The sequence below is a fragment of the Rhodococcus tukisamuensis NBRC 100609 genome (genome assembly GCF_001894985.1).
Lineage (GTDB): Bacteria > Actinomycetota > Actinomycetes > Mycobacteriales > Mycobacteriaceae > Rhodococcus_G > Rhodococcus_G tukisamuensis.
Window position 1 is genome coordinate 226,570 of record NZ_BCXG01000006.1, and the last position, 55,560, is coordinate 282,129.

The following is a 55,560-nucleotide window of genomic DNA, read 5'->3' on the forward strand; positions in this document are numbered from 1 at the left end:
CCCCGGCCAGCTGGCCCCCGCACCGGCGGCCATCCCAGCCGCCCCGGACGGGCCGCCCGCTCCGGCTGTCCCGGCGCATAATCCCTGCGCGTTGCTCGAGCCCGCAGCCCTGGTGGCCGGCGGCTTCGAGGAGCGCACCGCCGCCGCCGGCGGCGCACCGGATGAGTTCGCGCGCGGCGACACCCGAGCCACCTACGCGTGTGGCAACGCTGACAGTGGGGTGGTCATCGAGATCGACCTCTTCACCACCCCAGAGGCGGCACGCGCCCAGGCCGAGGATGCCACCAACACCCAACAGACCTTCCTGCTCGCCACCGGCACCCGGATCCCCTTCGACGCCACCCGCGGCGGCGCGAAGATCATCAACACCGAGCTCGGTATCTCCCGCATCAGTTGGGCGAACGGCCCGTACTCGGTCCAGCTCGACGTCATGTCGGACCCAGTAATTACTGGCCTGACCCCGAAGCACCCCTTCGAGCGCATCGACGCCATGCTGGACGCGACCGTCGAGCACGCCGACCAGCTACTGAGCAGCGGCAACTGGTAGACGCGGACCGGACAACACAGTCATTGGGGTGACCAGTGTGCGGGTCTGGACGACCCGTAGCCCCTCGCTCGAATGCGCAGCTGCGCCAGGCTGATCCACGACGAGTACACACATGAGAATGGGAGGATTCTGCGATGAACCGGGCATGGGGTGGGCGTGCGGGGTACGTGACGGTGATGTCCGCGGTGATCATTGCGGCGACTGCGGGCTGCGGCGGCGGCGACCCGGGCTCGGATGTGTCCTCATCGTCGGCGGCCGCGACGTCGACGGCGCAGTTGACGGCACCTGCTCCTCTCGGATCGGAGCGTTCCTTCACTGGTGACGGCGAGACGGTGGTCAGGGTCACTGTGCTCAACTTCGCTCCGGCCGCCGCCCCCGAGGCGCCGGCCCCGCCCGGCGGAGGGCATTGGGTCGGCGCCGAGGTCCAATCCTGCGTGGACGCGGCCATGGCGCCCACGGCAGTCAGTTGGTCGGAATGGTCGGTCCTCGACGCCACTGACGGCCGGTACCCGGCGTCGAGCGTGACGTATCCCCAGTTCCCCAGGCCCGAGTACCCGTTCAGCGTCGTCGGCGTCGGTGACTGCGTGCGCGGCTGGGTGGTGTTCCCCGTTGCCGACGGCGCGATGATCGACCGCGTTCGGTACACCCCGAACGAGTCGGTGAACGCGACCTGGTCCACGGCCGGCGCAACCCCGCCGGCGGCCGAGGTGCCACCGTCCCCAGCTGTCCAGGAAGCCCCGCCGGTCGAGGTGGCCCCGGAACCGGCCCCGGTCGTGGTCGAGACCGTCGAGGAAGCCGAGCCCGCCCCAGCTCCGGCGGGTGTGGTGACGGTTGGTCAGCCCTGCTCGTCGCCCAGCGACATCGGCACCGACGTCAACACGGGCGGCGACATCGTCTGCGTCTACATGGGGCCCGGCGGCGGCACAAAATGGGTCATGAGTGCTCCAATCTCTGGGGTCAACAACGTCGGGGACGCGTGCAACCCGGCGACCGAGAACGTCTCGTCCACACCCGCCGGCAAAGCGATCATGTGCGCAGGCGGCGAGTGGATGTACGGCCCGTAGTCGAGACGGGAGACCTGTCCGGCCGGCGACGCGCCGCCGCTCGACGGGCCTGCTGGGGTCGCCCGCCTGCGAATCGGCTGATCGCAGCCCTGCCGTCCACTGCGCCGGGAACTCGGTCCACGCGGGCTGCAGGGGCCGGTTGCACGCGGGCTGTCGACGACAACTACCAACCGAGGTACGCTGGGTACGTCCGATACGGAACGTACCCATTGGAGGGTTGAGATGGCCGCTGATGTCCTTTCCGGCGCTGGCTGTGCCCACCACCCGGTCGACGCCGATGCCGCGGTCGAGGCGTACGCCGCCGAGATCGCCACGGCGGGCGCCGAGTTCACCGTCCGCTCGAACCTCACCTGCCTCTCGGCAGCCCTCATCAGGGCCACGGATCGTCACGGCACCGCCAACCGCCCAATCGACCAGCCCCACGTCTTCTACGTCCCGCGACGTTCGCCCGGTGCAGGCCCCGGCGACCTCGTCGCGGCGTTCACCGAGCTCGGCGTGACCGCCCTGACGGCGCAACAGCGCCTCCAGCTGGCCCAGGACCTGATCGGGACCGTGACCGGGGGCGACGACCACGCCCAAGAGCGCGCCCGCGCGGAGGGCCGCGACTCGATCCTCGACTCGTTCCAGCTCATCGACTCGCTGGCCGTCGCCGCCATCCTCGCGCCCACCAGCGCACCCACCCGGAGCGTGGCGCAGAAGCGTCGCAAGGCCGGCGACCTGATCGGCCTGCCGATCGGCACCCGCCCGGACTACCGCTACCCGGCCTTCCAGCTCGACACTCAGCAGCACCGCATCCACCCGCTGGTCCGGCACGCCAACCAGCGACTCGACGTCGAGAACGACCCCTACGGCGCGGCGAGCTGGTGGCTCACCCCCACCGACATCCTCGATGGCCGCAGCCCGCTCGAGGACCTCGAGGCCGGTGACCTCACCGAGATCGCGATCGACAACATCCTCGACACCGCCCGCCGGGGCATGTGACCCGTGCGCACCTACAACGGCGCCCCCGCGCACACCGACGTCATCGCCGCGGGCACGCAACTGTGGCGCGTCCACCGCACCGACAGCCGCCACCCCGCGAACTCGTTCAACTCCACGAACATCGCGCCACTCGTCGACGCCCTCACCATCGACCCCCGCCGCGAGCGGATCCCCCAGCAAGGCCGCTTCGACCCGGTCCACGACGACACCGTCTGCCCAGGCGGGTCCAGGCTCGGCGGATACCTGTACGTCGGGCTGAGCGTCGGCGCGGTGGTCGCCGAGGGCATCCTCCGGTCCACCGACATCCCGAAGTCGGGAATCCTCTCTGCCGCCCATCTATCCGAGCTGTCGATGAGCCGGATGATCCTGCAGCAGGACGTGATCGTGGCCGTCCTCGACACCCAGCCCGGACTCACCGCGCTCAACCAGAACAACTCGCTGACCGGCTGCACGTGGCGCGAGTACGGCAGCACCCGCACGACGTGCACCGCGATCCTCGTCGCAGCGCCCGCGGCACGCGGCGTGCGGTACCGGTGCAGCAACGGATTCGATGCGCGGTCACTACTGCTGGTCGAGCGGACCGACCCGCCCACCATCGAGGTGGAGCGCACCGGCGACCTCGTCCGGCCGGGGTGGGCCCGCGATCTCGTCGAGGAGTCGCTGTTCGTCGACTTCGGTGTGGTCCTCGACCGGCCCTGACCGGTCCGGCGGGACACCGCACGCCCACCCGCCTGAACCTCTCCGCTCTTCTACGCTTCGCGGATGTCGCTCACCAGCAGATCACTTCGCCGGCATCACCTTTCATGCGCTTCGCCGCGACCGAGCTCCCGAACTCCGCCGCGGTGACCGCGCTCAAGGACGGCGTGCACCGCGGCAAACTCGCCGCGGCCGGCAGCCACGACGGGAAGCGTCCGGACTGGTCGCTCATCGGGACCGTATCGACTTCCGGCTGCGTCTCGCGTTCACCCATGCCGCGCCGGTCCCGGCGAGCGCGCAGCGGGGATACGCCGCCCTCCACCGCAGGGCGTTACCGGGTGGGTGCGACACACTGCTGTCCGACCTGACGGAGGCGGTCACCGCCATCCTCGCCGAGGGCCCGCCGGCCACCGCCGCCGCCGACCTCGCGCTCCCGGAATCAGCCGAGATCGAACTGATCCGACTCTGCGTCGTCGCTGCCCAACTCGACCAGTACGAGACCGCGGAGGAGTACGCGGCGGGCTCCTTCAAGGGACGGGCCGAGTTCTGCATCGGCGGTACCTGGGTCGCGTTCTACGGCGGAATGTCCTGGGGAGATGAGCCGTTCGACGGGTTCGATGCGGTGAACGCGCTCTCGTGCCTGCCCGGCCTCGCTGTCGCACACACTGCGCCGCCGGCGCCGAGGCTGGCCGACCGGATCCTCGACGGCCTCACCGACGACGGGGGACTGGATGGTGACCTGGTGCAGTGGATCAACGCGCATCCCGTGCAGGTGCGGGAGATGGTCGAGGCGCAGATCGAGTCGCGGGAATCAGTGATCTCCGACGCCGTGGATTCTGTGCTGAGCGCCGCGGAGGCGGACGTCCGGGTGGCGGTCCAGATGGAGGTCGCCACCCTGATCGGCCAGTAGCGTCCCGGGCCCGCCGGCGACCATCAAGGTCGACGGCGGGCCGACACCCCATCGACCATGGCGGCCTCACGCAGGGGAGTCACCGCGCGATGCGCCGACGATCCGCTGGAGGAGAGGCTGTCCAGGCGGCCGGCCAGGGGCGATCAACTCGCTCGTCCGACAAGCCTTAGGGGCGGGTGCAGCCGTTTCCTGCGCACCTCCAGCCGTTTCCGAGCATCACACCGGTTTCTGGTCCGGGTATGACGTTGCCGTTCTCGTCGCACAGCACGTCATAGCCGCAGGTGTAGGGAACGACGACTTGGTGGGTACTGGGGTCGGCCATCTGCACTCCGTTGGGATACGTGCAGACGTTTCCGTCGCAGACGGGGGTGTTCGCTGCAGCCTCGGCCGCAACAGCCTGATCTTGGACGGACTGGCAGTAGTCGGAGTAGCCGGTGGCTGTTCCGTCTGACCAGTATGTGGTGACAGGCCCCATCCCGGGTTGGCAGTCGACGATGACCGGCTCCGGGGCGACGACCGCCTCCGTCGCGATCGGTTCCTGAACCATCGTCGCCGGAGCGGGCGTGTCCTGAGCTGCCGTGGGTATAGCCTCCATCGTCGTCGAGATACCGGAGGGCTGCACCGAAGATGTTTGTTCAGTAGATGCGGTTGGATCAGAACTGCACCCGAACAGCGTCAATGCCGCTGCGACCGTGATTGCCAGATGCCATCGCTTCATAGCGCCTATACCGGCGGAAGTGGCTCGCCCGTTACGCCCCACGGGCAGGGCGTCAAACATGCTCTAGTCGCCGGCTGACAACCGCCTTCACCCAGAAAACAGTGTGGCCGCCCAATTCCGGGGCGGCCACACTGGCAACTACAGCGCTACGGCGACCCCGTGACCTCGGGCTTCCACTTCTCAAACTTCGGGCTATTGCCCGCGATAAACCACGTGATCTCGAAGGCTGACTCCGCATCGCTAAGCTTGCCTTCGTCTTGGTCGATACCGCCGACGTACGAAGCGACCCAATCAGACGCCTCCTTCGGAACCATGACGTTCTTCCAGTAGTCCTGGTCGTGGGAATCCATGAAGTCGCCGATCGTGTCGGCAGACTCGGCTTGGATGATCTCCTTGTCGGTCACCACGTCGACGAGAACCTTGGCGGTTCCGGCACCGCGCGCGACGTCGGCAACGATCAACTTGATCTGCTCTTTGTAGGCGTCGGTCGAGTAGTCGAGCTTTGCGGTGTGGACCCAATGCTGATCGAGCTTGCCCATGCCCGCGCCCTCGTTGACGGTGACCACCTCGTATTTCGGCCCCTCGTATGAGTACGGCCTGACCTCCTGCGTCGGGGACTGGGCGGTCGGCTCCTCGCTCGTTGCCGGGTTCGGAGCGGCGCTCTTGGTCGCTGAGGCCTTCGTCGCGTTGGGTGCTTCGCTCTCGCCTCCCACTACACTCGCGATCACGCCCGCGAGGACGAGGATCGCAACCAATCCGCAGACGATGCCCAGCGTCACCTTCTGGGTCTTCGGCTGGAGGCTACGGAACGCTGCATATGCCTGAGCCGCGTAGGATCCAACTCCCTTCGGCTTGACCTTGCGGAAGGAAAGTTCCGTCCGCAAGGTGCCTTGAGTCTGGGAGACGAACTCCCAACCCTGGTTCTGCCACTTCGTCCTCGTCGCTCCCTCACGACCGCGAATCGTCTTCACCGTCATCGTGCGGTACTGCACGTCGTTCGAGGCCCTGTCAGGGCCCTGGATGGGCGGCGGCGATGGCGGCGTCTGCTCGGTCACGGTCTGACCTTAAGCTAGAGCTGGAGTAGGGCACTTCCACAGGCGCCATGTCGGTCCTCGATAGGAAACCCATGCCGCACTACGGATGTCGACATCCTCGAGCCGGCGGAGGTTACTCAGGGTGGGAACTACTTGACCAGGCGAGGGTTGATGAAGTCGATGACCATCGCGACCAAGCCGAGGACGAGGGTCACCGCGATGATCCCCAGAACCCACCGGACAGCAGGGAACAGGATCAACGCCCCGACAAACGCCCCGATCGCCACCAGGACCACTACCGCCCATGCCGCCCGCGTTTTCCATCGCTCCGACGGCTTGCGGCGGTACATGCCTGCCGCCCGTTTGGAGAGCGGCGAGATTCGGCCGTCCGACTGGAACTCGAACAGCGCGATTCCCCTGGCGTTCGCAAATGTCTGGGCGTCTTTCGTGTAGCCGCCCCAGGAAAAGTGAACCCAGCGATCCGCTGACTTCTTCGAGTACATGTCCTTGTGTACTGATTCGAGCTGCGTCGCGTTGACTGGACTGGTCTGCACCGTCCCGCGGCCAACGACGCCCTTGCCGTCGACATGGAACACGTCGTCAGCCTTGCCCCGGCGAGTGCTCACTCCGGTGAAGTCCATGTCCTTCATATGGTGGACAACCTGCTCGAACATATGGCGGCGACTGATCGCAGGCTTCACGGCTACTCCAGGGGACTCAAGCGGACGCTCTCCGAATCGCAAACGAGTTTCGAATCTAGATGATGTCAGATGTGGTAGGAGCACAACAGATTCGGTGTGGTTCGCCAGCCCTGCCTTTCAAGCCACCGTCGGATCGCTGCCGACAGATCAGCATCCGGTTCAGCGTCGATGACCAGCGGACCGTCCCCGCAGCGTCCACAGGCAACGGCGGTCACCCGCTCGTGGGGCTGGCAGCGGACGCAGTGCCGCTGCTCTCTCACTCGGCCAGCGCCGTCGAGGTGCAACCAGACGGTGTCGAGGTCGTTGAGGTGAGGGACCGCCTCCCGACTCGTCGGCGGACGGTACCCGCACGTCGGGCACATTAACCGGTCTTCGCCGGGACGAGGATTAGCGGCGGACGCCGGTGGCAGAGTCACGTTCTCGGTCAAGGCCTCGACCGGCGCCAGGGGAGTGGCGGCGGTGACCTGCTCGGCTGGCCGCGGTGGCAGGTGTCGGTAGAGGGTTGAGCGGGTCATTCCGGTCTTGGCTGTGATCTCGGCGGCGGTGGCGCCGGCATCTCGCAGTTGGATGGCGTGGGCGAGTTGGGATTCGGTGACCACCGACGGGCGGCCGGTGCGCCGGCCCTTCGCGGTGGCGACCTCGCGGGCGTGGGCGGCGCGTTCGAGGGTGTAGGTGCGTTCCATCTGTGCGAACAGTGCGAGCAGTACGACGGCGAGTTGGGCCATCGGATCGTCCGGGTTGCTCGAGTCGATCCGGATTGGGTCGGCCAGGTTGCGGATCCCGATCCCACGCTCGCGCAGGTCGTGGATCAGGTTGAGGGTGTCGCGTACGTTCCGGCCGAGTCGGTCGAGGGTGTGCGTGACGATGACGTCGCCGTCGCGGGCGTACTCGAGCAGTGCGGTCAGCCCGGGGCGGTCGGTGGTGGCCCCGGACTTCTTGTCGACGTAGATGTTCGCCGGGTCGATCCCTGCTTTGGTGAGGGCGTCGATCTGCCGGTCGAGGTCCTGTTTCGTTGTCGACACCCGCGCATACCCCAGCTCCATGCCCGGAGCGTACCGAAAGTTGTTTCCGTAGCACTGTTTAGACACGATGTTTTGGAATGAACTTATGAGACGTCGTGAACTGGGGTGATCAGCTTCGACGTCCGCCGGCCCGTGGCCGTCCCGAAACCAAGGTTTCGGAACACAACAACTCCCGAGTAGTCGATCGCATGGCGCACCGATCCCCGAATCGGGCCGGACGAATGCCTCAGGCCACCTCGTCGAAGGTGTAGTCGATCGACGAGTGCAGTCGGTCGGCATTGAACCCAATGGATCCACTCGGCGGTTTCCCTCAGGCTCGGCCTGACCGGTCCACGAAGAGGGCTGTGGTCGATCAGCTCGGTCTTGTAGAGGTGCCTCCATAGGGGTCCCTACCCCCGGAGCCCTCGGCGCTGGCCGGAAGATGCTGTATCGGCACCTGATGCTGGTGGTATTGCTCGCTCCTGACGCTTTTGTCGGAGTCGCCTGATAAGAGTGGACCGAATTCTCATTGACGTCAGGAGCAAGCGTGGCTGTGCTGATTACTCATCGTCGTATGTCCCCGGGAGGAACAGGAAACGAGCACATCACGGACGTGAAGTGGCTCCAGGATGGCAAGACCGGGTCCATATCGAAGCAGGTTGCAGTGGAGTGGCTGGACAAGGACGGAAGCGCAGCATACGTGCAGGGTCCGCAGTCGCGGACTGAGGTAGGTGTCGTGCGAGAAGCGGGTAAGGCTCCCTACCTTCGGACGCACGCGAACGGCTACTGGAACGACAACCTTCTGTCGCTTCCCTTGTTTTGAAAACAGGCCTTCGAGAGCACCTTTTCCGGTTGCCGGGCTGATCCGGGAGGGTTCCTAATTGATTGCTACGCGGGCTTGATCGCCTGCGTGCGTGGCCCTCCGCGCCCGGTATGGGTGTGACGCTCATGGGTTCCTGGCACTCGCCGTGGGAGATGCCTTCACACAGAGAACGGCGCGGCTCGCCCGGTGCGGAGGGTTTCGGTGGTGTCCTGCTCGTGGTGCGAGCCGGCCGCAGGGATCGACCTCTCGTGTGGTGTTCACGAGCTTCGAGCTCTTCGACAGTTCGAGGCCCCTGCGGTGTGCTGGCGTCACGACACGACTGATGAGATGACGGACCCGCATCCTGCGTGAGTCCTGCAATTAGGGCGTCGTGTGACTCCATCTCGGTTCGACCGACCGTGTTCCTCGACGTGGCAGGGAGTGCAGATGGACAGATACTGCGGAATCGACTGGGCCGACGACCATCACGACATCGCCGTCATCGACGACACCGGGACCGTCCTGGCGAAAGAACGGGTGCGCAACGACGCGGACGGGTTCGCCCGGCAGCTCGAGATCCTCGCCGACGCCGGCGACAGTCCGGAGGATCCGATCCCGATCGCGATCGCGATCGAAACCGATCGCGGCCTGTGGGTCGCAGCCCTGCGGGCAACCGACCGGGTCGTATACGCGATCAACCCACTCTCCGCGTCGCGTTATCGCAGTCAGCGCACCGTGTCCGGTGCGAAATCCGATGCTGCGGATGCCGTGATGTTGGCGAACATCCTGCGCCTCGACGCCGACTCGCACCGACAGATTCCCGATGACACCGACCTCGCTCGGGCGATCAAGGTCTTTGCCCGCGCCCAACAGGACGCGGTGTGGGCGCGCACTGCCCTCGGTAACCAGATCCGATCGCTGCTCAAGGACTACTTCCCGACGGCTCTGACGGCATTCGACGGACTCAGCGGAGGTGGTATCACCCGCGCCGATGCTCGGGCGGTTCTTATCGCTGCGCCAACCCCGGATGCTGCAGCGAAGCTGACCCTCGTGAGGTTGCGTGCGCTGTTGAGGAAGGCTGGTCGGCAACGCAATGTCGACGCCGCCGCGGCGCGTCTGCGGGAGGTCTTCCGCGCCGAGCAGCTCCGTCAGCCCGAACTGGTCGAGCACGCGATGGGTATTCACCTGCAGTCGCTCGTGCAGCGTCTCGATGCCGCCTGCAACGCGGTCGCCACCTTGACCGCCGCGACAACCGAGCACTTCGAGCGCCATCCGGATGCGAAGATCATCACCAGCTTCCCCGGCCTTGCCGCGGTAAGCGGGGCACGGCTGCTCGCCGAGATCGGCGACGACCGAACGCGATTCGCTGATGCTCGCGGGTTGAAGGCGTATGCCGGCGCATCGCCGGTGACCAGAGCCAGCGGCAAGAGAACCGTGGTGATGCACCGGCAGATCAAGAACAACCGACTCGCTTCGGTCGGTTCGTTTTGGACTCTCGTCGCGATCCAGAGCTCGCCTGGTGCACGGGAACACTTCGACCGCCGTCGCACCTCCGGGGACTGGAGTCGGCAGGCTCAACGCCACCTGTTCGGCAAGCTCCTCGGCCAGCTCCACACCTGCCTACGGACACGACAGAATTATGACGAGCTGAGAGCATTTCCACTCGCACCGGTCATCGCGGCGTAGCTCGATCGACTTCGCCTGACCACTGTCCGGTGCTTATTCAGGGGACCTGCTGGTCCACCCGCCGCCCGATACCGACGACCCGTTGGGGTCTGCTACCAGGCCCTGGTCGACGGTAAGACTCGTTTGTTGTGAGTCCCGAACGAAATCGGCGACAGTGCGCGGGGGTTCGTCATCCGAAATGAACGGCTCTTCCAAGTCGTCGATGTCCTCGACGTGGTCATCGCTTGGTTGCGCGTTGTCGGCCACAGAGCTCTCCTCAGCGATGTTGTTCGTCGAATCAGGACGCTACTCCAACCGGGCGTCTGGTCCCGTTCATGAGCATGGGCTCCTGGCCGCATGTGCGCCACAACCACTTGCGTCTTAGCGAACTGAGATGTCTGTGTGTGCTGTCAAGCGCCGGTCTGTTCGAACACCCGGCTGTTGGGACTTGGTGCGGGTCGACGAGGGAAGCATCGGCCCGCACCATTTGCTCGCGGGGCCGGATTCAAGGGGCCTCCAGTTCTGTCGCCCTACCGAGCCTCATGCCGTGCACGCGTGGTCCAGCAACCAGGCTGCACCCGCACCATTTCGGCCGCAAGTGTCGGATCGAGTCCTGCGCGGCTTCCCGCGAACAGCGGCACAATCGCAGTTGTGAGTGACGTCGGGGATCTCGCAGCGGTCGTGGCTGAGATCGATTCACGCCTGGCCAACGAACCGGTCGACGACCAGGACAGAGAATCGCTGCTCCATGATCGGGACCGCGCAACCTTGTTTCTAGCCGCAGTGCGTTCCGGGCGCCGCGAGCTGATCCGTCAGGACCTGTACTTCGACCTGCTGGAGCGTTACCCCATCCAGGCCGGCGGCGGCCACGATGGGGACGCGCTCGACTGACGGCTCAGCGCCCCGGGGCCGGATTCCCACGCGGGCGTGTGTCCGCTAGCGTTTGCTCGCGCCGCCCCTTTGAAGGTGGCGAAAGCCCCGACGACAATGCCCCCCCTGCGTCGGCGGGGCCACTGCATTCCGGCACTGAGTCAGTCCGCGCACCGACCCGCCCAGTCCAGCGCCGGCCTTGGACCGGCACTGCGGTCTAGTTTGCGGCCAGCATCCGGTGGCCGAGCTGGCGACCCAACCGAACCACGACCGCTCCGGCTCCAGCGAGCAACAGCAGGTACCCGAGAGGCCCGAACGCGAAGAACGGCTCGTAAAGCACGCCTTCCGGCTTGACCTCGCCAGGGTTCGCGACAAAACCCGTCAAGGCGAGTAGGCCGAGTCCGATCACTGTGGCGCTGACGGCCCAGAATCTGCGGCCCGATCTGGCCGCGAAGGCCTGTGTCAGTGCGTAACCGAGGATGGCTGCGCAGGCGACGATCGCGACGAATCCGAACGTGGTGATGTCCGACATGGTGAATCCCTCTCCCGTCTGCCCCACGGAGTGGGGTGTTTCGTGTCTGGACAACATGGTTGCTGCTGGGGACTTGCCCTGTCGTCGGAGTGAGGTATGACCCTGCCGTCAGACTGGGGTATGACATCGAGCGCTAGACCCGGTGCGAGGTGGCATGCCGCGCCCATCCTTATTCGCACAGTCGTTCGATGGTTGCTTGAGTCGGATCGCGGGCCGTGGAGGGTTGCACTCGAAGGTCCACGTCCGTACATCCAGATGATGAAAGATTGCTGGTATGAAAGATTGCCAGCAATCTACCGATGCCCGATGCCCGATGCGGGGTGGTGGGGAGGGGTGGTGGACGATGGTGCTGCCCTTTCCTTCCTGAATCGCCCCGGGGTTTCCGGAGACTTCATTCCTTGGGAAGGATGGAGTCATGTCATCAGGGACGTCGAAGAGGTATCCGCCCGAGCTGCGTGAACGGGCGGTTCGGATGGTCGCCGAGATCCGCCCCGAGCACAGCTCGCAATGGGCGGCGATCGAGTCCGTCGCCGCCAAGCTCGGAATCGGAGCAGCCCAGACGCTGCACAACTGGATCCGCAAGGCTCAGGTCGATTCGGGGCAGCGCGCCGGCGTGACCACCGATGCCGCCGACGAGCTACGCAAGCTCAGGGCCGAGAATCGAGAACTCAAGCGGGCCAACGAGATCCTGAAGTCTGCATCGACTTTCTTCGCGGCGGAGCTCGACCGCCAACGCAAGTGATCGTCGACTACATCGACAGCCACAAGGAGGAGTTCGGCGTCGAGCCGATCTGCAGGGTGCTCACCGAGCACGGCTGCAAGGTCTCGTCGAGCACCTACTACGACGCCCGCAACCGCCTGCCGTCGAAACGGGACGTTCGGGACCAGGAACTCAAGCCCGAGATCGCACGGGTCCACCTGGAGAACTATTCGGTCTACGGTGCACGGAAGGTCTGGTTGCAATGCACCGCGAGGGCATAGAGGTGGCCCGCTGCACCGTCGAGCGGCTGATGGGCGATCTCGGACTCGAGGGTGCGCGACGCGGCAAGAAGAAGCGGACCACCCTCGCTGATCCACAAGCACATCGTGCCGGTGATCTGGTGGAGCGCAACTTCAACCCGGAATCACCAAATGTGTTGTGGGTAGCGGACTTCACGTATGTCTCAACGTGGTCGGGATGGGTGTACGTCGCCTTCGTGATCGACGCGTTCTCCCGTCGGATCCTGGGGTGGCGCAGTTCGACGACAATGACGACACCGCTGGTGCTCGATGCGATCGAACACGCGATCTGGACCCGCACGCGCGAAGGTGTCACCGACCTGTCGGGGCTGATCCATCACAACGACCACGGCTCGCAACATACGTCTGTGGCGTTCACCGAGCGGCCTGTCGACGCCGGGATCGATGCCTCGGTCGGGACGACCGGCGACAGCTACGACAACGCTCTCGCGGAGACGGTCAACGGGCTCTACAAGACCGAGTTGATCAAGGCTCAGGGCCCATGGCGGACCGTTGACCAGGTCGAAGCCGCCACCCTCGAACGGGTCGACTGGTTCAACCACCGCAGGCTCTACGAGCACTGCGGTGACCTGCCGCCGGCCGAGTACGAGGCCCTCTATTACCGTCAGCTCCGAACTCAGCCAACGGCTGAGTTCTCAAACCAGTAGGTCTCCGGACTCACCGGGGCGATTCACGCCGACGTGATGGCGTGGCCCGGGCAAATGACGCGCATGGAAAAGGAGATTGTGTGTCGCCTCGCATCGAACGTCTGTGGGTCCGGAATCTGAGGTCTGTCGGAGACGACTGGGTGACGGTCGACTTCCCGGAGACGGGGACGCTCGTGCTCCTCGGCGAGAACAACGCAGGCAAGAGCAACATCACTCGTGCCCTGGACATCCTGTTCGGCGACATGTGGCCCGCCAGCAGGCGGCTCGAGGAACACGACTTTCACGGTCGTGACAGCGACGGGATCGCCGTACGGGTTGGTGCACACGTTTCGGGTATCCCTTGCCCGTACTGCGGTGGGGAGGTGTCCAGCTTCAAGTGGGAACACGATCAGTCTTCACCTGCAGCTGGCGGAGACCCCGTCACGTACTCGTTCGCGTGTAGCGCCGACTACTGCCAGCGGACCTTCGTGAAGAAGGAGATGCGGACAGCGCTGTCCGCATCTGTGCTCGATGCCGACCGCCGGCTCGACTACCAGCTCAGCTACGCCAGCAAGTTCACCATGCTGTCCAAGCTCATGCACCGCTTCCACGAACGACTCATGGACGACCCCGCCCGCAAGGATCAGCTCGCCGATCTCTTCTTGCAGTTGGTAGGAGAGTTTGGGGGAGTGCCGGAGTTCGCGAAGTTCAAGGAGATCCTCGCGTCCACGGCCGCGGACTTCGGTCAGAATCTGTCCTATCGCCTGGACATCGACTTCAGTGCGTACGACCCCAGCAACTTCTTCCGATCACTGCGCGTCCACCCGACCCTCGCCGACGAAGTCCGGAACTTCGACGAACTCGGCACCGGACAGTCGCAGGTCCTTGCTCTGGCGTTCGCCTACGCCTATGCCATGGCCTACGGTCAGTCCGACGGCACCATCCTCGTGATCGACGAACCCGAAGCGAACCTGCACCCGCTGGCGCAACGATGGCTCGCGACGCGGCTGGGTGCGCTCACCGCCCCCGGACTGCAGGTCGTCATCACCACGCACTCCCCGCACTTCGTGGATCTTGCCCGGCCCGAGAATCTCGTGATGGTCAGCAAAGACGCCGACGGAGCGACGAGGGTGGTCCAACGAAGCCGCGACGACCTGCGCGACTATCTGGTCGAGCACGGAGCGGACGCCGATCGGACCCAACCGGACAGCATCGGGGGGTTCTACGCAGCCTCCGCCACCACCGAGATCGTCAGTGGGTTGTTCTCCCGCCGATGCGTCCTCGTCGAGGGCATCACCGAGGCACTCGCCCTGCCCGAACTGCTCCGCGCACGCGGGCTCGATGTCCTCCGCGAAGGCATCGCGATCGTCTCGGTCGAAGGCATCGGAAACATCGCCAAATGGCATCGCCTCTACACCGCCTTGGGAATCGAGTGCTACTGCATGTTCGACACCGACTCGGACAAGAAGGGCAACAACGCAGCCAATCTCGCAGGCAAGCGCCGCGACATCATGTCGGCCCTGGGACTCCCGAGAGACCTGGGCGAATCCGAGAATCTCTCGACCGACCCGATTGCCGTCGCAAGCAGCCACGCGACACTGGCCCCCAACTTCGAGGGAGCCGCCGAGCGGCTGTTCGGGGATCGCTGGGTCACACTCCACTCGGAAGCCGCCGCAGTTGTCGGTGAGTCCAAACCGCTACGCGCCCGGTATGCCGCGCAGCGACTCTCCGCCGAGGGCTACCCCGCGGAGGCGACCGAAGCCCTCGACGCCCTGATCGAGGCCATCCGGGGCGACTTGGCAACGCCAGATACCCAGGACTGCGAGCCGCCGCCGACCAGTTGACATAAGAGCTGCTATCGGTGCCCGGAATGCCGATTTTTCGGTTCCTAGGCGCGTCGTCCCTGCCCGGGAAGTCCGCCCGATACGACCGAGCGCACGCCTCCTCTAGGCGCTGGCCGGCCACCGTGCTCGGGGCGTTTGACAGGCTGGGCCTTGGGGCCGATCCGCGTGTACAGCTGGCGTCGTAGCCGGCGGGCTTTCGAAACCAGCTCATGCTCACGCGCCGTCAGTGGTCGAGCCGCCGCGGTCGCAGCAGCGGTTCGCAGAAACTCTTCGACCCTGGTCAATTCGGCCCGGGCCACGCGTTGACGATGTTCGACGATCTGCTTCGGCAACCGCTGCTTCTGGCGACCCGTGCGTTTGCCCACGGCGCAGATGTTCGCACACAGCATGGACATCGTCAGGGCATACGAACTTCCGATGCCCCAGCGGAATCCGACGGCATTGCTGCCACGTCGCCCGCGCCGCCAGCGGTCTCTACTCGCTGCGGGCGCTGTTCACGCGGATCGTGGACGACAAGCCTGCCTACCTGTATCCCTGACCCGATCGACCTCACGCGGCGGTGCGTTTTGCCGGACGCCCACCCAAGGGCTGCAGTATTCACGACCAGGCTGAAGGTCATATCGGCTGCAATCGGCTTGCCGGTGTCGACGGGCCTGCCGGAGAGTGGGATCGATTGTCGGGGTCGGGGTCGGCCATGCGCGTCGCGACGAGCGGACCTGTGGTGTCGCAGGAATGCTGTAGCTTCTGGCGATGCACCGCGACGTGGGCACCGACTCGTAGTAGTCGGGCTGGGGGAGGGGAGTCGATGAGCAACCAGTGGATTGCGTTCGCGAGTGACGAGGTGGCCTCGTGACGGCGGACACAGAGCCGTCGGCTCTGTTGAAGCGGGTCGCTATGCCCGGCTGGGTCGAGATGAGGTTGACGAAGATCAACCTCCGGACCGATGCCGCCAAGAAGTTCGCCGCGTGCACGCTCGACCACTGGAAGGGGACACCGGAGAAGTCTCAGCCGCAGACCGTCGTCAAGCCGCGAGCGGTAGCCGTGCACGACTCCGCGTCGCAACTGCTCGGTAGCTGCACGGCCTGGACGATCGCTGCAGTCACCGTTTCGCTCGGCGCGATCCTGTTCGACTTCGAGATCGAAGACTTCCTCGTTCTGATGGTATGGGTGGCCTGGCTGATCGTCTTCGTCGGCTCATGGCTGCTACGGGAGGTCACCAAAGCCTCCGCCCTTGAGTACCGCAGGCAAGTCAAGGCTGCCAAGCAGGCCGCGATGCGCAGGGACGCACCGCAGTTGTCGGACGCCGAGATGGACAGCCTCGCAAAGATACTTTCCACCACAGAGGGCAAGCTGGCGTACGCGGCGGCGGTTCTCGCGGCGGAAACGGAGTCCTCGCCGGTGTGGGGTGACCCCGTGTTCGACGACTTTCACGCCCGTGTGGACCTGCACCGGCATGTCGGCGAGATCGCCGACAGTGCCCGGGCTCTCGACCGAGCCAGAAAGAAGCTGGGATCGCGACCGGGTGGGGCGCTGGCCAAAGACGAAGCTGTCACCGAACTCTACGAGCGCCGAGTCCGCGAGTTCGATGAGCGGCTCGCGGGTCTCACGCAGCGAGTGCACGGACTCCTCGTCTACCGCGACCATGTCCACGGGTTCGAACCGTTGATCGAGAAACGCAAGTGGCTCGAAAAGCACCGTTACGACCAGGTCGATTCGGGGTCTGTGTTCGACGAGTTGGGATCTGCTGAACTGCGCAGCGCGACCGACGAAATCGACTCCCGCACGCGGGAAGCCATGAACTTCCTCCTGGAAGACGCCGAGCGGCTCAGCAAACTATGACCTCGAGGTGGCCGTCCCCGCGCCGGAGGCAGGGTCCGATCCAGGAGTGACGGGTAGAATCTTCGGATCGCGCGGGCAGGTGCCTGTGTCCGTGGTTGATGGTTTGGGATGCTGTGCCAATGGATGAGCAACCCACCCTGTTCCCGCTCGAGGACGTCGACGTATCCGCCGATGCGGGTGACGCGGCGGACCTGCAGACAGCGCTCGGGCTGTTGGCATTGATGGACCTGCCGCGGGTGGGTAGCGGGCGGGCGATCCGATTCGCGCAGCAGTTCGGGTCCGCTGAGGCGTTCAACACCGCGGCACCGGAGCAACGGCAACGTGCGGGTGGTGTCGCGGTCGAAGATCCGGTACAGGTTCTCGATCGGGATGTCCCGGACGGGGCTCGACTGGTCGGCTACTTCGACGACGACTACCCCACCTCATTGCGGGGCATCGCGAACCCGCCTGCGGTTCTCTGGATACAGGGAGCTCTTCCCGACCCTGCCCGGCGGATCGCGATCGTCGGTACGCGCTCGGCGACACGGTGGGGGGCAAGCATGGCGGCATCGATCGCCGAGGCGGCGGCAGCTGCCGGGGTGAGTGTCGTGTCCGGCCTCGCGCTCGGCATCGACATCGCCGCGCACCGTGCCGCACTGGCAGCCGGCGGTCACACCGTGGCCGTCCTGGGCTCGGGGATCGACACCCCCACCCCCCGCGAGCATCAGGCAGACGCACACGCCATCGTCGAAGCCGGCAGCTGCCTGATCTCCGAGGTTGGCCCAGGCACGCGTCCGAGCGCGCGCACACTGGTCGCGAGAAACCGGATCCAGAGCGGGTTGAGCTATGCGACGGTCGTCGTTCAGTGCGGGCTGAAGTCGGGAACCATGACCACCGCGAAGTTCACGCGCGAACAAGAGCGAGAGCTGGTGCTGCCCGTACCTCCGGAGGAGGAGCAGCGGCATCCGGAGAACGCGGGAAGCGCAGCTCTGGCCCGGTTGTCTCCGCCGCCGCGGCTTCTGCAGGTGCGGGGCGATCTCGCCGATCTGCTCACCGAGATCCGATGAACCCCGACGTATCCCGGATGGTCGCCAGGTTCCGAAACCTTGTGAGAGGGAGCGATGCGATGCCGACGAAGTTCAGTCCGGAGGAGCTCTATCCCGTGCTTCCGGCCGGGGACGGTATATGTGGTGTGTGCTTCGGATGGAGTGAAGGGGCCGAGCTGTGTGGGTCGTGCCGCCAGATCCGTGACGAACTGGAGAGTTCGCGGATCGATGTGCGGAGCATCAAGGTGCTGCCGATCTCCCTCGCCGTTAAGGGCGACGCACTGGCGGGCTCGCTGTACGGGTACAAGAACAACGGCGACCCTGCGGTGCGGGCAGATCACGCGGGCAAGGTCCGCGCACTTCTCCACGAGTACGTACAGGCACATGGTCGATGCCTGGGAGCCGTGGCAGGCATTGGGAAGTTCGATCTGATCACCTGGGTGCCGAGCGCGCAGGGCGCCCGTGTCGGGACCAGACATCCGCTCGCGGCGATGATCGAGGACGCACCCTGGAACTGCAACCGGGCCACCGAACTGTTGAGCCGGACAACCGTGGGCGTCGACTACCACCGGGTCCATCCCAAGCGTTTCGAGGTCACCGGAGATGTTGCCGGCCGGTCGGTGATGGTCGTGGACGATGTGTGGACGAGGGGGGCCAACGCTATGTCCGCGGCCTGGGCGCTGCGTGACGCCGGCGCTGCGGCGGTGGCGATCGTCGTGATAGGCCGTTGGCACACCCCGGATTACCGCGACAGCGGGATCTACAGCGAGACGGCGCAGGAAGTCGGCTTCGAGATGGACAACTGCGTCCAATGCGATCAGTCACCGATCACAGGAAGCACCACGACTCCAGTGACAAGGGATCTGTGGACCGCGGTGTCGCAGGTTCGCGCGACGACGGAGATTCCGAGTACCGGGGCAGCCCCGTCGATGATCAGAGAAGACGGCCGGGTCTACATTGACGCGGGATTGGCCATGGATCGCGATGCGTCGAGTATGGCCTGGGACTGGGAAGATGACTCTTGTAGCTGGTATCACTACGGCGCGGACTGCCCAGCGCTCAATGGAGCCTCTGTGGGACAGCTTCCGATTCGAGTCGCCCGCGCCGACTATGCGTTCAGTCCGTGCACGTACTGCACCGAAGCGAACGACGGTTCGTACTGGCGGGACGCCATCAACAGGATGGAGCTCCAGCGGATTCTGGCCATGCAAGGTGCCAAACCGCTGTTTGTGTCGGATCTCTGACCGGCACAGGGCGTCCGGCACGGCCTCCGACTGCTCCAAGCCAAGCCAAGCCAAGCCAAGCCAAGCCAGGGCTGGACATGGACGGTCAGACGGTGAGGGAACGGGCGATCTGTGCGATCGCTGCGTTGAACCGTTCCCGGCCTCCCGGTGAGTTCAACCCGCGGTCGGAGCAGTGTGGAATTTCGCCGGGAAGGACGTAGAGACCGCGATCTATGCCCGCACGTGCCCATCCGTCGCGCGCAGCTGCCCCCAGCAGCAGCACGGTGTCGAGGTCGGGACACCGGTCGACGAATTCCCGGGTCCACCGGACCGCTCGGGTGCGCTCGGCGGTGGTCGAACCGCCGTTCTTGATCCCGGCAACCGGAAACGGGACGACGTTCCAGTGCACCACCTCCGACCAAGAGATACCGTGCCGTGCGTATGCCTCGCGGCAATTGCGGGCGGTGCGATCGTTGTTGTCCAGGCTCAGCATCCCCGAACCGGTTCCCGTCTCAGCTTTGGTGGACGGGTTGTCGAGCAGTACCAGCACCCGTGCATGGATACCGCCCTGGTCGGGGTCGACATAGGGGATGTGTCCGCGGGGAAGCCCAACCGAGTCGGCGATCCGGTCGGCCAGCTCGTTCAACGGCCGGACATGGGGGTCTCGGATTCGTGCCATCTTCGCGGCCACGACAGTGGCATCGGCGTTGCGTCCGTTCGGCATGCGTGACGATGGCACATGCCTGCGACATCTCGCGTGTGAATGACGAACGGCGCCGGGTGGCGGACGAGACGATCCCGGAGCCGATCAGGCCCTCGTTGACTGTGGTCGCGCAGGGGTCACTCCGCACCCAGCTGTTGACTGCCGTCAATAGCCAGGCTCGGCCTCCCCCTGAGATTGGGTCGGGGCCGTGCCTTCTCGGAAGGCATCCGAGGATCCCGCCTGCCGCCACCACTTCTTTGCCATCTGCAACTCCCACACCACGAAGTCGAGGCCGGCGTACATCTCCGACTCCTTACTGGATCGGGGCGGGAGGCCCTCGAAGTGTCGCTCGGCGATCCGGTCGAGTTCGTCATCGGTCATACCCGGTTGGACGCAGCCCGGGACGGGCCGGTTTCAGGCAGCAAGGCCACCCCCGCAACGGCATCTGGTCGAAGAAGCACCTCCTTCGTCAACAGCGGAGTCGTTCCCTGGAAACACAAGGTGGGGCGCGAATACCAATGTGATACCGATGCTCGCTGACCTGCTCGCAGCTCTCGATCTCGTAGCTCCCCGCCGAGAGGGCAGGTAGCTGCCGAGTATTCGAGGTGCCGTGCAGAGGGCTCGATGTGACACACATGTGACACGCCATGGGGGAGTCATGAGTAGGAACGGATCGATTGGTGGGAAGGAAACTTGCTGACCAGGAGAAATTCTGGCTGGAATTTGATCTTATGGCCTCTCACTTCTTGAAAGCGAGCGTGGCGTTAAACCCACCGGGGGTTCAAATCCCTCCGCTTCCGCAAAGGCCCCGACCTGGTACCTGCAGGTCGGGGCCCTTTCATGCTTCTGGTGCGGCTACTGCGCGTCCATCGCGGCGACCGCGGCCGCCACGGCGTCGGCGATGTGGGCCTCGGCGGCCGTCTTGTCCACGCCGAGGCCGCTGAGTGGGCCGGAGCCGTTCTCGAGCTCGAGCAGCGCGAGCAGCAGGTGCTCGGTCCCGATGTAGTTGTGGCCCAGCCGCAGTGCCTCGCGGAAGGTCAGCTCCAGCACCTTGCGCGCCTGCGCGTCGTACGGGATGAGCGCGGGCACGGCGGCGGCGTCGACCGCGGTCGGCAGGGTCGCGGCCGCGGCCGCGCGGACGTCGTCCAGGGACACCCCCTGCGCGAGCACCGCCTTCGCCGCGATGCCCGCCGGCTCGGCCAGCAGGCCCAGCACCAGGTGGGCGGGCCGGATCTCGGGGTTGCCGGCGGCCCGGGCCTCGTTCTGCGAGGCCATGACCACGTTCCGGGCGCGCGGGGTGAACCGGCTGAAGCCGTCGTTCGGGTCCAGGTCGGACGGCTGGTCCGCGGGCTTGGTGGTGTACCGCTTCTGGGCCGCCTGCTTGGTGACGCCCATGCTCTTGCCGATGTCCGTCCAGGACGCGCCGGTGCGCCGGGCCTGGTCGACGAAGTGGCCGATCAGGTGGTCCGCGACCTCGCCGAGGTGTTCGGCGGCGAGGACCGCGTCGGAGAGCTGGTCCAGGGCGTCGGGGTGGACCTTCTTGATGGCCTCGATCAGCTCGTCGAGCCGCACCGGGTTGGTCATGCGTACGGGATTCGTCATGCGTCAACCATAGGTTGACGATTCCGTTCCGTCAACCGTGAGTTGACGGCAGCCCTCGGGCCTACGGCGTGTTGATGTAGTCCTGAATCGCCTTCTGTGCGTTGGGGTTGCCGGTGGCCATGCCGGCGAGGGCGCCGATGATCGCACCGGTGGGGGCGCCGATGATGCACCCCGCGAGGCTGCCGGGGAACATCGAGATGCATCCGATGCCGAGGCCCGCGACGGAGCCGATCGCTGTCCCGGCCGCGCCGCCGTTGGCCCAGCCGAGATTGAGTTCGTTGAGCATGTGCTCGAAGGCGGCCTGCTTCTCGGGCGAGTCGACCTGGTGGACGCCGGGGACTGCCTGGCCGGGCGGGCCGGTAGCGGCGCCGGCCTGTGCGATTCCGGGGCCTGCGATCATGGCCGCGGCGATCAGGGTGGATGCTGCCGTTCTGTTGATCAGGTTCATTTCGTTACCTCACCTGGACCAGACGAAGGAAGGGCCGAATTCGACTGTAAACCCGCCGTCGCGCAAGCGTCGGGCGAATCGCCCCGATCACCGCGGGTGAAAAGGCGGTGGCCGGTTCGCCGGGCGCCGCGACCGTCGACTCCGGGGGGTCGATGCAAACGGCGAATCTGCAAGCAGGAAAACCGATTACGGCCGTGGTTGCATTCCGGCGAGCTCGAGCACGTACTCGTCGGCGCCGGCGTCGTAGTTCACCGAGTAGGTGGTTGGGTAGCGGCCCGGTTTCGGGTAGATCTCCGGTTGCGAGATCTCCTCGTCCGCCGACGACCTCGTCAGCAGCCACTCGCGCGTCATCATCGGCTCCATGAACGTGTACGCGCCGTCCCAGGAGCCCGCAATGAACGTCTGGGTGAAGTCGAACCCGCCGGGCGCCAGGACGTCGGCGTTGTTCGTCCAGTGCTGGCCCATCTTCGGGACGTTCGTCAGGAGCGGAAGGCCCTCCGGCGGCGAGTAGTTCGTTGGCATCTGCGCTGCCGGCGGCAGGTTTCCGGCGCGGGGGAGGTAGTCCAGTCTCAGCGGGTCGTTCTCGGCAATGGTGGCCGCATCGACCATGTAGAAATGCATGTCGAAGTGGGGTTTGTCGAACAGCCCCACGGGATTGTGGCCGTGCGCATTCCAGTCCACCACGACGCTGTCGAAGATCGTCGACGCGCCCTGCGCCGGCATCGCGAGCGGGAACTCGGTCATCGGCGCGTCGGGCAGCCCGTCGAGGGCGGCGGCGGTCATCCGGATGCCGACGCCGGTGGGCCGGCCGTCCGCGTCGAGCGTCACGTACGCGCGGGCGGAGCCGGCCCCGATACCCGTCGGTGTCCCGTAAAAGGTTTCGGCGACGCCGTTTTCGGCCGAGGCGCCCGTGATGCCGCCGGCGCTGGCGTCGGAACACCCAGTGAGGGACGACAGCCCGGCGCAGACGGCGGCTGCCAGGGCCGCGGCGCGGACGGAGCGGGGGCGGAGCGGTCGGTGTGTGCGCATGTGCACCTCTGGGGAGAGGACCGGGAACACCGAGGTTACCGCCGCGGTGGTGACGGGCGTCGGGATTCGGGCGAAGCGCGACCCGCCGTGCGGCGGGTCGCGAAGGCACGCCGGCTGCCGTCGCGGCAGGAGGTGCCGACCGGCAGCGCCCTGACCTGGCGCCCGGCATCCAGGACGGTCGTCCAACAGGCTGCCCGAGTGAGGCGGCACGGCAACAGATTTCGGCGTGGGACAACACTCGGCGGTGGAAAGTCCGCTACCTTGGCGGGCAGCGGTTCGCCCGCACCCGGCGGGCAGTCGCTCGAGGTGGGCCCATGAAGCTACTCGCGACAATGGCTCTTTCGATGGCCCTGTGCGGCCTTTTCCCCTCGGTCGCCGCGGCCGGCCCGCGTGGGCCCGGACCGGCCCGTCAGGCCGCCTCCGTCGACCACGTCACCATGCTCACCGAGCGACGCGCCGCCGTGTTCGTGCACTCCCCGTCGATGGGCGAGGTGGTGCAGGTGCAGGTGCTGCTGCCCGCCGACCGGTCCGCCGCCAGGCCCACGCTGTACCTGCTCGACGGCGCGGGCGGGGGCGAGGAGTCGGACTACCAGGAGAGCACCTGGACGCTGAAGACCGACGCCGTGGACTTCTTCGCAGACAAGGACGTCAATGTGGTGCTGCCGGTCGGCGGCACCGGCAGCTACTACACGAACTGGAAGCAGCCCGACCCCACTCTCGGGGTCGACGAGTGGGAGACGTTCCTGACCACGGAACTGCCGCCGCTGATCGACACCCAGTTCCGGGGCAACGGCGTCAACGCGATCGCAGGACTGTCGATGGGCGCGCACGCGGCACTGAATCTCGCGACCAGGCACCCCGCCATGTACCGCGGCGTCGCGGCCTTCAGTGGCTGCGCCGACAACGGCCAGGCCGACTCCCGGCTGTCGGTGCGTGCCACCGTCGCCTGGAAGGGCGGCGACGCGGACAACATGTGGGGACCGGACGGCGACCCGGAATGGGCGGCGAACGATCCCATGCGCAACGCGGAGGCGTTGCGCGGCAAGGAGATCTACGTCGCGACGGGTAACGGCGCGGCCGGGCCGCTGGACGACCCGACCACCGTGGACGGGCTCAGCGCACTGACCCTCGGCGCGGCGCTCGAGGCGGCCGCCCTGCGCTGTACGCAGCTGTTCGACGACCGGCTGCGGGAGTTGGCCATCCCCGCGACGTTCCACTACCGGCCCGCCGGCACCCACTCGTGGCCCTACTGGCAGCAGGACCTGCACGACGCGTGGCCCACCCTGGCCCGGTCGCTCGGCCGGTGACGGTCAGACCTGGCGCGACTTCCAGATCGGCAGGCCGTCGCCGGTGGCGAAAGCGAGGAAGGCATCGTTCTCGTCGGGATCGCCGATGGTGATCCGCACCCCGTCGGTGCCGTAGGGGCGCACCAGCACGCCCGCTGCCGCGCTGGCCTCGGAGAACTCCGCCGAGCGGTCGCCGAGCGGCAGCCAGACGAAGTTCGCGTTGGACGCGGGCACCTCGTAGCCGGCGCCGATCAGGGCTTCGCGCATCCGCCGGCGCTCCGCGACGACCCCGTCGGTGCGGGCCAGCAGTTCGTCCGCGGCGGCCAGCGAGGCGACCGCAGCGGCCTGCGCGACCGTGCTCACGGCGAACGGGATGTGCACCTTGCTCAGCGCCGCGATGATCCCGGGGTCCGCGACCGCGTACCCGACCCGCAGGCCCGCGAGGCCGTACGCCTTCGAGAACGTCCGTAGTACAACGACGTTCGCCCGGCCCTCGGCGAGCGCGACACCGTTCGGGATTTCCGCGCCGGCCTGGTCGCCAGGGCGCGTGTACTCGATGTACGCCTCGTCGAGGATCACCAGGATGTCCGCGGGCACCGCGTCGAGGAATCGTTCGAGCGCATCCTGCGTGACGACGGTGCCGGTCGGGTTGTTCGGATTGCAGACGAAGATCACCCGGGTCCGGTCGGTGATCGCTGCGAGCATCGCGTCGAGGTCGTGCAGGTGGTCTGCGGTCAGCGGCACCTGGACCGGGGTGGCGCCCGCGACCCGCGCGACCACCGGGTACACCTCGAACGCGCGCCAGGCGAAGAGCACCTCGTCGCCGGGGCCCGCGGTGATCTGCACGAGCTCCTGGCACAGGCTCACCGATCCGCAGCCCGCGGCGACGCGGTCGACGCTGACGCCGAGCGAGTCCGCGAGGGCCTCGCGCAGGGCGACCGACCCGTTGTCGGGATAGCGGTTCACGCCCAGCGCGGACTCCGCGATCGCAGCGGCGACGCTGGGCAGCGGGCCCGCCGTGGTCTCGTTGCTCGCGAGTTTTATCGCGCCGGGAAACGTGCGTCCGGGCACGTAGGGGCTGATGTCGACGAGGTCGGGGCGGGTGCGTGCGGTCACGGGAGGTCATTATGCATGCGTGGCCGACTCGCGGTGGGCCGTCGGCCCAGGCTGGGCGCAAATTGGGACGAGCGCACGGGCCCGGGTCGTGCCAGAGTAGATGTATGTCGGGAATCTTCACCGACAGCGCGATGCTCCGCGCCGTCGGTGACCAGTCGGATCAGTCGCAGACGGATCAGCCGCGGGCCACCGTGCCGCTGACGGCGGCGGCGCCGGACGGGCCGGCCCGCGGCGGCATCGTGGTGCTGCACGAGTCGCGGAGGTTCACCGACGCGGTGCTGGACCTGATGCGCCTGCTCGCGGGCGAGGGCTGGCTGACGGTCGCGCCGCACCTGTTCCACCGGCAGCCCGGGGACCTCGAGGTCGAGGTGTTCGGCGACAACCTGTTCGCGGACTTCGACGCCGCCTTCGACTGGCTGGTCGCCCGCGGCGTGTACGCGGACTGCGTCGGGGTGCTCGGTTTCGACGACGCCGGCACGGCCGCGCTGCTGGTCGCCACCAACCGGCCGGTCGGGGCGGCGGTGAGCGTCGCGGCGCGCGGCATCGTCGAGCCGCTGCGGGCGGACACACCTGCCCTGGTGGACGCGCTGGCGTCACTGCAGGCGCCCTGGCTGGGCCTGTACGGCGAGGACGACCCCCGAACCCCGCCCGCGCACGTCGAGCGGCTGCGCGACGCGTCCGCCCGCGCACCCGTCGCCACCCACGTGGTGAGTTACCGCGGCCTGGCGCACCGGGCCGACGAGCCGACGCAACTGCCGGACAACGGGGACGACGACGATCCGGACGTGCAGGCGATCATGGATGCGCAGCGGCGGATCTTCGACTGGTTCGACGGAAACCTGAGGTGACGGCCCGGTTACCGGCGGTGACCTGGGACTTTGGAGGCGTTTTGCCATCCCGGTCCAGTCTGTGTAACCTTTCGATCCGGCGGTTCCGAAAGGTTCCTGAGCCTAGGAAGCGTGCCAGAGCGGCCGAATGGGACTCACTGCTAATGAGTTGTCCTCCTCAAAGGGGACCGGAGGTTCAAATCCTCTCGCTTCCGCCACGTTGGTGCCAGTTGGCCAACACAATTTAAGAACATGCGCCCGTAGCTCAACGGATAGAGCACTTGACTACGGATCAAGAGGTTAGGGGTTCGAATCCCTTCGGGCGCACAACAAAGGGCCCCGTCACCACTGGTGACGGGGCCCTTTCGGTTTGTCGGGGCAGGGTGTGCTTCACCTCACGTACTGCGGGATCGGGCCGACGCGATTAGTTTGGGGCGGCCCGACGGTCTCCATTGCCGGACATCCCGAAGCGACGAACGAGGAGCGACTCCATGCGCATTGTGATCTGCGAATTCATGAGCCTGGACGGCGTCGTGCAGGCGCCCGGCGGACCCGACGAGGACACCGACGGCGGATTCGCGCACGGCGGCTGGTCGCACCCGTTCTTCGACCCGGAGGTGGTCGGTGGCGCCTTCGACGGCGCGCTGAGCGCGGCCGCGGCGCTGCTGTTCGGCCGCCGCACCTGGCAGACGATGGCCGCGGCGTGGCCCGAGCGCGCCGGCGACCCGTTCGCCGACCGGATGAACGCCATCCCGAAGTACGTCGTGTCCGGGACCCTCGGCGACGGCGAGCTGACCTGGGACAACACCACACGCATTCCCGGTGAGGAGGCCGTCGCCGGAATCCGGAAGCTGCACGAGGCGGACGGCGGCGACCTGCTGGTCATGGGCAGCCCCACCCTGGCCCGCACCCTGCTGAGCGAGGGCCTGGTCGACGAGCTCCGGCTCATCGTGATGCCGGTGCTGCTCGGCGGCGGGAAGTCCATCTTCCCCGACGACGGCGGCCTGCGCACGCTCGAGCTGGTCTCGGTGGTCACCAGCGACGCGGGCGTGAACGTCTGCACCTACCGACCGGCCACCGCGGGGTAGCTCGCGTCGGGTCCCGGATCAGTGACATCCGCAGACGCCGGTCAGCGACTGCACCTGGTAGCACTCGCCGCAGGTCATCTCGGCGCCGTGCTCGCGGCGCCGTGACTGGTCGCGTCGGCGGGTCTTGTCGCGGGCCCGGCGGACCTGCTCGGTGAGGGTCGCGGTGCCGCCGTCGGCGGGCAGCCCGGCCGCCTCGAAGTGCCGGTAGCAGCGCAGCCGCTCCTGCGCGGCGTGCAGTTCGACGTCCTCTGGTGTCTCGCCGTACGACGCGGTCACCGCGACCGCGTACCCCGGGCCGACGGTGCCGTCCACCTTGCTCACGCACAGGGAGGTCAGCAGCGGCTCGCCGCGGCGACGGCACTCCGCCCCGACCCGGCCGAGGGTCTCGCCGATCCAGTTCTGCATCAGGCTCTTCGTGCGAACCCCCGTGTCGGCCTGGATCCGGGCAGCGAGGTCCCCGTAGGTGACGGTGCCGAGGTAGCTGCCGGCCACCTCGATCAGGACCGTCCGCGCGTGCTCCGCCCAGACCTCTTGGTTGTCGCGCATGCAGTACCCCCGTCTACTGCGACCGACGCGTCCGGCCGTCTGTCCGGTTCATCCGTATCGGCGGTCTGAGTGTTACCGCGGGCCCGGTCCCGTGCGGGCCGGGCGACGCGCGGTGCGGCGTCGCCGGTGCCGAACGGCCCGCTGTCGCTTACCGTAGGCAGGTGACCATTCCTGTGCAGGGCGCCGCGTCGGCCCCGGGTTCCGCTTCGGCCTGGCCCGCGGTTCTCACCTGGCGTGCACACTCGGCGCCGCGGATGGAATCGGTCCGCGTCCAGCTCGTCGGCAACCGGATCAAGGCCGCCGGCCGGATCATCGGCGGGCACTGCGCCGAGCACAACGCCTTCAGCGCCTCCTACGACCTGGTCACCGACGAGAACGGCGTCACCCGTCGCCTCTCGCTTCGGGCCAGTCTCGCGTCCGGGGAGAAGCAGGTCTCGATCAGCCGGGACGAAGAGGGCTACTGGATGATCGAGGACGGCACCAACCCCAAGCGCTCCACCTTCGGCGGCGCGCTGGACGTGGACGTGGTGCTCAGCCCGTTCTTCAACACGCTGCCGATCCGGCGCTTCGGCATGCAGACCGACTCGGAGGACATCCAGGTGCCGGTCGTGTACGTGTACCTGCCGGACCTCAGCGTGCGGGAGGCGAGCCTGACGTACAGCAGCGGCTCGGACGGCATCCACGTGCTCTCCCCGGTGTCGAGTTCCTCGATCACCATCGACGCCGACGGCTTCGTCCTCGACTACCCCGGACTGGCCGAACGGATCTGACGCGGGTCCCGACCGGCCCTGTCTCCGCGGCTCAGTAGGTCCGGGCCCGCAGCACCTCGCCGCGGCGTCCGGCGTCCCGCAGGAGCCGCTCCCAGCCCGGTTCGCCCACCAGCACGCCGGTGATCTCCGTGCGCGGCAGGCTCTCGTAACGACGCCGCGCCGCATGCCCGGCAACGACCAGTGCCTCGGTGTCGGCGTCCGCCGCGAGTGCGGCGCGGGCCGCGGTGAGCAGCTCCAGCGCCTCGTCCAGCGCCACGGTGAGGGCCTCGGCGTTCGCCTCGCACATCGCGCGGACCAGGTCCGGCGCGGTGCCCGCGACCCGGGTGCCGTCGCGGAACGAGCCCGCCGCCAGCGCCAGTGCCAGGTCGCCGCCGGACGCCGCCGTCACCGCCAGGGCCTCCGCGAGCAGGTGCGGCAGGTGCGAGATCCGCGCGACCGCCGAGTCGTGCTCGTCGGGGTCCGCGGGCACCACCACCGCGCCACAGTCCAGCGCCAGGTCCGCCACGCGAGTCCAGGACGCCGGATCGGTGCCGTCCTCGGCGGTGACCACCCAGACCGCGTCCCGGAACAGCTCGCCGTCGCCGGCGGACCAGCCGGACTGCGAGGTGCCGGCCATCGGGTGCCCGCCCACGAATCGCGAGCCCAGCCCGTGCCCGGCGACGGCGTCGCGCACCGCGCCCTTGACGCTCACCACGTCGGTGAGGGTGCATCCGGGGGCGTGCACCGCGATCTGGCCGAGCACCGCGTCGAGCGCGGGCACCGGCACCGCGACGACCAGCACGGCATCCGCTTCGGCGGCCCGGCGCAGCACCGCCGTGAGGTCGCTGTCGGCGTCGTAGCCGTCGGCGCGCGCCTCCTCGACCGGGCCGGCGGAGCGGTTGTAGCCCCAGGCGGTGCGGCCGGCCGCGACGGCGGCGCGCAGCAGCGACCCGCCGATCAGGCCGAGCCCGAGCACGCACACCGGCGGGGTGGTGGATTCAGCAGACACCCGGATAGGTTGGCACATTTCGCGCTGGACTTCTGTTACCGGCCTGCGGCGGACTACGGTGACCGCATGGCAGCTCAGCGCGCGCGGGACAACAGCGCACCTTCGGACGAGCTCGACGATCTCGAGGGGTTTGCGGTCGCAGTCGTCCGGGAGGACGGCAAGTGGCGGTGCACGGCGCTGACCACGGCCGCGCTCGACAGCCTCGAGGCCGCGGAGACCGAACTGCGTGAGATGCGCAGCTCCGGCGCGGTGTTCGGTCTGATCGACGTGGACGACGAGTTCTTCGTCATCCTGCGCCCGGCGCCGTCCGGGACCCGGCTGCTCCTCTCCGACGCCACCATGGCGCTGGACTACGACATCGCCGCGGACGTGCTGGAAGCACTGAACGTCGAGACCCCGGACATCGACCCCGACGAACTCGACACCGTCGAGCCCTGGGAAGAGGGCGACCTCGGCCTGCTCGCGGACCTCGGCCTCCCGGAACCGGTGCTCGGGGTGATCCTCGCGGAGACCGAGCTGTACCCGGACGAGCAGTTGAACATGATCGCGCAGCGGCTCGGGTTCGCCACCGAGCTGTCCGCGGTGCTCGACGCCGCGCCGCGGTAGACGACACCGCACAGACGGCACCGCGTTGATGACACTGGGCAGTCCGGTCGGCCGCGACGAGGCGATGGTCCGGGCGGCCATCGCCGCCGCGGCCGAGGCCGACGCTGCCGACGTCCCGGTGGGGGCCGTGGTGTTCGACGCCAACGGGGTGGAACTGGCCCGTGCCGCCAACGCCCGCGAGGCGTCCGCCGACCCGACCGCTCACGCCGAGATCCTGGCGCTGCGCGCCGCAGCCCGCGTGCACGGCGACGGCTGGCGGCTCGAGGGCGCCACCCTGGCGGTGACCCTGGAGCCGTGCACCATGTGCGCGGGCGCCCTGGTGCTGGCCCGGGTCTCGAAGGTGGTGTTCGGGGCGTGGGAGCCGAAGACCGGCGCTGTCGGCTCGCTGTGGGACGTGGTCCGCGACCGCCGGCTCACGCACCGCCCGCAGGTGCGCGGGGGAGTGCTCGAGGCCGAGTGCGCGGCGCTGCTCGAAGAGTTCTTCCGCGGGCAGCGCTGACCTGCGCTTTCGGTTCCGTTGTCCGTTCCCGGCCCGACCTAGTGCGACATTCGTACAGTCTGACTGAACGAATGCGACATTCGGTCGACGAAGGCGTCCTGACCACCGGATTTAGCGTGAGCGCCGACGTCGGGTAAAGTCACCAGCGGTGGCGTGTCCGAGCGGCCTAAGGAGCACGCCTCGAAAGCGTGTGACGGGTAACCCCCGTCCGAGGGTTCAAATCCCTCCGCCACCGCCAGAGAGAGCCCCGACCGGTTTCCGGTCGGGGCTCTCTTGCATCCGGCGGCAGTGCCGTCCGTTGAAGCGGCAACTATCGTGTGGCAGATGAAGAAGTCGTGGTGGATCACCGGGGGCATCGCGCTGGTCGCGGTCCTCGCTCTTCTCGTCGGACCGTGGGTGTACGGGACGTGGATAGCCGAGGACGACGACCCCGCCGCCGCGGTATCCACCTCGGCCGCGCAGGCCGCCGTCGGTAACCTCGCCGGGCAGTGGCGGGTGGACGCCGGTGCGGCGCCGAATGCCACGGCCGCCGGTTACACCGTGCACGAGGTGCTCAACGGTGCGAGCGTCACCGTGGTCGGGTCCACCGACCAGGTCGACGGCGGCGCCACCGTCGACGGCCAGACGCTCACTGCGGCCGACGTGACCGTGCAGGTCAAGGGCATCACCACCGACAACCCGCGACGCGACGGGCAGTTCGTCGGCAACGTCATGTCCGCCGGCGCCTACCCGACCGCGACGTTCACCCTCGACGCTCCGGTGGACCTGTCGACGGTGCCGAGGGACGGGACCACCGCGACCGTCCCCGCCACCGGCACCCTCGAACTGCGCGGGGTGAAGCGTCCCGTCACCGTCGACATCGAGGTGCTGCACTCGGGGGAGTCGCTGATTGCGTCGGGCAGCGTCCCGGTGACCTGGACCGACTTCGGGGTGCAGCCGCCGTCGTTCGCGTTCGTCACCGTCGACGGGTCCGGGACCGTGGACTTCCTGGTCCACCTCGTCCGGGACTGATTTGCGTCCCGCCCGACCTCGACGGCCGCAGTCAGGCTGCCTACGGCGTCCACCCGGGCGGACCGAACACGTAGCCCATCCGTTCGCGCCAGGAGCCGGCGGAGCGCACGTCCCGCACGATCGCCGCGTACTCGTGCCCCTGCAGGGTGAGGATGTTGTAGGTGTTCACCGGCTTGGTCAGGCCGTAGGTCGGGCGGTGGGTCTCGGGCTGGAAGGTGCCGAAGAGGCGGTCCCAGAGGACCAGGATCCCGGCGTAGTTCTTGTCGAGGTACTCCGGGTCGCAGCCGTGGTGCACCCGGTGGTGCGACGGTGTGTTGAACACGAACTCGATCGGGCGCGGCAGTCGGTCCACCCGCTCGGTGTGCACGAAGAACTGGTAGACGAGGTTCACCGAGAACCCGACGAACACCATCCACGGCGGAATGCCGATGAGCGGCAACGGGATCCACATCAGGATCTCCCCGCTGTTGTTCCACTTCTGCCGTAGCGCGGTGGCGAAGTTGTAGTACTCGCTCGAGTGGTGTGCCTGGTGGGTGGCCCACACGATCCTGGTTCGGTGCGCGATCCGGTGGTACCAGTAGAACAGCAGGTCGACGCCCACCAGCAGGATCACCCAGGTGTACCAGGCATCCACCGGCAGGTGCCACGGCGCCAGGTACGCGTAGATCGCCGCGTACCCGACCAGGGCGAGTGCCTTCCACGCGGCGCTGGTCAGGACCGACACGGCGCCCATCGAGATGCTTGCCCGGGAGTCCGCCGGGTCGTAGCCGCCGCGGGGCGGGTGGGTTCGGCCGTCCGCGCCGCGTTCGGGGGCGGCGAGGTACCGCGCGGCCGACCATTCCAGGGCCAGGAACAGCACGAAGAACGGAATGGCGAACGCCACCGGGTCGCGCAGTGGTCTGGGTAGTGAGTTCCAGAAATCGGGGACGATCTCGAGCATGGTTGCAGTGTGCCGCCTCGTTCGGGACCGGGTCCGGAAATCCTTCGAGCCGGGCGTGCATCGGTCGCCGCGACGCACGGGCCGGACCCCCGGTTCCCCTGTGGGCAAGCACCTGTGCACGGCCCCTGACGTGGCCTTTGTCGTGATAACGTGCGGATCGTCCGGAACCCGATCCGGACCACCCGGGGGGGATGAGAATGTCTGAGGGAATGGAAGTCGACGTCGCGGCACTGGCCGCGCTGGCGGGGGACCTGGCGGCCGACGCGGCTGAGGTGGCGACGCTCGCTCCGGCGGAGGCGGTGACGGCGGCCCGGTCCGCACTGCCGGGATCCGACGTCGCGGCCGCGCTCGGCGGGCTGCCCGACGCGGCAGCGGTCGCGTGCCGGGCGAGCGCCGACGGGCTCGGCGCGATGTCCCGGGCCGCCGCGCTCGACGCCGCCGCCTACTCCGCCACCGAACACGCGACCGCGACCGGATTCGGGGTTCTCGAGGGCGGCAACTGATGCGCCCGACATTGACCCAGCTGCGCTCCTGGGACCCGGAGGCGCTGGCAGGGGCCGCGACGCAACTGTCGGTGTGCAACGCCGCGTACGCCGACGGCGTGGCCGCCGCGGCCCGGCGGGTCGCGGGCACCCGTGAGCACTGGACGGGCGTGGCTGCCGTCGCGGCGATCGCCCGCTCGGAACGCGAACGCGCGGCCGCGGACACCACCGCCACGGCTTTGGCCGCCGTCGCGGCGGCACTGCGCGGGGGTGCCGCCGCGCTCGGGCCCGCGCGGACGCTGGCGCTCGGCATCGCCGATGCGGCCGCCGCCGACCACGGTCTGCACGTCGCCGACGACGGCCGGGTGTGGGCACCGCGGGTACCCCCGCTCGGTCCGTTCGTCGCGGTGGCACTGCTGCAGGCCAGGCTCAACGAGCTGGCGCGGGTTCACGACGCGCGCCTGCGGGGTGCGCTGGACGTGGTTGCCGCGGCCGACGCGACCGCGGCCGACGCGGTGCGTAGGGGGTGGGCGGCCCTCGGCGAGGACGCGCCGCGGGGCGGCAACAAGTCGTCCGAGCCGCCGCCGGCACCCCCGGTCGACGGCACCCCGGACGTCAATTCTCGCTACTGGGAACAGCTTTCGGAGGATCAGCGGGCCGCGGTGCTGACGGAGCATCCGGAGTGGGTCGGCAACCTGGACGGCGTCCCGGCGCACGCCCGTGACCAGGCGAACCGGACGGTGCTGGCCGAGCAGCGCGGCGCCCTCGACGGCCGGATCGAGGAACTGCGGGCCCGGCTGGACACCACCTGCCCCGGCCCGATGAGTCCCGAATCATCGTTGGTGCGCCGGGAGATCGGTGTGACAGCGCAGCGCCTGGCCGAGCTCGACGCCGTGGATCGCACGGTCGCGGAACCGGACAGGCAACTGCTGGTGCTGCGTAACACCGGCGACCACCTGCAGGCCGCCGTCGCGGTCGGCGACGTCGGCACCGCCGACCACGTGTCGGTCTTCACCCCGGGCGTGAACTCGAATGTCGGAGACGGTCTGGAGGGATACGCCACCGCGGTCCGTGAACTCAAGGTCGAGACCGAGCGTCAACTCCACCTCGCCGGTCGCGGCGACGAGACGGTCGCCGCGATCGCGTGGCTGGACTACCGTGCGCCGCAACTGGACCCGAGCGACCCTGTCGGAACGGCGGCGGACGCGATCGGAGATCTCGGCGGCCGGCGGGGCGCCGAGGACGGAGCCGATCGGCTGGCGTCCTTCTACGAGGGTCTGGGTGCGTCGCGCCCCGACGACCCGCACCTGACCGCGCTCGGCCACTCGTACGGGTCCACCACCACGGGACTGGCGCTGCAACACGGCGGGACGGGCGTCGACGACGCGGTGTTCTTCGGCTCGCCGGGAATCGGCACCGACGACATCGGCGACCTGGGGCTGGGGTCGGGTCACGTGTACGTCGCCGAGGCCCACGGCGACCTCGTCGCAGACCTCGCCGCGTTCGGCGACGACCCGAACCGCATGGACGGGGTCACCAACCTGTCCACGACGGCGGGGACCACCCCGCCGATCGGTGGTATTCCAGGCGAAATGCGTTCCGGCTCAGAGGGGCACAGTCAGTATCTCGAGGACAAGACCTTCAGCCAGTACAACATCGCCGCGGTCGTCGGCGGATTGCCGGAGCGGATCGTGGAGGGAACCGACGCCGGTCTTGCGGACCGGGTTCCGGGCTCCCCGCTGGGGGACCTCCGGGAGCGGGTCTTCGGTGACGGTTCTGGGCTCGGCGGCCTCTTGGGCCTGCCGGGAGAGATCCCGCTGCCGCTGCCCTCGGGCCTGCTGCGAGGTCCGTTCTGATGTCAGTTCCGTCCTGCGGAGCCAACGGTGCGTTCCGATGCGAAAGACGTTGACAGGCATGGCGATCGGCGTGCGTGAGCTGAAGGGACGAAGCGTCGCGGCGGTGACGCTCGTGACGGCGGCAGTGGTACTGGGGGGATGCATGTCCATCGGTGGCGGCGAGCGGTACAGCGACGAGGAGGCGGCGCGCCGGACCGCGATTCTGATGGCCCGGCCCTCCCTGGAGGAGATGATCGTGCGGGCGGAGGCGATGGGGCACGAGATCCGGTCCGCGATCTCGTCTGCCGTCCCGGTCGGTCCGTGGCGCCAGTCTCGTCCGCCGTCGTCGGCGGGGAACTGCGACGGCTTCTCCTACACCTACGGCCAGGGGTGGTCGATCGGGTTCTGGGTCATCGACGGCGGCATCCCCGAGGAACTGTGGCCGGGCGCGCTCGCCGCGATGCGTTCGGTGACCGACAGGCACGGCTTCGGCGATCCGATCGTCATCGTTGACCGGCCCGGCGACCACGACCTGCGCATCTACGGCCCGGACGACGCGTACGTCGTGCTCGGCACCCGCAACGACGCATTGCTGGACGTCGTCACCGGGTGCTACCTGCCCGAGGCGAGGCGGGCCGGGCCGGGTTCCGATTCGGGGACGAAGTAGATGACCGTGCACGGTCAGCCGGAGTCGCTGGGCCTCAAGGTGCGGCGGGTGGAACGGGCGGTCGACGCCGTCCGCGGCACCGCCGAGGCCGGCGACGGCGCGGTCCGGATCACCCTCACTGCGGACGGCCGTCTCGACGGTCTGGTCCTCGGCGGTCGGGCGCTCGGGCTGGGGGCGGCGCGGCTCGCGGCGCTGGTCGTCGAGGCGCACGAACGGGCCCGTACCCAGGCCCGGTGCGCCGCCGAAGAGGTGCTGCGTGAGCTCACCGACGATCCGCTCGTCGCGCGCGCACTCGACCACGCGCACCCCGCCGAGTCCGGCGCCGCACCCGAGTCGGCCGCCGCACCCGGGTCCGCCCGCGCTCTCGACGTGCCGTTCGACGGTCGCCGCCTGCTCGCCGACCCGCTCGACCGCGGGTAGTTCATCAGATCTTCACCCCCGGTACCTCGCTTGCCGCGCCGCGCACCTCACAATTGTCGAATGAAACGCACCATCATCGCTCTTGCCGCGGGTAGCGCCCTGCTGCTCGCCGGCTGTGGATCCGAGGACGCCTCGGCCGCTTCCGACTCCGCCGCACCTGCCACCACCTGTCCCGCCGACGCCGGCAACGACGACCCCACCGCCACCGTGATCGCGAAGACCGCCACCCTGCCGGCCGGGGTCACCGTGGACGGTGCCGTCACCAAGCTCAACAGCGGCAAGGACCCGGTCGACGTCGACGTCACCGTCCGCCTGTGCGCGGAGGGGCTCGAAGGGGATCAGCTCAAGGACGCGGCCTCGGCCATCGCCACCCCCGTCATCGGTTCGCTGCTCGGCAGCTCGCTCGGCACGTTGACCGTGCAGGTCGTCGGCGGCGACTCGGTCACCAGCGCCGACTTCAAGGCGCAGAACTGGGACCCCGCGGCCGCCGCGGAGGCCCAGCGCGCCGCGTGGAGCAGCTGACGGCCCGTCAGCCAGAAAACCAGCCACCAAACATCTCCGGCGCCTGTGCGTGACCGACTGGTCACGCACAGGCGCCGGAGCGCTGTCAGGCCCTGCCGTGCGCTCAGACCGCTGCGGGTTCCGTGTCCTCGTCCGGGCGCAGCTCACGCTCCGAGGCGACCGCGTCGCCATGGCCCGGCCACCACGCCCGGTGGCCGAGCAGGGCGGTGATCGACGGCACCAGGAACATCGACATCACGAACGACGAGAGCAGGATGCCCAGGGCGACGGCGAAGCCCATCTCGGTCATCAGGGCGATCCCGGACAGCAGCATCGACCCGAAGGTGCCCGCCAGGATGATGCCGGCGGCACCGACCGACGGCCCGCCGTGCTCGATCCCCAGACGCGCCGCCTCCCGCGGGTCGCGGCCCTCCCGCGCTTCCTCCCGCAGCCTGGCGATCATCAGGATGTTGTAGTCCGTGCCGATCGCCACCACGAACAGGTACAGCATGATCGGCAGCGAGAACGAGATGCCCGGCCGATCGCCGACCACGCTGAACAGGAACGCGGTCGCGCCCATGGTGGAGAAGAACACCAGCACCACCGACGCCATCAGGTAGATCGGCGCGACCAGCGACCGCAGCAGCAGGCCGAGGATCAGCGCGATCAGGACGCCCGCGACCGGGAAGATCACCGACAGGTCGCGGTTGTTGGCGTCCCGGATGTCGGTGAACGCGGCGGTCGGGCCGCCGACGAGCACCTCGGTGCCCTCCGGGGCGGCGGCGTGCGCGGCGTCGCGCAGCGGGCCGATCGCGTCGAGCGCCTCGTTGGACTGCGGGCTGTAGTCGAGCAGCAGGTTGATCTGCGCGGTGCTGCCGTCCTTGGAGATCAGGCCGAGGCCGCCCTCCGGGCTCGCGGGCATGGCGCCGCCGATGCCGGGGGAGGAGGCCAGTTCCTGCGCCACCCGCTCCACCTCGGCCGGGTCCAGCGGTGACCCGTCGGTGGCGTGCAGGTACACCAGCGTCGGGTTCAGCGCGCCGGCCGGGAAGCCCGTCTGCAGGTCCTTGATGCCGCGCGCCGACTCCGTGGTCGACGGCAACTGGCCCAGCTGGTCGTAGTCCGTCTTGAAGCCGAACATGCCCAGCGCCAGCACCACCAGCAGCCCGCCGGAGACCAGCGCGACGACGCCGGGACGACGCCCGGTGAACGCGCCGAGCCGGGCGAACACCGTGCCCTTCGGCTCCTGCTGCCAGGACTTCGACGGCCAGAACACCTTGGTCCCGATCAGCGACACGATGGCCGGGATCAGGGTCAGCGAGGCCAGCGCCATGATGCCGACGCCGATGGCCAGGCCGGGGCCGAGGCTGCGGAAGGCGCCGAAGACCGCGAGCAGCAGGGCGCAGAACGCGACGATGATGGCGCCGGCCGCGGAGGCGATGACCTCGCCGACCCGCTCGACCGCATGGATCAGTGCGGCGGTCTTCTCCTCGCCGGCCCGCAGCCGTTCCCGGAAGCGGAACAGCAGGAAGAGGATGTAGTCGGTGCCGACACCGAAGAGCACGACGGTGAGGATGATCTGCAGCGACTGGTCGACCTGCAGGCCGGTGCCCTTGGCGACGAGCGCGATGATGCCGGGCGCGATCGACGAGACGATGCCGACCGAGACGATCGGCAGCAGTGCCGCGACGGGGCTGCGGTAGATGACCAGCAGCAGGCCGATGATCAGCAGCACCGTGACGAGGCCGATGATCGCCTCCGCGTTCTTGAAGGCCTCCTCGTTGTCGACCATCAGCGCGGCGTCGCCGGTGACCGACATCCGCAGCCCGCTGCCGTCCAGGGTGCCGCCGATCTCGCGGATCTCCTTGACCGCTTCACCGACCGGCTTCTCGTCGGGCATGCCCTGCAGGCCGACGCTCACCAGCTGGACCTGCCGGTTCTCGGCGAGCGACTGCGGCCCGGTCTGGGCGCCGACGACCCGCTCGATGCCGGTCGAGTTGATGGTCGCGGCGAGGCTCTCGACCTTGGCCTGGTCCTCGGCGGTGAGCGGCTGCCCGTCCCCGCGCGTGATCACGATGGTCGCGGTCGCGTCCTCGGTCTTCGCGAACTGGTCCTCGGCGAGGTGCTGTGCCTCGATGGACTCGTAGGTGTCCGGCAGGAAGCCCGACTGCTCCTTGTTGAGCACGTCGCCCAGCGTGGGCGCGAAGGCGACCACCGCGACGGCGGCGACGATCCACGCCGCAATGATCTTCCATGGGTTGTGTACGACGAACCGAGCTAGTTTTCCGAACATGTGCCCCTCCACACCCGTTCTCGAATCTACCTACCGTGCGGTAGGTAGACTAGTGCGGCGGGAGTCCCGCGACAACAGCAAAAGTTCGGGTCGGGTGTCGACGGCAGGTCGGCAGAGGTGTGGAGGTGGACGGCGGTGGGTACTCGGGACACCCGGTCGGCCATCCGCGAGGCGGCGTTGCGCCAGTTCCTCGCGAAGGGCGTCGAGCAGACCAGCCTGCGCGAGGTGGCCGACGAGGTCGGCATCACCAAGGCCTCGCTGTACTACCACTACGAATCCAAGGCGGACCTGCTCGCGGCGGTCGTCGCGCCGGTGCTGTTCGTGATGCGCGACGTCGCCGACGGCCTGACCGACGCACCCCGCGACGAGGAGGACGTCCGAGACCTGTTGCGCCGCTACCTTGTCGGCCTGCTGAACCACCGGTCGGAGGGATCGCTGTTCGTGCGGGACGCGGCCGCGATGTCGACGGCGCTCCAGTCGATGCTGCCGGAGCTGATGGACCTCAGCAATCGCATCCACGTGTGGCTGGCCGGCCCGGACGCCACGGCGGAGGCCACCATCCGGGCCGTCGCCGCGGTCCAGGTCCTCGGTACCGCGTTGGCACCGGACACCCAGGTGCCCGGCACCACGGACGAGGAACTCGAACGTGTCCTGCTCGACGCGGCGATGAACGTGCTTCGCCCGGGCACGATCGGCACCACCAGGTGGTCGCCGGTCGGGCCCGGCTCTACGCGCTGACCAGCGCGCGTTCGTCAGCGAGCAGACCGCGTCGGGCCAGGACGGGGCGCACGCCCTCCCCGAACCAGTAGGCCTCCTCCAGGTGCGGGTAGCCGGACAGCACGAACTCGTCGAGGCCCAGCGCGTGGTACTCCTCGATGCGGTCCGCGACCTCGGCGTGGCTGCCCACCAGGGCGGTGCCCGCGCCGCCGCGCACCAGTCCGACGCCGGCCCACAGGTTCGGCGCGATCTCCAGCGAGTCGGTGCGGCCGCCGTGCAGGGCGGCCATTCGGCGTTGTCCCTCGGACTCGGACCGCGCGAAGCGGGCGCTGGCGTCGGCGATCGCCCCGGGGTCCAGTCCGGCGAGCATCTTGTCGGCCACCGCCCACGCCTCCCTCGCGGTGTCGCGGGTGATCACGTGCAGCCGGATGCCGAATCGGACTGTGCGCCCGGCCTGTTCGGCGTGTTCGCGGACTGCGGCGATCTTCGCGGCGACCTGCGCCGGCGGCTCGCCCCAGGTGAGGTAGACGTCCGCGTGCCGCCCCGCGACGGGCAGCGCGGCGGGCGACGAACCGCCGAAGTAGATGGGCGGCACCGGGTTCGGCGGCGCGGAGGTCGTGGCCCCGACCAACTTGTAGTGTTCGCCGTCGAAGTCGAAGGGCGCCTCGCCCCACGTTCCGCGCAGCGCCTGCAGGAACTCGCCGGTGCGGGCGTACCGCTGGTCCTTGGTCAGCCAGTCGCCGTAGCTCTGTTGCTCGGTCGAGTCCCCGCCGGTCACCACGTTGAGCAGCAGGCGCCCACCCGAAAGTCGTTGGTAGCTCGCGGCCATCTGCGCGGCCAGCGTGGGCGAGATGACGCCGGGACGGAACGCGACCAGGAACTTCAGTCGCCGCGTCAGCGGGATCAGCGCCGCGGTGGTCAGCCAGGCGTCCTCGCAGTGGGTGCCCGTGGGGGTGAGGACACCGGTGAAGCCGGCCCGTTCGGCGGCCTGGGCCACCTGGGCCAGGTACTCGAGGGTGGGCGCGCGGTCACCGGCGGTCCGGGGGTCCGCGGTGGACGAGTTCGAGTTGTCGACGATGCCGCGGCCGTCGCCAGCGGTGGGCAGGAACCAGTGCAGGTCGATGCTCATGGGGTGTCTCCGAAGTGTGTCGGGTGAGGCTGGGAGGGCGGCTTGCCGCGGCCGGCGCTGCCGACGGACGGACCGGGCAGGCGGCGTGGGGAGGGGAGGTCGGCTACCGACACAGGGTGCTGGAAACCCGCAGCAGGTCGACGTGGCGTCGCACCGTGAGCAGGGGGTTGCCGGACATGCGTTCAGGTTCCATCGGTCGCCGGGCGGTGTCAAGACTTCCTTTCCCCGCATCGGTGGTAGGAATTGGTCGCCGAGGTAGCCGGCAGCGAGGGGAGGATCGGGGTGCACATCACCGCGAAGGTGGACTACGCCGTGCGGGCTCTGGTCGAACTGGCCGCCGCGGGCGACGCGCCGGTCAAGGCGGACGAGTTGGCGCGCTCGCAGACCGTCCCGCACAAGTTTCTCGAGTCGGTGCTCGGCGAGCTGCGCCGGGCCGGGATGGTGCAGAGCAGGCGGGGCCGCGACGGTGGCTACTGGTTGGCCCGGCCCGCCGCCGAGATCGCGGTCGCCGACGTGATCCGCGCGATGGAGGGTCCGCTCGCCTCGGTGCGAGGTCAGCGCCCCGAGGAGGTCCACTACGACGGCCCCGCGGCGCCGTTGCTCGACGTGTGGATCGCCGTCCGGGTGAACCTGCGTGCCGTCCTCGAAGGGGTCTCGGTGGCGGACATCGCGACCGGCGCACTGCCCGGTTTCATCGCCGAACTCAACGCCGACCCGCAGGCGTGGCGCCGCCGCTGACCTGGGCTGTCCGGAACCGACCTCAGCCCGTGCGGCGCGACCTACGACGTCGAAAAGTACCTGGTTGGTAGCCTCGGACACTATGTTGTACTCCCTGTTGCGCACTCACCTGCGCCCGTACCGGGGCGATCTGGCGGGTGTGATTGCGCTCCAGTTCATCTCCACCATGGCGTCGCTCTACCTGCCCAGTCTCAACGCCGACATCATCGACAAGGGAGTCACCAAGGGCGACACCGGTGTGGTCCTCTCCACCGGCGGCATCATGCTGCTCGTCACCTGCCTGCAGATCGCGTGCAGCATCGGGGCGGTCTACTTCGGCGCCCGCGCCGCGATGGGTCTCGGCCGCGACCTGCGTGGCGCCGTCATGCACAAGGTCTCGGAATTCTCGGCCCGCGAGGTGGGCTTCTTCGGGGCGCCGTCGCTGATCACCCGCAACACCAACGACGTGCAGCAGGTCCAGATGGTGGTGGTGATCAGCTGCACGATCCTGGTCGCGGCGCCGATCATGTGCATCGGCGGCATCATCATGTCGATCCGGGTCTCGCAGGGGCTGGCGTGGGTGCTCGCGGTGGCGGTGCCGCTGCTGGCCCTGTGCATGGGCCTGGTGATCCGGAAGATGGTGCCCCAGTTCCGGGTCATGCAGGTCCGGATCGACGCGATCAACCGGGTGCTGCGCGAGCAGATCACCGGGATCCGGGTGGTGCGGGCGTTCGTGCGCGAGCCGGAGGAGATCCAGCGCTTCGAGGACGCCAACGAGGCCCTGGTCAGCACCGCATTGCGGGTCGGCCGGCTGATGGCCTTCATGCTGCCGGTGGTCATGCTCATCGCGAACGTCACCAGTGTCACGGTGCTGTGGTTCGGCGGCCACCTGATCGACGAGGGAACCATGGAGATCGGCGCCCTCACCGCGGTGCTGTCCTACATCATGCAGATCCTGATGGCCGTGACGATGGTGACGGTGATGACGGTGTTGCTGCCCCGCGCCTCCGTCTGCGCCGAACGCATCTCCGAGGTGCTCGACACCGAGCCCTCCGTGCGGGCGCCGTCCTGGGTGCTGCCCGGCTGGCAGGCGCGGGGCATCGTCGAGATGCGCAGCGCGTCGTTCTCGTTCCCCGGCGCCGAGGCCCCGGTGCTGCGGAACATCAGCTTCCTCGCCGAACCAGGCATGACCACCGCGATCATCGGCGGCACCGGCTCCGGGAAGTCGACGCTCCTCAACCTCATCCCCCGCCTGATCGACGCCACCGACGGGCAGGTGCGGGTCGGTGCCGCCGACGTCCGCACCATCGAGCCGGACCAGCTGCGGGCCTCGATCGGCCTGGTGCCGCAGAAACCCTTCCTGTTCTCCGGCACCGTGGCCACCAACCTGCGCTACGGCGACCCTGACGCCACCGACGCCCAGTTGTGGCGAGCGCTGGAGATCGCGCAGGCCGACGACTTCGTGCGGGCCATGCCCGAGGGTCTCGACACGGCCGTCTCCCAGGGCGGCACCACGGTCTCCGGCGGGCAGCGTCAGCGCCTCGCCATCGCCCGGGCGCTGGTGCGTCAACCCGAGATCTACCTGTTCGACGACTCCTTCTCGGCCCTCGACCTCAGCACGGACGCCCGGCTGCGGGCGGCGCTGCGGCCGGTCACCCGGGACGCCTGCGTGATCATCGTCGCGCAGCGGGTCTCCACCATCATCGACGCCGACCAGATCCTCGTCCTCGACGACGGGGCCATCGTCGGCGCCGGCACCCACACCCAGTTGCTCGAAACCTGCGAGACCTACGCGGAGATCGTGTCCTCGCAGTTCGCGGCCCAGGAGGCCTCATGACCACCGGCGGCGACGACTCGACCGGACGCGGTGGCGGCTGGTTCAACCCGGGCGGCACCGACTGGTTCACCATCAACAGGGACTACGACGATGCGGTGACGGCCCAGATCCCCCGCTACACCGAGACCCCGCCCGCGTCGGGTCCCGCGCCTTTCCGGGGCACCCCGCCCACCCCGGCCGTCCCGGGCACGCCGCCCACCCCGGGCACGCCGCCTGCCGCGAGCACGCCGCCCAACCCGGCCATCCAGGGCGGGCCGCCCGCCGACGACGCGCCGACCGAGGTGTTTCCCGCGGTGAGCGCGTCGGGCCCACCGCCCCCGCCGGACCCGCCGGCCGCGGCGCCCACGGAGCCGCCCGCGCAGTCGCCGCGCGGACCGATGGGTATGGCGACCGGTCCGTCGGCCAAGGCCATGAACTTCCTGCCGTCCGCGAAGCGACTGCTGCGCCGGCTGGCCCCGCACCGGTTCGCGGTGGCGGTGGTGATCGCCATGGCCACGGCGAGCGTGGTGCTCAGCGTGATCGGTCCGAAGATCCTCGGGCACGCCACCAACATCATCTTCGACGGCATCGTCGGCAGGCAGCTGCCCGCCGGCCTGACCAAGGACCAGGCGGTCGAGGGCCTGCGTGCGCAGGGCCAGGACACCTTCGCTGACATGGTGTCCTCGATGAACGTGGTGCCCGGGACCGGGATCGACTTCACCGCGATGGGTCAGGTGCTGGCCCTGGTTCTCGGGCTCTACGTGCTGTCCTCGCTCTTCGCCTGGGTGCAGGCGTACCTGCTGAACATCATCGTGCAGGGCACCATCAAGAGGCTGCGCGCCGAGGTCGAGGACAAGATCCACCGGCTTCCGCTGCGCTACTTCGACACCAACCCTCGCGGTGACCTGCTCAGCCGCGTCACCAACGACATCGACAACGTGGCGCAGACCCTGAACCAGGTGATCAGCCAGATGCTCATGTCGCTGCTGTCGGTGATCGGCATCCTCGCGATGATGCTGTGGATCTCGCCGCTGCTGGCCCTGGTCGCCGTCCTCACCGTGCCGCTCTCGTTGCTGGTCACCACCCAGATCGCCAAGCGGTCGCAGAAGCACTTCGTGGCGCAGTGGAAGACGACCGGCGCCCTCAACGCGCAGATCGAGGAGACGTTCACCGGCCACGAGTTGGTCAAGGTGTTCGGCCGTCAGCGCGAGGTGCAGGCCGACTTCGACGAGAAGAACCAGGAGCTGTACAAGTCCGCGTTCGGCGCCCAGTTCATCTCCGGTCTGGTGATGCCCGCGATCATGTTCCTGGGCAACCTCAACTACGTCGCGGTCGCGGTGATCGGCGGCATGAAGGTGGCGTCCGGCTCGATGAGCCTCGGCGACGTGCAGGCGTTCATCCAGTACTCGCGCCAGTTCACCCAGCCGCTGACCCAGATCGCGAGTATGGCCAACCTGATGCAGTCCGGTGTGGCGTCCGCCGAGCGGGTGTTCGCCCTGCTCGACGAGGAGGAGCAGAGCGCCGACCCGAAGCCCGCCCGGAGTCCGGCGGTCGCCCGCGGGCACGTCGAGTTCCAGAAGGTGTCCTTCCGCTACAAGGAGGAGCAGCCGCTCATCGAGGGGCTCTCGCTCACCGCGCAGCCCGGCCACATGGTCGCGATCGTCGGCCCCACCGGCGCGGGCAAGACCACGCTGGTGAACCTGATCATGCGGTTCTACGAGGTGGACTCCGGCCGGATCCTGTTGGACGGCACCGACATCGCGCAGATGACCCGGGACGACCTGCGCTCCCGGGTCGGCATGGTGCTGCAGGACACCTGGTTGTTCGGCGGCACCATCCGCGAGAACATCGCCTACGGACGGCCCGGCGCGACCGACGCGCAGATCGCCGAGGCGGCGCGGCTCAGCCACGTGGACAAGTTCGTGCACACCCTGCCCGACGGCTACGACACGGTCATCGACGCGGAGGGCAACAACGTCAGCGCCGGCGAGAAGCAGCTGATCACCATCGCCCGGGCGTTCATCGCGCAGCCGTCGATCCTGATCCTCGACGAGGCCACCAGTTCGGTGGACACCCGTACCGAGCTGCTGGTCCAGCACGCCACCGCGGCGCTGCGCAGCGACCGCACCAGCTTCGTCATCGCGCACCGGCTCTCGACGATCCGGGACGCGCACCTGATCGTGGTGATGGAGGACGGGCACATCGTCGAGCAGGGCACCCATGAGGATCTGCTGGCTCGCCGGGGCGCGTACTTCGACCTCTACAACAGCCAGTTCGTCGGCGCCGCCGTCTGAGGAGAAGCGGCCGCCGCGCCGCCCTGTGACAGGATTGCCAGGTGAATTCCGCAGTACAGCCGCAGGCCGGCGTGGGTCCCGCGAAGCGTCCCGAATCGATCTTCACCATCGGGACGCGCCTCGAGGACCGCCTCGGCCGCACCGGCACCGTCCACACCCCGCACGGCGACATCGCGACGCCGTCGTTCGTGGTGGTCGGCACCAAGGCGACGGTCAAGGCGGTCCTGCCCGAGTCCGTCAAGGAGCTGGGCACCCAGTCGGTGCTGGCCAACGCCTACCACCTGTACCTGCAGCCCGGCGCCGACATCGTCGACGCGGCGGGCGGGCTGGGCAAGTTCATGAACTGGGACGGCCCCACCTTCACCGACAGCGGCGGGTTCCAGGTGATGTCGCTGGGCGTCGGCTTCCGCAAGGTGCTGGCGATGGAGTCGGTGGGTGTGCAGTCCGACGACGTGATCGCGGACGGCAAGGAGCGCCTCGCGACGGTCGACGACGACGGGGTCACCTTCAAGTCGCACCTCGACGGCAGCAGGCACCGGTTCACCCCCGAGGTGTCGATGCAGATCCAGCACCAGCTCGGCGCGGACATCATGTTCGCGTTCGACGAGCTCACCACCCTGCTCAACACCCGCGGTTACCAGGAACGCTCGGTCCAGCGCACCCAGGAGTGGGCGATCCGCTGCATCGCCGAGCACGAGAAGCTCACGGCCGAGCGCGCGGACAAGCCGTACCAGGCGCTGTTCGGCGTGGTGCAGGGCGCGCAGTACGAGGACCTGCGCCGGCAGGCCTGCCGCGGCCTCGAGTCCATCGAGGGGGAGAACGGCTACGGCTTCGACGGCTACGGCATCGGCGGCGCGCTCGAGAAGCAGAACCTGGGCACCATCGTGCGGTGGTGCAACGAGGAGCTGCCCGAGCACAAGCCGCGGCACATGCTCGGGATCAGCGAGCCGGACGACTTCTTCGTCGCCATCGAGAACGGCGCCGACACCTTCGACTGCGTCAACCCGTCACGGGTGGCCCGCAACGCCGCCATCTACGTGCGGTCGGGCCGTTTCAACATCAACACCAGCCGTTTCCGCCGCGACTTCACACCCATCGACGACGAGTGCGACTGCTACACCTGCGCCAACTACACCCGCGCGTACATCCACCACCTGTTCAAGGCGAAGGAAATGCTCGCCTCGACGCTGTGCACCATCCACAACGAGCGGTTCACCGTGAAACTGGTCGACGACATCCGCGCCAGCATCGAGGGCGGCTACTTCCACGACTTCAAGGCGGAGACCCTCGGCCGGTTCTACGGCCCCGACAAGCCGTAACGGGCCGCCGGTCAGGCGGCGAGCACGTACGTCGGCTCGCGCTTCTTGATGTACGCGATGACGCGGTAGGTGATCGGCATGACCAGCACCTCGACCAGGATCTTCCACACGACGCCGACGATGAGGTAGTTGACGAAATCGCCGCCGGTGGTGATGCCGATCGCGCCCGCGGCGATCGAGCAGAAGATCAGGGTGTCGGCGAACTCCCCGACGACGGTCGACCCGATCAGCCGCGCCCACAGGTGCTTCTCCTTGGTGCGTTCCTTGATGGCGACCATCACCAGCGAGTTCAGCAACTGTCCGACGAGGTAGCCCGAGAGCCCGGCCAGCAGCAGTCGGGGGTAGACGCCGACCACGGATTCCAGTGCCGCCTGGTGTTCGTAGAAGTCCGCCGACGGCAGCGCGAGCAGCAGCCAGAAGCAGCCCGCCGCCAGGATCAGGGCGCCGAACCCCAGGTAGATCGCCCGGCGGGTGGCCTTGAAGCCGTACACCTCGCTGAGCACGTCGCCGAGCACGTAGGCGAGCGGGAACAGGAAGAAGCCGCCGTCGGTGATGATCGGCAGGATCTGCAGCGGCCCGATGCTGAGCTCGGATCCGGCGAAGAATGCCACCCCCTTGGTGGCGCAGATGTTCGAGATCAGCAGCACGGCGGTGAAGAGCGCCACGATGGTGGGGTAGTAGCCCCGGCTGACGTGGGCGAAGGTCGCGGTCTCGGGAGCGGTCTCCACCGGTTCTGACACTGTCACGACGCCATCCAAGCACCATGACGACGCCGGGCGCGAACCCAGACCCGGTGGGGTCGGTTCGCGCCCGGCGTCGTGAGCAGGCGTGCAGCGGTGGGTCAGGGGGCGACGCGGCCCCCGACGACGACCCGGTACGCGTAGGTCGAGGCGATGATGGTCACGGGGTAGCTCACCAGGAGGCCGACCAGGCACAGTAGGAAGCCGACGATGTTGAGCGCGATCAGCGCCAGGGTCAGCAGCGCAAGTGGGCCGACGTTCTGTGAGATCGCACCGAAGCTGGACTTGATTGCGGGGATCGCATCTTGCTGTTGGTCGATGACGAACTGCAGAGTCCACCAGGTCAGGAAGACGATGATGATGCCCGGGATGATCAGAAGGAGGAAACCGATGCCGGACATCAGGCCAACCAACAGGCTGGCGAGGATGACCGCGCCCACGTTGGTGAACTGGAAGAACGAGCCGATGGTCGGAGTGTTGCCGTCGAGTTCGTGCAGGGCTCCGCGGACCAGCGCGGCATTGACGAGATAGCCGACGACGACGCTGACGATCGTGCCGATCACGCTCCACAGCGTGTAGAAGCTGGCCAAGTCCATGGAGTCGGAGTCGCGCCCGAAGATCAGGTTGAGCGCGACCTCGATGAGAACGATGACCAGTAGGATGCCGATCCACACGCCCGCATTGGCCTTGTACTTGTTCCAGGCGTAGCCGAGTGCGTCGCCGACGGTGAGCCGGGGGACGCCGCCGGGTCCGCCGAAGCCGGGCGGTGGTTGCGCAGGCGGACCGTAACCGGGTGGAGGCGGTGGCATGTAGCCGCCCTGACCGGGGGGCGGTGGGTAGCTGCCGGGGGCGCCGTAGCCCGGGGGCGGCGGGTAGCCGCCGGGCATGTTCGGGGCGCCACCCTGCTGTGGGTTGCCCGGCTGGCCGTAGTTCGGCGGCGGCGGGGGCGGGTATCCGCCCGCCGGCGGGGGCGGGTATCCGCCAGCGGGATTCTGGGGCGGGTTCTGCGGGTAATTCGGATCGGGATTTCGCCCGGTGTTCGGATCACCGGGTGGCGGGTTCTCGCTCACTTGGGTCCCCTTGTCGACGGCGTCATGGTTGAATTTCTCACCATTTGGCAGTGCGAGCATGACCCTACGTGGGATCCGGCCATTTCATTGCCGGGAATTGGTACCGATTCGGATTCGTTCGGCGTGTGGCACGAGGGCCACCCCGGCCGAAGCCGTCCGCGTCCGCGTCGGCTGCGGTCGGGGTGACGCGTCTACCTGCGTTTGAGTTCCTTCACGTCCTCGGAGATCTTGATGACTGCGACGTAGAACTCGAGACTGATTCGGATCAGCGCGAGGAAGACGATGAAGCCCAGCGAACCGAAGACGAGGGCGAGTAGCCCTGCAACGGGCTCTTCGGAGAAGGCCGAGACGACCATGACGAGAAGGCCGAGCCCCATCATCGCTGTCACCAGGATGTAGAGGACCTTGACGACCTTCGGCGTCACGTAACTGTCGAAGTTGAAGTCGAACAGGGCTGGGAAGAACCCGGCCGCCTGCTGGCTGACTCCGCCGGGTGCCGGCGGCATCGGCGGCGCCGACGGGTATCCGCCGTATCCGCCAGGCGCCGCGGGACCCGGGTAGGACGGGCCGGGCTGCGTGCCGTAATCCACCGGATTTCCGTATCCCTGGGTAGGGATTTGTCCGGCCTGCGGGAATTGCCCGCCGGAAACCCCCGGATTATTCGGATCGTTCGGTCCGCCGCTTGTCATGTAGCCCCCTACTTATGTGTTCATCCGCGAATTCGGATGCCGACACAGTACTGGGGCGGTGAGGAAATGCCCGGTAAGTCCTGGCGAGACATGCATCTCTTTCGCGGATTCGTGTCAGGCCGTGGGGAACACCCAGGGAGTGCTGGGAAGTGCGTTCGGGTCGAAGGTCGCGAGCAACTCTGCCGTGGTCGGCCGGTCGTCGGCGCCGGCCATACCGAGAGAGACCGCCATCATCGCGCGGACTTCCTCCGGGGTGCGCCCGCGGGCCCGCTGGTCGGCCAGCGTGACGGCGCCGTCCCGCTTGGCGAGCCGCTTGCCCTCGGCGTTGAGCGCGAGCGGCACGTGCGCGTAGTGGGGGACCGGCAGGCCCAGCAGCGACGCGAGATAGGCCTGCCGCGGCGCGGACGAGAGCAGGTCGTCGCCGCGGACCACCTGGTCGATGCCCTGCGCGGCGTCGTCGACCACCACGGCCAGGTTGTACGCGGGGATCCCGTCGCCACGCCGCAGCACCACGTCGTCGATGGCATCGGTGTAGCTGCCGTGCAGCATGTCTTCGACTGTGTACTCGGGCTTTTCGGCGCGCAGCCGGATCGCGGGGGTCCGGCCCTGCGCGCGCTTGTCCTCGCGTTGTCCGGCCGTCAGGTTCCGGCAGGTGCCCGGGTAGTGCCCGTCCGGACCGTGCGGCGCCGAGACGGCCTGCTGGATTTCCCTTCTCGTGCAGAAGCACTCGTAGGTCAGGCCGGCGTCGACGAGGGAGGCGACGGCGGCGTCGTAGCGGGGGAGCCGGTCCGACTGCCGCACGACCGGGCCGTCCCAGTCCAGCCCGAGCGCGGCGAGGTCGTCGAGCTGGCGCTGCTCGGCGCCGGGCCGGACCCGGTCCAGGTCCTCGACGCGGATCAGGAAACGTCGTCCGGTGGAACGGGCGAACAGCCAGGCCAGCAGTGCGGTGCGGAGGTTGCCCAGGTGCAGGTCACCCGAGGGGCTGGGGGCGAACCGTCCCGCCCCGGACGCGTGCTGGTGCATGAGTGAACCCTAGCGAGCCGTCAGGGGCCGCCCGCGCACCCGCCGAGTGCGCACCTCCCGTCGCCCGCTCCCGGGCGACGCCCTGGAAACTGCGCACTCGGCGGGTGGGGGTGGGGACGGCAACGGCCCCCGACCGCGAGGGTCGGGGGCCGTGAACGCGAGCGGCGGAGACTAGCTGCTGAAGCCGCCGACCAGCTGGCCGAAGATCTTGGCAACGCCGCCGAGCAGCGCGCTCGCGATGTCGGCTCCGCTGCTGCCGCTGCCGGCGGCGGGCTCGGCGATGTTGGTGATGTCGGCCATGTGGATCCTCCAGGGAAATTCGCGTTGTCGTTGGTGCACCACGGACGGTAGCCGAACGGCATACCCCCCGCATCTGCTGGAAAGAGGCGCTCGTCACAGGATGGAGGCCGAGCGTGTCCAGGCGGCGGCGACCAGGTGAACGCGATCCCGACGAACAGGAAATTCCTGTGTACGAACGGCTTTCGAATCGGGCAATCGGGTCAGGCCCGGCGCCCCAGGGCGCCGAGGAGGCGGGTCTGCTCGTCGGCGTCGGCCGGTGTCTCGACGGCCGGGCCGCACACGCCGGGGGAGCGGAGCATCTCGCCGGCCTGCTCGACGAAGCCGGCCACCAGGGCGAGGTCCCCGGCAGGGATGGTCTCGTCCAGTCCGGTGGCGTGCGCCAGGTCCCAGCGGTGCACCACCAGGTCGAAGCAGAAGAAGGTGCCGAACGTCGCCGCGACGGAGGTGCGACCCATCTGGCTGTCGTACTCGAGGCCGGCGCGGGCGGGGTCGTCGAGGATCTCCAGGACGGCGTCGCGGGTCTGCGTCCAGGCCCCCACCGGGTCGACATCGACGTCGGGCGCCGGCGGCAGCGTCAGTCCGACGTTGCCGAGCGGGTAGGACTGGGTCTCGACGACGTGACGCAGCACGTCGCGGGCCGTCCACCCCTCGCAGGGGGAGTCGGCGTCCCAGTGGTCGGCCGGCACCGACTCGACGGTGCGGGTCAGCGTCTCGGCGAGGCGGCGGTAGAGGGCGGCGGTCTCGGTTGTGGTCATCGCCACAGTCTGCGCCGGGGCACCGACACGGTCTTGGACATTCGCGTCACGACCGCTCGACGGGAAACGGCCCCGCCCGGCGGATGCGAGGCGGGGCCGTTCTCGAAGGCGATCTCAGCTGAGGCTGAGGTTGTTCAGCGTCGAGGCGATGCTGGTGAGGGTGTCGCCGATGATGCCGACGATGCCGGTGGCGGTGCCGTTGACGGTGGGGGCGATGTTGCTGGAGCCGAGGTCTGCCATGGAAATCCTCCGGGGGTCACGGGGTGCGCGCCGAGGGCCGGCGTTCGCGGCGGGACGTTATCGAAGAGTCCTACGCAACGCAGCGCGTGTCTTCGTGGCCGCGGGTTCCGGGGGAAGGATCCGTCGAGGTCCGGGCCGTGATGCGTCGCCGGTCGTGGCGGTCGTCACACCCCTGTGGGGCGCGGATCTGCCCGGGGTGGGCGGCCCCGGATACGACGATGGCCCCCGATCCGGAGATCGGGGGCCATCGTGTGGCGGAGGATAGGGGATTTGAACCCCTGAGGGCGTTAACCCAACCCGCGTTCCAGGCGAGCGCCATAGGCCACTAGGCGAATCCTCCGTGGGCGAGCATACCGGGTCACCTGCCAAACCACGAAAACGGCCCCCCGGACTGGCCCCCGACCCCGGTTGCGCGGCGCGATTGCGGCCCCGCTGTCCACGCCCGCCGAGTCGTCGGTATGCTCGTCTGTGGATCCCGCGCGGCGCGCATCCTGTGAACTCCCCCAGGGCCGGAAGGCAGCAAGGGTCAATGGGCTCTGCCGGGTGCGCGGGGTCCCCTTTAATTTCCACCCCAGCTCCGCCGCCACGGTGTGAAAGGTCTTTCGGGATGCCTACCCAAACCCAGATTGGGTTGATGAGCCATGAGGAACTCCGCTCCGAGCATGAACGGCAGTCTGCGAAGTACGCGCAGCTGAAGGCCGAGAAGCTCGCGCTGGACCTCACCCGAGGAAAGCCCGCACCCGAGCAGCTGGACCTGTCCGCGGGGCTGCTCTCCCTGCCCGGCGACGGCGACTACCGCGACGGCGCCGGCACCGACTGCCGCAACTACGGCGGACTGACCGGTCTGCCGGAGCTGCGTGCCATCTTCGGCGAGCTGCTCGGCATCCCCGCCGCGAATCTGCTGGCCGGCAACAACGCGAGCCTCGAGATCATGCACGACGCGATCGTGTTCTCGCTGCTCCACGGAAACCCGGACTCGCCGCGGCCGTGGTCGCAGGAGCCGGTGGTCAAGTTCCTGTGCCCGGCACCGGGTTACGACCGTCACTTCGCCATCACCGAGTCCTTCGGCATCGAGATGATCGCCATCCCGATGCGCGACGACGGCCCGGACATGGCGAAGGTCGCGGAGCTGGTCGCCGCCGATCCGCAGATCAAGGGCATGTGGGTCGTCCCGACGTACTCCAACCCGACCGGTGCCGTGTACTCGGAGGACGTCGCCCGCACGCTCGCGTCGATGCCCGCCGCCGCCCCCGACTTCCGCATCTTCTGGGACAACGCGTACGCCGTGCACCCGCTGGTCGCCGAGTGCGCCCCGGCCCTCGACATCCTCGGCATGGCCGCCGAGGCCGGCAACCCGAACCGTCCGCTGGTGTTCGCGTCCACGTCGAAGATCACGTTCGCCGGAGCCGGCGTCAGCTTCTTCGGCAGCTCCGACGCGAACCTGGCCTGGTACCAGCAGCACCTGGGCAAGAAGAGCATCGGCCCGGACAAGATCAACCAGCTCCGCCACCTGCGCTTCTTCAGGGACGCCGACGGTGTCCGTGCGCACATGGACAAGCACCGCGAGATCCTGGCGCCCAAGTTCGCGCTGGTGCTGCAGATCCTCGAGGACCGTCTCGGTGCGTCCAAGGTCGCGTCGTGGACCGAGCCCAAGGGCGGCTACTTCATCAGCCTCGACGTGGTCGACGGCACCGCGAAGCGGGTCATCGGGCTCGCGAAGGACGCCGGCATCGCCCTGACGGCCGCCGGATCCGCGTTCCCGTACAAGCAGGACCCCGAGGACCGGAACATCCGCCTCGCCCCCAGCTTCCCGTCGACGGACGAACTCGCGAAGGCCATGGACGGCGTCGCGACGTGCGTCCTGCTCGCCGCCGCCGAAAAGGCGCTCACCCAGGCGTGAGCGCCGGGCGGGTCCGCAGGACCCGTCAGGCGGGCGCGAGCGGCAGCCGCGCCGACGCCGATGCCGACCCGAGCCAGGTGTGCGGGTTGCCGTTCCAGCACCAGCCGAGCTTCGGTCGACGCTCGCTGATCCACAGCGCGGGCACCCGCTTGTCGCCGCACCGCGACGCCAGCAGCGAGAAGCACTTGTTCTTGCGCAGCATGTCCGGGCGCGCGGTGAGCAGGGCGATGCCCTCCTCGACGGTGAGCGGGGTGCGGCCCATCGCGGTCAGTGACTCGAGGGCGGCCGCCGGCGTGACATTGAGGAATTCCGACCCGGTGTCGACGTTCACCAGCACGTAGGCGACGCCGTCCGGGATCGTCACGGTCTCGACCGGGCGGAACCGGGAGAGCTCGGCCGGCTCGAGGACCGAGAACCCCGGCCTGCCGCCGAGCGCGGTCCGGGCCATCGCCTCGTGGGCGTCGAGCGACCCGCCCTGCGCGGTGCGCGCGACCACCAGGACGAACGGGACGTGGTCCTCGCCGTGGTCCGCCGAGCACTCCGGATCTGCCAGGACGACGCCGCGCAGCGGTTCGAGGGCGGCCGCGAACTTCGGGGCGCCGAGCCCGGTCAGCGCCGGGTAGCCCAGTTCGGTGAGTACCCCCACCTGGCGGTCGAATTCGGTCTCCACAGCTGTCGGCGTCATCGGCACTCCATTTCCGTACGGTGTACCGAACCAACGTGCGGGGTCTGCGCATTGTTCCCCGGGCGGCGCGGCAGGTGGCAGGATCGTCGGCATGGCACTCACGCTGCACCTCGCCGGCGACGCGGACGCGGACGCGCTGCTCGCCGCAGACCCCCTGGCCCTGCTGATCGGAATGCTGCTCGACCAGCAGATTCCGATGGAGGTCGCCTTCGCCGGGCCGAAGAAGCTCGACGACCGACTCGAGGGCCTCGACGTCCACAAGATCGCGGAGATGGACCCCGAGAAGTTCCTCGCCCTGTGCGCCACCCCGCCCGCGGTGCACCGGTTCCCCGGGTCGATGGGCAAGCGGGTCCAGGACCTGTGCGCCTACCTGGTCGAGCACTACGACGGCCGTACCGAGGCGATCTGGACTGACGGCGCCCCGGACGGCAAGGAGGTGCTCCGCCGGCTGAAGGCGCTGCCCGGCTACGGCGACCAGAAGGCGCGGATCTTCCTGGCGCTGCTCGGCAAGCAGATCGGCGTCGAACTCGACGGCTGGCGCGAGGCCGCGGGCGCGTACGGCGACGACGGCGCGCGCCGGTCGATCGCGGACGTGGTCGACGACCAGACGCTCGCCGAGGTGCGCGAGTTCAAGAAGGCCGCGAAGGCGGCGGCGAAGGCAGCCAAGGCCACCTAGCCGCACATACCCTTTGTCTCCGTCACACACCCGTTGTACGTGCATCGGGTGTGTGACGGAGCGAGAAGGTGTGTGCCGGCAGCGCCGCGGGCGGCTACTCCTCCGTCTGGTCGCCGCCGACGACGGCGCGCACCTGCTCGGTCTGGGCGGCGGTCCAGTCGGCGGGGTCGAGGATGCCGGCCCACATGTTCACCGCGTCCCGGCCGAAGGTGTGGCCGTGGCCCTCCGGCACGTCGGCGGAGAACACCATGTCCATGGTGACCTGCCAGAACGTGACGAACGGGATCCAGCGCATGCCGGGGTCGACGTCCGGGCCCGGCGGTTCGCGGAGCCAGTCCGGCTTGTGCAGCAGCAGGTCGAAGGACCACCAGGTGATCGGGTCGCTCGCATGCTGCCAGTAGACGATCCGCGGGGTGCCCCACGGTGCGGGGAGGTCGAGGTCCGCGGCGGCCGCGGCGAACCGGACGTTCGCGCCGCCGTCGACGACCGGAAGGCGTTCGGGCGAGCCGGGATCGCGGTCCGCGGTGATCTGCGCCCACTGCGGCGCGAAGTTCGGGGTGCCGACCCACAGCGCGCCGTCCGTGCGGGCCAGCATGTCCTGGGCCCCGCTGAACGCGCCCTGTCCGCCGAACGAGCCCAGGCTCTCGCCGAACACCACCAGCTTGGGACGGGACTCCGCGGGACGGGCGTCCACCGCCGCCGAGACGGCCTCGAACAGCGCCCGGCCCGCCTCCGGCG

At 68.5% G+C, this 55,560-nt stretch carries 58 protein-coding genes, 4 tRNA genes, 1 other RNA gene, 1 pseudogene and 1 other annotated feature (2 of these 65 cut by a window edge); of the genes and pseudogenes, 36 read left to right on the top strand and 28 right to left on the bottom strand.

Annotated features, from left to right (window positions below; genetic code table 11):
• The 4 genes from RT2_RS09525 to RT2_RS25410 form a co-directional block, all read left to right on the top strand.
• Positions 1-547 carry the end of a hypothetical protein gene (locus RT2_RS09525; RefSeq protein ID WP_072844539.1) on the top strand. 782 nt of this gene lie to the left of the window's left edge, so only the last 547 of its 1,329 coding nucleotides appear in the window; its start codon lies beyond the left edge, outside the window; it ends in the stop codon at positions 545-547.
• Between the two features lie 134 nt (positions 548-681).
• Positions 682-1,611, top strand: a complete 930-nt coding sequence (locus RT2_RS25405) for a hypothetical protein (protein ID WP_139191109.1) — start codon at positions 682-684, stop codon at positions 1,609-1,611.
• Between the two features lie 222 nt (positions 1,612-1,833).
• Positions 1,834-2,592 (top strand): hypothetical protein, encoded by a 759-nt coding sequence (locus RT2_RS09535; RefSeq protein ID WP_072844540.1) that lies wholly within the window; start codon positions 1,834-1,836, stop codon positions 2,590-2,592.
• Positions 2,593-2,595: 3 nt separating this feature from the next.
• The gene (locus RT2_RS25410; RefSeq protein ID WP_072844541.1) at positions 2,596-3,291 is read left to right on the top strand and encodes a hypothetical protein; all 696 of its coding nucleotides are present in this window, start codon (positions 2,596-2,598) and stop codon (positions 3,289-3,291) included.
• A 70-nt stretch (positions 3,292-3,361) separates the two neighbouring features.
• On the opposite strand, the gene RT2_RS25415 is transcribed toward RT2_RS25410, so the two are convergent.
• On the bottom strand, positions 3,362-3,562 hold the full coding sequence (locus RT2_RS25415) for a hypothetical protein (RefSeq protein WP_139191110.1): 201 nt from the start codon (positions 3,560-3,562) through the stop codon (positions 3,362-3,364).
• A gap of 309 nt (positions 3,563-3,871) precedes the next feature.
• On the opposite strand from RT2_RS25415, the gene RT2_RS25805 reads away from it, so the two are divergent.
• Positions 3,872-4,198: a hypothetical protein gene (locus RT2_RS25805; protein WP_169888246.1), complete on the top strand. Its 327-nt coding sequence runs from the start codon at positions 3,872-3,874 to the stop codon at positions 4,196-4,198.
• A gap of 166 nt (positions 4,199-4,364) precedes the next feature.
• Here the strand turns inward: RT2_RS25805 and RT2_RS09550 are convergent, their stop codons facing one another.
• The 4 genes from RT2_RS09550 to RT2_RS09565 all read right to left on the bottom strand — a co-directional run bounded on the left by RT2_RS09550 (position 4,365) and on the right by RT2_RS09565 (position 7,694).
• On the bottom strand, positions 4,365-4,820 hold the full coding sequence (locus tag RT2_RS09550; protein ID WP_072844543.1) for a hypothetical protein: 456 nt from the start codon (positions 4,818-4,820) through the stop codon (positions 4,365-4,367).
• 242 nt (positions 4,821-5,062) lie between these two features.
• Positions 5,063-5,971, bottom strand: a complete 909-nt coding sequence (locus tag RT2_RS09555; protein ID WP_139191111.1) for a hypothetical protein — start codon at positions 5,969-5,971, stop codon at positions 5,063-5,065.
• A 128-nt stretch (positions 5,972-6,099) separates the two neighbouring features.
• Complete coding sequence (locus tag RT2_RS09560; protein ID WP_139191112.1) at positions 6,100-6,651, bottom strand: hypothetical protein; 552 nt, start codon at positions 6,649-6,651, stop codon at positions 6,100-6,102.
• 65 nt (positions 6,652-6,716) lie between these two features.
• Positions 6,717-7,694, bottom strand: coding sequence for a recombinase family protein (locus tag RT2_RS09565; protein WP_072844546.1), 978 nt, complete (start codon positions 7,692-7,694; stop codon positions 6,717-6,719).
• A 505-nt stretch (positions 7,695-8,199) separates the two neighbouring features.
• Here RT2_RS09565 and RT2_RS09570 point away from each other — a divergent pair.
• The 3 genes from RT2_RS09570 (at position 8,200) to RT2_RS09585 (ending at position 11,010) form a co-directional block, all read left to right on the top strand.
• Positions 8,200-8,475, top strand: coding sequence for a DUF3892 domain-containing protein (locus RT2_RS09570; RefSeq protein WP_072844547.1), 276 nt, complete (start codon positions 8,200-8,202; stop codon positions 8,473-8,475).
• Between the two features lie 426 nt (positions 8,476-8,901).
• Positions 8,902-10,140 carry an IS110 family RNA-guided transposase gene (locus RT2_RS09575; protein WP_072844548.1) on the top strand — a complete coding sequence of 413 codons (1,239 nt, stop codon included), beginning with the start codon at positions 8,902-8,904 and terminating at the stop codon, positions 10,138-10,140.
• A 630-nt stretch (positions 10,141-10,770) separates the two neighbouring features.
• Positions 10,771-11,010 (top strand): hypothetical protein, encoded by a 240-nt coding sequence (locus RT2_RS09585; protein ID WP_072844550.1) that lies wholly within the window; start codon positions 10,771-10,773, stop codon positions 11,008-11,010.
• 196 nt (positions 11,011-11,206) lie between these two features.
• On the opposite strand, the gene RT2_RS09590 is transcribed toward RT2_RS09585, so the two are convergent.
• Positions 11,207-11,521 carry a DUF3955 domain-containing protein gene (locus RT2_RS09590; protein ID WP_169888248.1) on the bottom strand — a complete coding sequence of 105 codons (315 nt, stop codon included), beginning with the start codon at positions 11,519-11,521 and terminating at the stop codon, positions 11,207-11,209.
• 415 nt (positions 11,522-11,936) lie between these two features.
• On the opposite strand from RT2_RS09590, the pseudogene RT2_RS09600 reads away from it, so the two are divergent.
• The 5 genes and pseudogenes from RT2_RS09600 to RT2_RS09620 all read left to right on the top strand — a co-directional run bounded on the left by RT2_RS09600 (position 11,937) and on the right by RT2_RS09620 (position 19,119).
• Positions 11,937-13,188, top strand: a pseudogene (locus RT2_RS09600) (IS3 family transposase).
• Positions 12,224-12,352: a sequence feature (AL1L pseudoknot), on the top strand. It overlaps the preceding pseudogene by 129 nt.
• Positions 13,189-13,361: 173 nt before the next feature.
• Positions 13,362-15,011, top strand: a complete 1,650-nt coding sequence (locus tag RT2_RS09605) for an ATP-dependent nuclease (RefSeq protein ID WP_139191113.1) — start codon at positions 13,362-13,364, stop codon at positions 15,009-15,011.
• Positions 15,012-15,860: 849 nt separating this feature from the next.
• Positions 15,861-16,850 (top strand): hypothetical protein, encoded by a 990-nt coding sequence (locus RT2_RS09610; RefSeq protein ID WP_139191114.1) that lies wholly within the window; start codon positions 15,861-15,863, stop codon positions 16,848-16,850.
• Between the two features lie 119 nt (positions 16,851-16,969).
• Entirely contained in the window at positions 16,970-17,896 is a 927-nt protein-coding gene (locus tag RT2_RS09615; RefSeq protein WP_072844555.1) for a DNA-processing protein DprA, read from the top strand.
• A gap of 59 nt (positions 17,897-17,955) precedes the next feature.
• Positions 17,956-19,119 (top strand): hypothetical protein, encoded by a 1,164-nt coding sequence (locus RT2_RS09620; protein ID WP_139191116.1) that lies wholly within the window; start codon positions 17,956-17,958, stop codon positions 19,117-19,119.
• Between the two features lie 85 nt (positions 19,120-19,204).
• Here the strand turns inward: RT2_RS09620 and RT2_RS09625 are convergent, their stop codons facing one another.
• From RT2_RS09625 to RT2_RS09645, 5 genes are all read right to left on the bottom strand, one after another.
• Positions 19,205-19,822, bottom strand: a complete 618-nt coding sequence (locus RT2_RS09625) for a uracil-DNA glycosylase (protein WP_072844557.1) — start codon at positions 19,820-19,822, stop codon at positions 19,205-19,207.
• A gap of 144 nt (positions 19,823-19,966) precedes the next feature.
• Positions 19,967-20,182, bottom strand: a complete 216-nt coding sequence (locus RT2_RS09630) for a hypothetical protein (protein WP_072844558.1) — start codon at positions 20,180-20,182, stop codon at positions 19,967-19,969.
• Positions 20,183-20,656: 474 nt separating this feature from the next.
• The gene (locus RT2_RS09635; protein ID WP_072844559.1) at positions 20,657-21,403 is read right to left on the bottom strand and encodes a Clp protease N-terminal domain-containing protein; all 747 of its coding nucleotides are present in this window, start codon (positions 21,401-21,403) and stop codon (positions 20,657-20,659) included.
• Positions 21,404-21,464: 61 nt separating this feature from the next.
• Positions 21,465-21,851: a hypothetical protein gene (locus tag RT2_RS09640; RefSeq protein WP_072844560.1), complete on the bottom strand. Its 387-nt coding sequence runs from the start codon at positions 21,849-21,851 to the stop codon at positions 21,465-21,467.
• A 186-nt stretch (positions 21,852-22,037) separates the two neighbouring features.
• On the bottom strand, positions 22,038-22,880 hold the full coding sequence (locus RT2_RS09645) for a DUF5602 domain-containing protein (RefSeq protein ID WP_072844626.1): 843 nt from the start codon (positions 22,878-22,880) through the stop codon (positions 22,038-22,040).
• 314 nt (positions 22,881-23,194) lie between these two features.
• Between RT2_RS09645 and RT2_RS09650 the strand changes: the two genes are divergently transcribed.
• The gene (locus RT2_RS09650; RefSeq protein WP_072844561.1) at positions 23,195-24,187 is read left to right on the top strand and encodes an alpha/beta hydrolase; all 993 of its coding nucleotides are present in this window, start codon (positions 23,195-23,197) and stop codon (positions 24,185-24,187) included.
• Between the two features lie 3 nt (positions 24,188-24,190).
• On the opposite strand, the gene hisC is transcribed toward RT2_RS09650, so the two are convergent.
• A complete protein-coding gene (gene hisC, locus RT2_RS09655) occupies positions 24,191-25,282 on the bottom strand; it encodes a histidinol-phosphate transaminase (protein ID WP_072844562.1) in 1,092 nt (363 codons plus the stop codon).
• Positions 25,283-25,386: 104 nt separating this feature from the next.
• Here hisC and RT2_RS09660 point away from each other — a divergent pair, with 104 nt between their 5' ends.
• From RT2_RS09660 to RT2_RS09675, 4 genes are all read left to right on the top strand, one after another.
• Positions 25,387-26,130: a dienelactone hydrolase family protein gene (locus tag RT2_RS09660; RefSeq protein WP_072844563.1), complete on the top strand. Its 744-nt coding sequence runs from the start codon at positions 25,387-25,389 to the stop codon at positions 26,128-26,130.
• A gap of 105 nt (positions 26,131-26,235) precedes the next feature.
• Positions 26,236-26,327, top strand: a tRNA-Ser gene (locus RT2_RS09665).
• A 36-nt stretch (positions 26,328-26,363) separates the two neighbouring features.
• Positions 26,364-26,436: transfer RNA gene (locus RT2_RS09670), tRNA-Arg, on the top strand.
• Between the two features lie 164 nt (positions 26,437-26,600).
• Positions 26,601-27,197 carry a dihydrofolate reductase family protein gene (locus tag RT2_RS09675; protein ID WP_072844564.1) on the top strand — a complete coding sequence of 199 codons (597 nt, stop codon included), beginning with the start codon at positions 26,601-26,603 and terminating at the stop codon, positions 27,195-27,197.
• Positions 27,198-27,215: 18 nt separating this feature from the next.
• Here RT2_RS09675 and RT2_RS09680 read toward each other — a convergent pair whose 3' ends face one another.
• A complete protein-coding gene (locus tag RT2_RS09680; protein WP_072844565.1) occupies positions 27,216-27,743 on the bottom strand; it encodes a hypothetical protein in 528 nt (175 codons plus the stop codon).
• A gap of 161 nt (positions 27,744-27,904) precedes the next feature.
• On the opposite strand from RT2_RS09680, the gene RT2_RS09685 reads away from it, so the two are divergent.
• Positions 27,905-28,513 (top strand): putative glycolipid-binding domain-containing protein, encoded by a 609-nt coding sequence (locus RT2_RS09685; protein ID WP_083577242.1) that lies wholly within the window; start codon positions 27,905-27,907, stop codon positions 28,511-28,513.
• 31 nt (positions 28,514-28,544) lie between these two features.
• On the opposite strand, the gene RT2_RS09690 is transcribed toward RT2_RS09685, so the two are convergent.
• The gene (locus tag RT2_RS09690; RefSeq protein WP_072844567.1) at positions 28,545-29,519 is read right to left on the bottom strand and encodes a prephenate dehydrogenase; all 975 of its coding nucleotides are present in this window, start codon (positions 29,517-29,519) and stop codon (positions 28,545-28,547) included.
• Positions 29,520-29,567: 48 nt separating this feature from the next.
• Between RT2_RS09690 and RT2_RS09695 the strand changes: the two genes are divergently transcribed.
• From RT2_RS09695 to RT2_RS09710, 4 genes are all read left to right on the top strand, one after another.
• On the top strand, positions 29,568-30,107 hold the full coding sequence (locus RT2_RS09695) for a tRNA adenosine deaminase-associated protein (RefSeq protein WP_072844568.1): 540 nt from the start codon (positions 29,568-29,570) through the stop codon (positions 30,105-30,107).
• Positions 30,108-30,135: 28 nt separating this feature from the next.
• Complete coding sequence (locus RT2_RS09700; protein WP_072844569.1) at positions 30,136-30,606, top strand: nucleoside deaminase; 471 nt, start codon at positions 30,136-30,138, stop codon at positions 30,604-30,606.
• A gap of 147 nt (positions 30,607-30,753) precedes the next feature.
• Positions 30,754-30,844: transfer RNA gene (locus RT2_RS09705), tRNA-Ser, on the top strand.
• An 86-nt stretch (positions 30,845-30,930) separates the two neighbouring features.
• On the top strand, positions 30,931-31,617 hold the full coding sequence (locus RT2_RS09710) for a YceI family protein (protein ID WP_072844570.1): 687 nt from the start codon (positions 30,931-30,933) through the stop codon (positions 31,615-31,617).
• Between the two features lie 40 nt (positions 31,618-31,657).
• Here the strand turns inward: RT2_RS09710 and RT2_RS09715 are convergent, their stop codons facing one another.
• The gene (locus tag RT2_RS09715) at positions 31,658-32,557 is read right to left on the bottom strand and encodes a sterol desaturase family protein (protein WP_072844571.1); all 900 of its coding nucleotides are present in this window, start codon (positions 32,555-32,557) and stop codon (positions 31,658-31,660) included.
• 197 nt (positions 32,558-32,754) lie between these two features.
• Here RT2_RS09715 and RT2_RS09720 point away from each other — a divergent pair, with 197 nt between their 5' ends.
• The 5 genes from RT2_RS09720 to RT2_RS09740 are packed head-to-tail and all read left to right on the top strand — an operon-like array spanning position 32,755 to position 36,483.
• Complete coding sequence (locus RT2_RS09720; protein ID WP_139191117.1) at positions 32,755-33,060, top strand: hypothetical protein; 306 nt, start codon at positions 32,755-32,757, stop codon at positions 33,058-33,060.
• Positions 33,060-34,895, top strand: a complete 1,836-nt coding sequence (locus RT2_RS09725; protein ID WP_072844573.1) for an alpha/beta hydrolase — start codon at positions 33,060-33,062, stop codon at positions 34,893-34,895. The genes RT2_RS09720 and RT2_RS09725 overlap by 1 nt, the downstream gene beginning before the upstream one ends.
• 37 nt (positions 34,896-34,932) lie before the next feature.
• On the top strand, positions 34,933-35,541 hold the full coding sequence (locus RT2_RS09730; protein WP_083577244.1) for an LppA family lipoprotein: 609 nt from the start codon (positions 34,933-34,935) through the stop codon (positions 35,539-35,541).
• Positions 35,542-35,961 carry a YbaB/EbfC family nucleoid-associated protein gene (locus tag RT2_RS09735; protein WP_072844575.1) on the top strand — a complete coding sequence of 140 codons (420 nt, stop codon included), beginning with the start codon at positions 35,542-35,544 and terminating at the stop codon, positions 35,959-35,961.
• A 60-nt stretch (positions 35,962-36,021) separates the two neighbouring features.
• Positions 36,022-36,483: a hypothetical protein gene (locus RT2_RS09740; protein WP_072844576.1), complete on the top strand. Its 462-nt coding sequence runs from the start codon at positions 36,022-36,024 to the stop codon at positions 36,481-36,483.
• 103 nt (positions 36,484-36,586) lie between these two features.
• Here RT2_RS09740 and RT2_RS09745 read toward each other — a convergent pair whose 3' ends face one another.
• The gene (locus RT2_RS09745) at positions 36,587-38,752 is read right to left on the bottom strand and encodes an MMPL family transporter (protein WP_072844577.1); all 2,166 of its coding nucleotides are present in this window, start codon (positions 38,750-38,752) and stop codon (positions 36,587-36,589) included.
• Between the two features lie 135 nt (positions 38,753-38,887).
• On the opposite strand from RT2_RS09745, the gene RT2_RS09750 reads away from it, so the two are divergent.
• Positions 38,888-39,490, top strand: a complete 603-nt coding sequence (locus tag RT2_RS09750) for a TetR/AcrR family transcriptional regulator (protein WP_245709098.1) — start codon at positions 38,888-38,890, stop codon at positions 39,488-39,490.
• On the opposite strand, the gene RT2_RS09755 is transcribed toward RT2_RS09750, so the two are convergent.
• Complete coding sequence (locus tag RT2_RS09755) at positions 39,480-40,598, bottom strand: LLM class flavin-dependent oxidoreductase (RefSeq protein ID WP_072844579.1); 1,119 nt, start codon at positions 40,596-40,598, stop codon at positions 39,480-39,482. The genes RT2_RS09750 and RT2_RS09755 overlap by 11 nt on opposite strands.
• A 103-nt stretch (positions 40,599-40,701) precedes the next feature.
• A complete protein-coding gene (locus RT2_RS26800) occupies positions 40,702-40,791 on the bottom strand; it encodes a putative leader peptide (RefSeq protein WP_371851149.1) in 90 nt (29 codons plus the stop codon).
• Positions 40,792-40,880: 89 nt separating this feature from the next.
• Here RT2_RS26800 and RT2_RS09760 point away from each other — a divergent pair, with 89 nt between their 5' ends.
• The 4 genes from RT2_RS09760 to tgt all read left to right on the top strand — a co-directional run bounded on the left by RT2_RS09760 (position 40,881) and on the right by tgt (position 46,744).
• On the top strand, positions 40,881-41,336 hold the full coding sequence (locus RT2_RS09760; RefSeq protein ID WP_072844627.1) for an RrF2 family transcriptional regulator: 456 nt from the start codon (positions 40,881-40,883) through the stop codon (positions 41,334-41,336).
• A gap of 82 nt (positions 41,337-41,418) precedes the next feature.
• Positions 41,419-43,152 carry an ABC transporter ATP-binding protein gene (locus RT2_RS09765; RefSeq protein WP_072844580.1) on the top strand — a complete coding sequence of 578 codons (1,734 nt, stop codon included), beginning with the start codon at positions 41,419-41,421 and terminating at the stop codon, positions 43,150-43,152.
• 377 nt (positions 43,153-43,529) lie between these two features.
• Positions 43,530-45,425 (top strand): ABC transporter ATP-binding protein, encoded by a 1,896-nt coding sequence (locus RT2_RS09775; protein WP_072844628.1) that lies wholly within the window; start codon positions 43,530-43,532, stop codon positions 45,423-45,425.
• A 41-nt stretch (positions 45,426-45,466) separates the two neighbouring features.
• A complete protein-coding gene (gene tgt, locus RT2_RS09780) occupies positions 45,467-46,744 on the top strand; it encodes a tRNA guanosine(34) transglycosylase Tgt (protein WP_371851150.1) in 1,278 nt (425 codons plus the stop codon).
• Positions 46,745-46,755: 11 nt separating this feature from the next.
• Here tgt and RT2_RS09785 read toward each other — a convergent pair whose 3' ends face one another.
• From RT2_RS09785 to RT2_RS09810, 8 genes are all read right to left on the bottom strand, one after another.
• Positions 46,756-47,484, bottom strand: a complete 729-nt coding sequence (locus RT2_RS09785) for a queuosine precursor transporter (protein ID WP_371851151.1) — start codon at positions 47,482-47,484, stop codon at positions 46,756-46,758.
• Positions 47,485-47,585: 101 nt separating this feature from the next.
• Entirely contained in the window at positions 47,586-48,554 is a 969-nt protein-coding gene (locus RT2_RS09790; RefSeq protein ID WP_072844583.1) for a DUF2189 domain-containing protein, read from the bottom strand.
• A 191-nt stretch (positions 48,555-48,745) separates the two neighbouring features.
• On the bottom strand, positions 48,746-49,144 hold the full coding sequence (locus RT2_RS25070) for a DUF4282 domain-containing protein (RefSeq protein WP_169888251.1): 399 nt from the start codon (positions 49,142-49,144) through the stop codon (positions 48,746-48,748).
• 213 nt (positions 49,145-49,357) lie between these two features.
• Positions 49,358-50,266, bottom strand: coding sequence for a tRNA glutamyl-Q(34) synthetase GluQRS (gene gluQRS / locus RT2_RS09800; RefSeq protein WP_072844585.1), 909 nt, complete (start codon positions 50,264-50,266; stop codon positions 49,358-49,360).
• 171 nt (positions 50,267-50,437) lie between these two features.
• Positions 50,438-50,566 carry a hypothetical protein gene (locus tag RT2_RS26335; RefSeq protein WP_255312522.1) on the bottom strand — a complete coding sequence of 43 codons (129 nt, stop codon included), beginning with the start codon at positions 50,564-50,566 and terminating at the stop codon, positions 50,438-50,440.
• 200 nt (positions 50,567-50,766) lie between these two features.
• A complete protein-coding gene (locus RT2_RS09805; RefSeq protein WP_072844629.1) occupies positions 50,767-51,321 on the bottom strand; it encodes a TIGR03086 family metal-binding protein in 555 nt (184 codons plus the stop codon).
• 114 nt (positions 51,322-51,435) lie between these two features.
• Positions 51,436-51,561 (bottom strand): hypothetical protein, encoded by a 126-nt coding sequence (locus RT2_RS26340; protein WP_255312523.1) that lies wholly within the window; start codon positions 51,559-51,561, stop codon positions 51,436-51,438.
• Between the two features lie 252 nt (positions 51,562-51,813).
• A tRNA-Ser gene (locus tag RT2_RS09810) sits at positions 51,814-51,901 on the bottom strand.
• Positions 51,902-52,028: 127 nt separating this feature from the next.
• Here RT2_RS09810 and ffs point away from each other — a divergent pair.
• An RNA gene (gene ffs / locus RT2_RS09815) (signal recognition particle sRNA small type) lies at positions 52,029-52,123 on the top strand.
• 45 nt (positions 52,124-52,168) lie between these two features.
• A complete protein-coding gene (locus RT2_RS09820; protein WP_072844586.1) occupies positions 52,169-53,461 on the top strand; it encodes an aspartate aminotransferase type Ic in 1,293 nt (430 codons plus the stop codon).
• Positions 53,462-53,486: 25 nt separating this feature from the next.
• Here the strand turns inward: RT2_RS09820 and RT2_RS09825 are convergent, their stop codons facing one another.
• Positions 53,487-54,146 (bottom strand): DUF5701 family protein, encoded by a 660-nt coding sequence (locus tag RT2_RS09825; RefSeq protein WP_072844587.1) that lies wholly within the window; start codon positions 54,144-54,146, stop codon positions 53,487-53,489.
• A 91-nt stretch (positions 54,147-54,237) separates the two neighbouring features.
• Between RT2_RS09825 and RT2_RS09830 the strand changes: the two genes are divergently transcribed.
• Positions 54,238-54,822, top strand: coding sequence for an HhH-GPD-type base excision DNA repair protein (locus tag RT2_RS09830; protein WP_072844588.1), 585 nt, complete (start codon positions 54,238-54,240; stop codon positions 54,820-54,822).
• A 94-nt stretch (positions 54,823-54,916) separates the two neighbouring features.
• On the opposite strand, the gene RT2_RS09835 is transcribed toward RT2_RS09830, so the two are convergent.
• Positions 54,917-55,560 carry the end of an alpha/beta hydrolase gene (locus RT2_RS09835; protein WP_174556692.1) on the bottom strand. Its footprint extends 1,105 nt past the window's final position, so the window shows 644 of its 1,749 coding nt (coding positions 1,106-1,749); the start codon falls outside the window, past its right edge; it ends in the stop codon at positions 54,917-54,919.

Bases quoted from the DNA above. Each gene is read 5' to 3' on its own strand.
- RT2_RS09720 (WP_139191117.1), top strand. From the start codon at position 32,755: ATGTCTGAGGGAATGGAAGTCGACGTCGCGGCACTGGCCGCGCTGGCG.
- RT2_RS09590 (WP_169888248.1), bottom strand. From the start codon at position 11,521: ATGTCGGACATCACCACGTTCGGATTCGTCGCGATCGTCGCCTGCGCA.
- RT2_RS09755 (WP_072844579.1), bottom strand. From the start codon at position 40,598: ATGAGCATCGACCTGCACTGGTTCCTGCCCACCGCTGGCGACGGCCGC.
- RT2_RS09715 (WP_072844571.1), bottom strand. From the start codon at position 32,557: ATGCTCGAGATCGTCCCCGATTTCTGGAACTCACTACCCAGACCACTG.
- RT2_RS09825 (WP_072844587.1), bottom strand. From the start codon at position 54,146: ATGACGCCGACAGCTGTGGAGACCGAATTCGACCGCCAGGTGGGGGTA.
- RT2_RS09695 (WP_072844568.1), top strand. From the start codon at position 29,568: ATGGCAGCTCAGCGCGCGCGGGACAACAGCGCACCTTCGGACGAGCTC.
- RT2_RS09660 (WP_072844563.1), top strand. From the start codon at position 25,387: ATGTCGGGAATCTTCACCGACAGCGCGATGCTCCGCGCCGTCGGTGAC.
- RT2_RS09635 (WP_072844559.1), bottom strand. From the start codon at position 21,403: ATGACGAATCCCGTACGCATGACCAACCCGGTGCGGCTCGACGAGCTG.
- RT2_RS09640 (WP_072844560.1), bottom strand. From the start codon at position 21,851: ATGAACCTGATCAACAGAACGGCAGCATCCACCCTGATCGCCGCGGCC.
- RT2_RS09740 (WP_072844576.1), top strand. From the start codon at position 36,022: ATGAAACGCACCATCATCGCTCTTGCCGCGGGTAGCGCCCTGCTGCTC.
- gluQRS (WP_072844585.1), bottom strand. From the start codon at position 50,266: ATGCACCAGCACGCGTCCGGGGCGGGACGGTTCGCCCCCAGCCCCTCG.
- RT2_RS09710 (WP_072844570.1), top strand. From the start codon at position 30,931: ATGAAGAAGTCGTGGTGGATCACCGGGGGCATCGCGCTGGTCGCGGTC.
- RT2_RS25415 (WP_139191110.1), bottom strand. From the start codon at position 3,562: ATGGGTGAACGCGAGACGCAGCCGGAAGTCGATACGGTCCCGATGAGC.
- RT2_RS25805 (WP_169888246.1), top strand. From the start codon at position 3,872: ATGTCCTGGGGAGATGAGCCGTTCGACGGGTTCGATGCGGTGAACGCG.
- RT2_RS09615 (WP_072844555.1), top strand. From the start codon at position 16,970: ATGGATGAGCAACCCACCCTGTTCCCGCTCGAGGACGTCGACGTATCC.
- RT2_RS09645 (WP_072844626.1), bottom strand. From the start codon at position 22,880: ATGCGCACACACCGACCGCTCCGCCCCCGCTCCGTCCGCGCCGCGGCC.
- RT2_RS09620 (WP_139191116.1), top strand. From the start codon at position 17,956: ATGCCGACGAAGTTCAGTCCGGAGGAGCTCTATCCCGTGCTTCCGGCC.
- RT2_RS09680 (WP_072844565.1), bottom strand. From the start codon at position 27,743: ATGCGCGACAACCAAGAGGTCTGGGCGGAGCACGCGCGGACGGTCCTG.
- RT2_RS09735 (WP_072844575.1), top strand. From the start codon at position 35,542: ATGACCGTGCACGGTCAGCCGGAGTCGCTGGGCCTCAAGGTGCGGCGG.
- RT2_RS09675 (WP_072844564.1), top strand. From the start codon at position 26,601: ATGCGCATTGTGATCTGCGAATTCATGAGCCTGGACGGCGTCGTGCAG.
- RT2_RS26335 (WP_255312522.1), bottom strand. From the start codon at position 50,566: ATGGCCGACATCACCAACATCGCCGAGCCCGCCGCCGGCAGCGGCAGC.
- RT2_RS09745 (WP_072844577.1), bottom strand. From the start codon at position 38,752: ATGTTCGGAAAACTAGCTCGGTTCGTCGTACACAACCCATGGAAGATC.
- RT2_RS26800 (WP_371851149.1), bottom strand. From the start codon at position 40,791: ATGGAACCTGAACGCATGTCCGGCAACCCCCTGCTCACGGTGCGACGC.
- RT2_RS09630 (WP_072844558.1), bottom strand. From the start codon at position 20,182: ATGACCGATGACGAACTCGACCGGATCGCCGAGCGACACTTCGAGGGC.
- RT2_RS26340 (WP_255312523.1), bottom strand. From the start codon at position 51,561: ATGGCAGACCTCGGCTCCAGCAACATCGCCCCCACCGTCAACGGCACC.
- RT2_RS09700 (WP_072844569.1), top strand. From the start codon at position 30,136: ATGACACTGGGCAGTCCGGTCGGCCGCGACGAGGCGATGGTCCGGGCG.
- RT2_RS09830 (WP_072844588.1), top strand. From the start codon at position 54,238: ATGGCACTCACGCTGCACCTCGCCGGCGACGCGGACGCGGACGCGCTG.
- RT2_RS09625 (WP_072844557.1), bottom strand. From the start codon at position 19,822: ATGCCGAACGGACGCAACGCCGATGCCACTGTCGTGGCCGCGAAGATG.
- RT2_RS09725 (WP_072844573.1), top strand. From the start codon at position 33,060: ATGCGCCCGACATTGACCCAGCTGCGCTCCTGGGACCCGGAGGCGCTG.
- RT2_RS09805 (WP_072844629.1), bottom strand. From the start codon at position 51,321: ATGACCACAACCGAGACCGCCGCCCTCTACCGCCGCCTCGCCGAGACG.
- RT2_RS25405 (WP_139191109.1), top strand. From the start codon at position 682: ATGAACCGGGCATGGGGTGGGCGTGCGGGGTACGTGACGGTGATGTCC.
- RT2_RS09730 (WP_083577244.1), top strand. From the start codon at position 34,933: ATGCGAAAGACGTTGACAGGCATGGCGATCGGCGTGCGTGAGCTGAAG.
- RT2_RS09820 (WP_072844586.1), top strand. From the start codon at position 52,169: ATGCCTACCCAAACCCAGATTGGGTTGATGAGCCATGAGGAACTCCGC.
- RT2_RS09775 (WP_072844628.1), top strand. From the start codon at position 43,530: ATGGGTATGGCGACCGGTCCGTCGGCCAAGGCCATGAACTTCCTGCCG.
- RT2_RS09575 (WP_072844548.1), top strand. From the start codon at position 8,902: ATGGACAGATACTGCGGAATCGACTGGGCCGACGACCATCACGACATC.
- RT2_RS09650 (WP_072844561.1), top strand. From the start codon at position 23,195: ATGAAGCTACTCGCGACAATGGCTCTTTCGATGGCCCTGTGCGGCCTT.
- RT2_RS09565 (WP_072844546.1), bottom strand. From the start codon at position 7,694: ATGGAGCTGGGGTATGCGCGGGTGTCGACAACGAAACAGGACCTCGAC.
- RT2_RS09765 (WP_072844580.1), top strand. From the start codon at position 41,419: ATGTTGTACTCCCTGTTGCGCACTCACCTGCGCCCGTACCGGGGCGAT.
- RT2_RS09535 (WP_072844540.1), top strand. From the start codon at position 1,834: ATGGCCGCTGATGTCCTTTCCGGCGCTGGCTGTGCCCACCACCCGGTC.
- RT2_RS09690 (WP_072844567.1), bottom strand. From the start codon at position 29,519: ATGTGCCAACCTATCCGGGTGTCTGCTGAATCCACCACCCCGCCGGTG.